General features: G+C 64.7%; 44 protein-coding genes and 1 riboswitch (1 of these 45 running past the window's edge). Of the genes, 18 read left to right on the top strand and 26 right to left on the bottom strand.

Translation table 11 applies throughout. The annotated features are described in order from the left end of the window. Positions 1 to 71 precede the first annotated feature (71 nt). A complete protein-coding gene (locus tag AC2CQI_RS22800) occupies positions 72 to 812 on the top strand; it encodes an RsiV family protein (RefSeq protein WP_484577952.1) in 741 nt (246 codons plus the stop codon). Here the strand turns inward: AC2CQI_RS22800 and cytX are convergent. Beyond that, positions 781 to 2,109 carry a putative hydroxymethylpyrimidine transporter CytX gene (cytX, locus tag AC2CQI_RS22795; protein WP_484577951.1) on the bottom strand — a complete coding sequence of 443 codons (1,329 nt, stop codon included), beginning with the start codon at positions 2,107 to 2,109 and terminating at the stop codon, positions 781 to 783. The two genes, AC2CQI_RS22800 and cytX, sit on opposite strands and share 32 nt — an antisense overlap. 98 nt (positions 2,110 to 2,207) lie before the next feature. Continuing rightward, positions 2,208 to 4,097 (bottom strand): phosphomethylpyrimidine synthase ThiC, encoded by a 1,890-nt coding sequence (gene thiC, locus AC2CQI_RS22790; RefSeq protein ID WP_075804795.1) that lies wholly within the window; start codon positions 4,095 to 4,097, stop codon positions 2,208 to 2,210. Between the two features lie 151 nt (positions 4,098 to 4,248). Then, a riboswitch (TPP riboswitch) is annotated at positions 4,249 to 4,353 on the bottom strand. A gap of 143 nt (positions 4,354 to 4,496) precedes the next feature. Here thiC and AC2CQI_RS22785 point away from each other — a divergent pair. Next, positions 4,497 to 5,930 (top strand): TolC family outer membrane protein, encoded by a 1,434-nt coding sequence (locus AC2CQI_RS22785; protein ID WP_484577950.1) that lies wholly within the window; start codon positions 4,497 to 4,499, stop codon positions 5,928 to 5,930. A gap of 94 nt (positions 5,931 to 6,024) precedes the next feature. Here AC2CQI_RS22785 and waaA read toward each other — a convergent pair whose 3' ends face one another. Both waaA and AC2CQI_RS22775 read right to left on the bottom strand, forming a co-directional pair. Next, the gene (gene waaA, locus AC2CQI_RS22780; RefSeq protein WP_484577949.1) at positions 6,025 to 7,296 is read right to left on the bottom strand and encodes a lipid IV(A) 3-deoxy-D-manno-octulosonic acid transferase; all 1,272 of its coding nucleotides are present in this window, start codon (positions 7,294 to 7,296) and stop codon (positions 6,025 to 6,027) included. A 140-nt stretch (positions 7,297 to 7,436) separates the two neighbouring features. After that, a complete protein-coding gene (locus AC2CQI_RS22775) occupies positions 7,437 to 8,327 on the bottom strand; it encodes a LysR family transcriptional regulator (RefSeq protein ID WP_484580658.1) in 891 nt (296 codons plus the stop codon). Positions 8,328 to 8,418: 91 nt separating this feature from the next. Between AC2CQI_RS22775 and AC2CQI_RS22770 the strand changes: the two genes are divergently transcribed. The 4 genes from AC2CQI_RS22770 (at position 8,419) to AC2CQI_RS22755 (ending at position 11,798) form a co-directional block, all read left to right on the top strand. Beyond that, positions 8,419 to 8,751 (top strand): DMT family transporter, encoded by a 333-nt coding sequence (locus AC2CQI_RS22770; RefSeq protein WP_075804799.1) that lies wholly within the window; start codon positions 8,419 to 8,421, stop codon positions 8,749 to 8,751. 62 nt (positions 8,752 to 8,813) lie between these two features. Continuing rightward, positions 8,814 to 9,989 (top strand): NAD(P)/FAD-dependent oxidoreductase, encoded by a 1,176-nt coding sequence (locus tag AC2CQI_RS22765; protein ID WP_484577948.1) that lies wholly within the window; start codon positions 8,814 to 8,816, stop codon positions 9,987 to 9,989. Further along, entirely contained in the window at positions 9,986 to 10,798 is an 813-nt protein-coding gene (locus AC2CQI_RS22760; protein WP_484577947.1) for an aldo/keto reductase, read from the top strand. The genes AC2CQI_RS22765 and AC2CQI_RS22760 overlap by 4 nt, the downstream gene beginning before the upstream one ends. 40 nt (positions 10,799 to 10,838) lie before the next feature. Further along, positions 10,839 to 11,798 carry a metal ABC transporter ATPase gene (locus tag AC2CQI_RS22755; protein WP_484577946.1) on the top strand — a complete coding sequence of 320 codons (960 nt, stop codon included), beginning with the start codon at positions 10,839 to 10,841 and terminating at the stop codon, positions 11,796 to 11,798. Positions 11,799 to 11,946: 148 nt separating this feature from the next. Here the strand turns inward: AC2CQI_RS22755 and hldE are convergent, their stop codons facing one another. Together hldE and msbA are read right to left on the bottom strand one after the other, a co-directional pair. After that, positions 11,947 to 13,368, bottom strand: coding sequence for a bifunctional D-glycero-beta-D-manno-heptose-7-phosphate kinase/D-glycero-beta-D-manno-heptose 1-phosphate adenylyltransferase HldE (gene hldE / locus AC2CQI_RS22750; protein ID WP_075804803.1), 1,422 nt, complete (start codon positions 13,366 to 13,368; stop codon positions 11,947 to 11,949). Positions 13,369 to 13,499: 131 nt separating this feature from the next. Next, positions 13,500 to 15,305, bottom strand: a complete 1,806-nt coding sequence (msbA, locus tag AC2CQI_RS22745) for a lipid A export permease/ATP-binding protein MsbA (RefSeq protein WP_075804804.1) — start codon at positions 15,303 to 15,305, stop codon at positions 13,500 to 13,502. 154 nt (positions 15,306 to 15,459) lie between these two features. On the opposite strand from msbA, the gene AC2CQI_RS22740 reads away from it, so the two are divergent. Next, positions 15,460 to 17,304 (top strand): O-antigen ligase family protein, encoded by a 1,845-nt coding sequence (locus tag AC2CQI_RS22740; RefSeq protein WP_484577945.1) that lies wholly within the window; start codon positions 15,460 to 15,462, stop codon positions 17,302 to 17,304. An 11-nt stretch (positions 17,305 to 17,315) separates the two neighbouring features. Then, on the top strand, positions 17,316 to 18,509 hold the full coding sequence (locus tag AC2CQI_RS22735) for an acyltransferase family protein (RefSeq protein ID WP_484577944.1): 1,194 nt from the start codon (positions 17,316 to 17,318) through the stop codon (positions 18,507 to 18,509). A 1-nt stretch (position 18,510) separates the two neighbouring features. Here the strand turns inward: AC2CQI_RS22735 and AC2CQI_RS22730 are convergent, their stop codons facing one another. The 10 genes from AC2CQI_RS22730 to putP form a co-directional block, all read right to left on the bottom strand. Then, positions 18,511 to 19,125, bottom strand: coding sequence for a CatB-related O-acetyltransferase (locus tag AC2CQI_RS22730; RefSeq protein ID WP_075804807.1), 615 nt, complete (start codon positions 19,123 to 19,125; stop codon positions 18,511 to 18,513). Positions 19,126 to 19,131: 6 nt separating this feature from the next. Then, a complete protein-coding gene (locus AC2CQI_RS22725; RefSeq protein WP_075804808.1) occupies positions 19,132 to 20,016 on the bottom strand; it encodes a glycosyltransferase in 885 nt (294 codons plus the stop codon). After that, the gene (locus AC2CQI_RS22720; RefSeq protein ID WP_484577943.1) at positions 20,013 to 21,167 is read right to left on the bottom strand and encodes a glycosyltransferase; all 1,155 of its coding nucleotides are present in this window, start codon (positions 21,165 to 21,167) and stop codon (positions 20,013 to 20,015) included. The genes AC2CQI_RS22725 and AC2CQI_RS22720 overlap by 4 nt, the downstream gene beginning before the upstream one ends. Beyond that, entirely contained in the window at positions 21,164 to 22,048 is an 885-nt protein-coding gene (locus AC2CQI_RS22715) for a DUF6625 family protein (RefSeq protein ID WP_484577942.1), read from the bottom strand. The genes AC2CQI_RS22720 and AC2CQI_RS22715 overlap by 4 nt, the downstream gene beginning before the upstream one ends. Before the next feature lie 53 nt (positions 22,049 to 22,101). Next, a complete protein-coding gene (locus AC2CQI_RS22710; RefSeq protein ID WP_484577941.1) occupies positions 22,102 to 23,538 on the bottom strand; it encodes a PIG-L deacetylase family protein in 1,437 nt (478 codons plus the stop codon). Beyond that, complete coding sequence (locus AC2CQI_RS22705; RefSeq protein ID WP_484577940.1) at positions 23,505 to 24,401, bottom strand: antimicrobial resistance protein Mig-14; 897 nt, start codon at positions 24,399 to 24,401, stop codon at positions 23,505 to 23,507. Before AC2CQI_RS22705 ends, AC2CQI_RS22710 begins: the two co-directional genes overlap by 34 nt. Then, complete coding sequence (locus AC2CQI_RS22700) at positions 24,401 to 25,531, bottom strand: glycosyltransferase (RefSeq protein ID WP_484577939.1); 1,131 nt, start codon at positions 25,529 to 25,531, stop codon at positions 24,401 to 24,403. Before AC2CQI_RS22700 ends, AC2CQI_RS22705 begins: the two co-directional genes overlap by 1 nt. Then, entirely contained in the window at positions 25,515 to 27,272 is a 1,758-nt protein-coding gene (locus AC2CQI_RS22695) for a carbamoyltransferase family protein (protein WP_484577938.1), read from the bottom strand. Before AC2CQI_RS22695 ends, AC2CQI_RS22700 begins: the two co-directional genes overlap by 17 nt. Before the next feature lie 219 nt (positions 27,273 to 27,491). Then, complete coding sequence (locus AC2CQI_RS22690; protein ID WP_075804815.1) at positions 27,492 to 28,328, bottom strand: 23S rRNA (adenine(2030)-N(6))-methyltransferase RlmJ; 837 nt, start codon at positions 28,326 to 28,328, stop codon at positions 27,492 to 27,494. A gap of 124 nt (positions 28,329 to 28,452) precedes the next feature. Then, positions 28,453 to 29,937 carry a sodium/proline symporter PutP gene (gene putP, locus AC2CQI_RS22685; protein WP_075804816.1) on the bottom strand — a complete coding sequence of 495 codons (1,485 nt, stop codon included), beginning with the start codon at positions 29,935 to 29,937 and terminating at the stop codon, positions 28,453 to 28,455. A 355-nt stretch (positions 29,938 to 30,292) separates the two neighbouring features. On the opposite strand from putP, the gene putA reads away from it, so the two are divergent. The 8 genes from putA (at position 30,293) to yccS (ending at position 45,774) form a co-directional block, all read left to right on the top strand. Beyond that, positions 30,293 to 34,246: a trifunctional transcriptional regulator/proline dehydrogenase/L-glutamate gamma-semialdehyde dehydrogenase gene (gene putA, locus AC2CQI_RS22680; protein WP_484577937.1), complete on the top strand. Its 3,954-nt coding sequence runs from the start codon at positions 30,293 to 30,295 to the stop codon at positions 34,244 to 34,246. A 336-nt stretch (positions 34,247 to 34,582) separates the two neighbouring features. Next, entirely contained in the window at positions 34,583 to 36,385 is a 1,803-nt protein-coding gene (locus AC2CQI_RS22675) for an acyl-CoA dehydrogenase (protein ID WP_484577936.1), read from the top strand. Positions 36,386 to 36,417: 32 nt separating this feature from the next. Then, positions 36,418 to 37,860 (top strand): TldD/PmbA family protein, encoded by a 1,443-nt coding sequence (locus AC2CQI_RS22670; RefSeq protein WP_484577935.1) that lies wholly within the window; start codon positions 36,418 to 36,420, stop codon positions 37,858 to 37,860. After that, positions 37,860 to 39,191 carry a TldD/PmbA family protein gene (locus AC2CQI_RS22665; RefSeq protein WP_484577934.1) on the top strand — a complete coding sequence of 444 codons (1,332 nt, stop codon included), beginning with the start codon at positions 37,860 to 37,862 and terminating at the stop codon, positions 39,189 to 39,191. Before AC2CQI_RS22670 ends, AC2CQI_RS22665 begins: the two co-directional genes overlap by 1 nt. Before the next feature lie 128 nt (positions 39,192 to 39,319). Further along, a complete protein-coding gene (gene mdtD / locus AC2CQI_RS22660; protein ID WP_075804823.1) occupies positions 39,320 to 40,747 on the top strand; it encodes a multidrug transporter subunit MdtD in 1,428 nt (475 codons plus the stop codon). Positions 40,748 to 40,852: 105 nt separating this feature from the next. Then, a complete protein-coding gene (dbpA, locus tag AC2CQI_RS22655; protein ID WP_484580657.1) occupies positions 40,853 to 42,190 on the top strand; it encodes an ATP-dependent RNA helicase DbpA in 1,338 nt (445 codons plus the stop codon). A gap of 115 nt (positions 42,191 to 42,305) precedes the next feature. Beyond that, positions 42,306 to 43,484 carry a BaiN/RdsA family NAD(P)/FAD-dependent oxidoreductase gene (locus AC2CQI_RS22650; RefSeq protein WP_484577933.1) on the top strand — a complete coding sequence of 393 codons (1,179 nt, stop codon included), beginning with the start codon at positions 42,306 to 42,308 and terminating at the stop codon, positions 43,482 to 43,484. Positions 43,485 to 43,593: 109 nt separating this feature from the next. After that, positions 43,594 to 45,774 (top strand): YccS family putative transporter, encoded by a 2,181-nt coding sequence (gene yccS, locus AC2CQI_RS22645; protein ID WP_075804825.1) that lies wholly within the window; start codon positions 43,594 to 43,596, stop codon positions 45,772 to 45,774. On the opposite strand, the gene AC2CQI_RS22640 is transcribed toward yccS, so the two are convergent. Next, a complete protein-coding gene (locus AC2CQI_RS22640; RefSeq protein ID WP_484577932.1) occupies positions 45,755 to 46,501 on the bottom strand; it encodes a substrate-binding periplasmic protein in 747 nt (248 codons plus the stop codon). The two genes, yccS and AC2CQI_RS22640, sit on opposite strands and share 20 nt — an antisense overlap. Before the next feature lie 208 nt (positions 46,502 to 46,709). Here AC2CQI_RS22640 and AC2CQI_RS22635 point away from each other — a divergent pair, with 208 nt between their 5' ends. Further along, entirely contained in the window at positions 46,710 to 47,162 is a 453-nt protein-coding gene (locus AC2CQI_RS22635; protein WP_484577931.1) for a GNAT family N-acetyltransferase, read from the top strand. 137 nt (positions 47,163 to 47,299) lie between these two features. Here AC2CQI_RS22635 and AC2CQI_RS22630 read toward each other — a convergent pair whose 3' ends face one another. From AC2CQI_RS22630 to tkt, 9 genes are all read right to left on the bottom strand, one after another. Continuing rightward, the gene (locus AC2CQI_RS22630; protein ID WP_075804828.1) at positions 47,300 to 47,596 is read right to left on the bottom strand and encodes a winged helix-turn-helix domain-containing protein; all 297 of its coding nucleotides are present in this window, start codon (positions 47,594 to 47,596) and stop codon (positions 47,300 to 47,302) included. Positions 47,597 to 47,613: 17 nt separating this feature from the next. Further along, complete coding sequence (locus tag AC2CQI_RS22625; RefSeq protein ID WP_484577930.1) at positions 47,614 to 48,114, bottom strand: M48 metallopeptidase family protein; 501 nt, start codon at positions 48,112 to 48,114, stop codon at positions 47,614 to 47,616. A gap of 41 nt (positions 48,115 to 48,155) precedes the next feature. After that, the gene (locus AC2CQI_RS22620) at positions 48,156 to 50,276 is read right to left on the bottom strand and encodes a putative bifunctional diguanylate cyclase/phosphodiesterase (protein WP_484577929.1); all 2,121 of its coding nucleotides are present in this window, start codon (positions 50,274 to 50,276) and stop codon (positions 48,156 to 48,158) included. A 267-nt stretch (positions 50,277 to 50,543) separates the two neighbouring features. Next, positions 50,544 to 51,608: a class II fructose-bisphosphate aldolase gene (gene fba / locus AC2CQI_RS22615; RefSeq protein ID WP_075804831.1), complete on the bottom strand. Its 1,065-nt coding sequence runs from the start codon at positions 51,606 to 51,608 to the stop codon at positions 50,544 to 50,546. A gap of 104 nt (positions 51,609 to 51,712) precedes the next feature. Beyond that, the gene (locus AC2CQI_RS22610) at positions 51,713 to 52,030 is read right to left on the bottom strand and encodes an MliC family protein (protein ID WP_075804832.1); all 318 of its coding nucleotides are present in this window, start codon (positions 52,028 to 52,030) and stop codon (positions 51,713 to 51,715) included. Positions 52,031 to 52,080: 50 nt separating this feature from the next. Then, positions 52,081 to 52,299, bottom strand: coding sequence for a hypothetical protein (locus AC2CQI_RS22605; protein ID WP_484577928.1), 219 nt, complete (start codon positions 52,297 to 52,299; stop codon positions 52,081 to 52,083). Between the two features lie 32 nt (positions 52,300 to 52,331). Continuing rightward, complete coding sequence (locus AC2CQI_RS22600; protein WP_484577927.1) at positions 52,332 to 53,495, bottom strand: phosphoglycerate kinase; 1,164 nt, start codon at positions 53,493 to 53,495, stop codon at positions 52,332 to 52,334. A 12-nt stretch (positions 53,496 to 53,507) separates the two neighbouring features. After that, complete coding sequence (epd, locus tag AC2CQI_RS22595) at positions 53,508 to 54,578, bottom strand: erythrose-4-phosphate dehydrogenase (protein WP_075804835.1); 1,071 nt, start codon at positions 54,576 to 54,578, stop codon at positions 53,508 to 53,510. Positions 54,579 to 54,710: 132 nt separating this feature from the next. After that, on the bottom strand, positions 54,711 to 56,708 hold the full coding sequence (tkt, locus tag AC2CQI_RS22590) for a transketolase (protein ID WP_484577926.1): 1,998 nt from the start codon (positions 56,706 to 56,708) through the stop codon (positions 54,711 to 54,713). A gap of 260 nt (positions 56,709 to 56,968) precedes the next feature. On the opposite strand from tkt, the gene AC2CQI_RS22585 reads away from it, so the two are divergent. Continuing rightward, positions 56,969 to 57,671 carry the 5' portion of an ArsR/SmtB family transcription factor gene (locus AC2CQI_RS22585; protein WP_484577925.1) on the top strand. The gene runs 308 nt beyond the window's last position, so the window shows 703 of its 1,011 coding nt (coding positions 1-703); the start codon lies at positions 56,969 to 56,971; its stop codon lies off the right edge, out of view.

Below are 57,671 nucleotides of genomic sequence, written 5' to 3'. Positions count from 1 at the left end.
CAAGATTAGCGGCGAACCGACTGCCATGCTGGCGGTCCAAGGCCGGTTACCGTCGTTCCAGAAGGATCATCATGACGCTTGTCAAACTGACCACCGTGGCTCTACTGGCCCTAGTCCTGGGGGCGTGCCAGAGCGTTTTCCAGCCGAATATGCGCAAGCCGCTGGAGGTCAAGCGCGAGGCCTGGGAACACATCAAGCCCGGTTGCAGCGCCAGCGATTGCCCGCTGGTGAACATCGACACCCTGCACTTCCCGGCCCAGCCGCAACTGGATGCGCTGATCGAGCGGCGCCTGCTGCAGTTCACCGCCGACGGCGGACCGCTGCCGACCTCGCTCAAGGCCTATGAAGAGAGCTTCCTGCGTTCGGCGCAGAGCCGTAACAGCAGCTACCTGCAAGCCAAGGTACGCGAGCAGCATGACGGACTGGTGATCATCGAGCTGTCCAGCTACCTGGACACCGGCGGCGCCCATGGCAACCCTGGCCGCGCCTTCATCAACTGGTCGCGCCAGCAGGAAAAGGTCCTGACCCTGCAGGACATGCTGGTCCCGGGCCAGGAAGAGACTTTCTGGAAAACCGCGGAAGAAGCCCACCGCGGCTGGTTGATCGCGACGAAGATGGACCAGGACCCGGAATTCGTGAAGAACTGGCCGTTCCAGAAAACCCCGAACATCGCCCTGACCTATGGCGCGGTGGTGCTCAAGTACGACGTGTACGCCATTGCGCCCTACGCCATGGGCCACGTCGAACTGAAGATCCCCTACCCGCGCCTGAACGGCGTGATCAAGCCGGAACTGTTTCCCGGCCGCGGCTGAAGCTGAACAGGCCGTGGAGCAATCCTGCCAGCAGCAACGCCGGCAGGGTTGCACCGAGGTCCGGCGCGTAGTTGGCCAGCAGGTGGTAGGTGGCCACGCCACCGGCCCAGGCCAGCAAGGCGCCAAAGTGCAGTGAACCGACCTGCGCCGGCAGGCGGCGACGGCGCAGCAGGAAGTGATCCACCAGCACCACGCCGAACAGCGGCGCGAACACCGAGCCGATCAGCAGCAGGAAGTTCTGGTACTGCGCCAGCGGCGCGAAGCAGGCGATCAGGGTGCAGACCACGCCAATCGCCAGGGCCAGGTGTTCCACCTTCAAGCGCAGCAGCAGGCCGCTGGACACCGCCGCCGAATGGATATCGGCGAAGGCGTTTTCCGATTCGTCGAGCAGGATCAGCAGCAGCGGAATCCCCAGGCCCGCCCCCGCCAGCGCCAGCAACAACGCATTGACCTCGCCACTCGGCGCGAATGCCAGGGTGTAGGCCACGCCCAGGCTCATCAGCCAGAAGTTGCCGATGAAGAAGCCCAGCGCCGTGCCGCCGAAGACCCGGCTGGCGCGCTTGCCGAAGCGCGAATAGTCGGCGATCAGTGGCAGCCAGGACAGCGGCATGGCAATGGCGATATCGAAGCCCACCGCCAGGGACATCGTGCCATCGCCCGCTTTTGCCCACAGCGCAGCCAGGTCGGCCTTGGCGAAGAGGTTCCAGGTCAGCCACAGGCAGGCGCCGAGCAACAGCCAGATCCCCCATTTGCGCAGGATGCGGCGGACGAAGGTCAGCGGGCCGCTGACGGCCAGCAGGGTCGCGAGGCCGCCGAAGAACAGGGTCCACAGCAGCGGGCTGTTCCAGGCGCTGTTCTCGCCGAAGGACCGCGCGCCGAGCAGGCTGGCGGCGTCGCGCATGACGATGATTTCGAAGGAGCCCCAGCCGATCAGTTGCAGCAGGTTGAGCACCGCCGGCAACGAAGCGCCGTGCCTGCCCAGGCTCAGGCGCAGGGCGGCCATGGCCGAGAGTCCGGTGTCGCTGCCGATGACGCCAACCGCGGCCAGCAGCAGAACCCCGACCAGGGTACCCAGGGCGATCGCCAGGATCGACCCGGCGAGCCCCAGGCCCGGCGCCAGCAGCGCGCCGGTCTGCAGGACCATCAGGCCGATGCCGAGGGAGAACCACAGGGAGAACAGGTCGCGGGCACCGAAGATGCGCTGGTGACCGGGGACGGGGGAATCGGGGGAGTAGTTGCTGGGTAGGGACACGATAGGGTCTCGGCAGGAGTTTTTTATTGGTTTCGAGGGCCTCATCGCTGGCAAGCCAGCTCCCACAGGGACCGCATGCACCGCGGACCCTGTGGGAGCTGGCTTGCCAGCGATTGGGGCCGCCTAGGCGGCCCCGGCTTACCTCAGACTTTCTTGTACAACTGGCTGCCTTCCTGGCGGAACCGCTCGGCCTGCTCGCGCATGCCGTCCTCGACCGCCACGTCCACCACGTCGATGCGCTGGTTGGCGGCGTATTCGCGGACTTCCTGGGTGATCTTCATCGAGCAGAACTTCGGCCCGCACATCGAGCAGAAGTGCGCGACCTTGGCCGAGTCCTTCGGCAGGGTCTCGTCGTGAAACGCACGCGCCGTGTCCGGATCCAGGCCCAGGTTGAACTGGTCTTCCCAACGGAATTCGAAACGCGCCTTGCTCAAGGCGTTGTCGCGGATCTGCGCGCCCGGATGCCCCTTGGCCAGGTCCGCCGCGTGGGCGGCGATCTTGTAGGTGATGATCCCGGTTTTCACATCATCCTTGTTCGGCAGGCCGAGGTGCTCCTTCGGCGTGACGTAGCAAAGCATGGCGCAACCGAACCAGCCGATCATCGCTGCACCGATGCCGGAGGTGATGTGGTCGTAACCCGGGGCGATGTCGGTGGTCAGCGGGCCGAGGGTGTAGAACGGCGCCTCGTCGCAGCATTCCAGCTGCTTGTCCATGTTCTCCTTGATCAACTGCATCGGCACATGGCCCGGGCCTTCGATCATGCACTGCACGTCATGCTTCCAGGCGATCTTGGTCAGCTCGCCGAGGGTTTCCAGCTCGCCGAACTGCGCTTCGTCGTTGGCGTCGGCAATCGAACCCGGACGCAGACCGTCGCCCAGCGAGAAGCTGACGTCGTAGGCCTTCATGATTTCGCAGATTTCGTCGAAGTGGGTGTAGAGGAAGTTCTCCTTGTGATGCGCCAGGCACCATTTGGCCATGATCGAACCGCCACGGCTGACGATGCCGGTGACCCGCTTGGCGGTCAGCGGTACATAGCGCAGCAGCACGCCGGCGTGGATGGTGAAGTAGTCCACACCCTGCTCGGCCTGTTCGATCAGGGTGTCGCGGAACAGCTCCCAGGTCAGGTCCTCGGCCACGCCGTTGACCTTTTCCAGGGCCTGGTAGATCGGCACGGTACCGATCGGCACCGGCGAGTTGCGGATGATCCACTCGCGGGTTTCATGGATGTGCTTGCCGGTGGACAGGTCCATGACCGTGTCCGAGCCCCAGCGGATACCCCAGGTCAGCTTGGCCACTTCTTCCTCGATCGAGGAACCCAGGGCGCTGTTGCCGATGTTGCCGTTGATCTTCACCAGGAAGTTGCGGCCGATGATCATCGGCTCCAGCTCCACGTGGTTGATGTTGGCCGGGATGATGGCGCGACCGCGGGCGATTTCCTCGCGGACGAACTCGGCGGTGATTTCCTTGGGAATGCTCGCGCCGAAGCTGTGGCCGGCGTGCTGCTGGTCGAGCAGGCCGGCGGCGCGGGCTTCCTGCAGCTTCATGTTTTCGCGCAGGGCGACGTATTCCATCTCGGCGGTGATGATGCCCTTGCGCGCATAGTGCATCTGGCTGACGTTGGCGCCGGCCTTGGCCCGGCGCGGGTTGCGCACGTGGGCGAAGCGCAGCTTGGTCAGCTCGGCGTCGTTCAGGCGCTGCTGGCCGAAGTCGGAGGACAGGCCGGCCAGGCGCTCGGTGTCGCCACGGTCGTCGATCCAGGCCGAACGCACGTCGCCCAGGCCCTTGCGCACGTCAATGACGACGTTGGGGTCGGTGTACGGGCCGGAGGTGTCATAGACCAGCACCGGGGCGTTGGCTTCGCCACCGAAATCGGTCGGGGTATCGTCGAGGCTGATTTCCCGCATCGGCACGCGGATGTCCGGGCGCGAGCCCTCGACATAGACCTTGCGCGAACGGGTGAAAGGTTGCACGGACTGCTGGTCGACCTGGGCGGACTCGCTCAGGTTGGACGGGTATTTTTCTTGTTTGCTCATCACAGGCTCTCCAGACGGGTTGGATGTCGGAGCGAACCTGATGGGGACACGGAGAATGCACCTTGGGCGGTGCTGTGCCGAATGCGGGGGTGTCTGGCGGCCTTGTGAGGCTGACTCGACATTCCCGGACCCGGCACAAGAGGGCTCGCGGGAAGCGAGCAATCTTGTTCCCTACGCAGGCGCTAACCTGATCAGGTTCAACGGGATCCGGAATTTCCGATCTCAGCCTCAACGCAAGGCACCCCGACAAGAACGTGCGCAGTCTAGACTGGAGTCAGCCCAAACGCCAACCCTCCTGGCGCAAGCGTGACAAATGGCGCAAATGTCAGATTGTTGCAAAGTGCCTGCGCAACTACACTCGCAAGTTCAGAATTACCTACTTCGTTCAAGGACCGCCCTATGCTGCGCAAACTTTCACTGGCGCTTGCCGTGTCTTGTGCTTCCAACGGATTGGCCTGGGCAGCAGACTTGCCGCTGTCGAGCAAAACCGACCTGGTCAGCGTTTACAACGAGGCGGTGAACAACAACGCCGACCTCGCCGCCGCCCGCGCCGACTACGGTGCCCGCCGTGAAGTGGTGCCCCAGGCCCGCGCCGGCCTGCTGCCGAACCTGTCCGCCGGCGCCGAGATGATGAACACGCGGACCAGTGTCGACCAGCCTTCGGTCACCGCCAGCCGCAGTGGCAATACCTGGAGCGCGACCCTGGCCCAGCCGATCTTCCGCGCCGACCGCTGGTTCCAGTTGCAGGCGGCCGAAGCGGTCAACGAGCAGGCGGCCCTGGAGCTCTCGGCCACCGAGCAGAACCTCATTCTGCAAAGCGCCGAGAACTACTTCGCGGTGCTGCGCGCCCAGGACAACCTGGCCTCGACCAAGGCCGAGGAAGCGGCGTTCAAGCGCCAGCTCGAGCAGTCCAACGAGCGCTTCGACGTCGGCCTGTCGGATAAGACCGACGTGCTCCAGTCCCAGGCCAGCTACGACACCGCCCGGGCCAACCGGATCATCGCCGAGCGCCGCGTGGCCGATGCCTTCGAAGCTTTGGTGACCCTGACCAACCGCGACTACAACTCGATCCAGGGCATCGTCCACACCCTGCCGGTGCAGGTGCCAACCCCCAACGATGCCAAGGCCTGGGTCGACACGGCGACCCAGCAGAACCTCAACCTGCAGGCGACCAACCACGCCGTGCAGGCCGCCGAGGAAACCCTGCGCCAGCGCAAGGCCGGGCATGCACCGACCGTGGATGCGGTGGCGCGTTACCAGAAGGGTGACAACGACAGCCTCGGCTTCAGCAACCCGAACTACACCGGGCAGCGCTATGGTGGCGACGTGGAGCAGACCAGTATCGGCCTGCAGTTGAACATCCCGATCTACAGCGGTGGCCTGACCAGCTCGCAGGTGCGCGAGGCCTACCAGCGCCTGAGCCAGAGCGAGCAGCAGCGTGAAAGCCTGCGTCGCCAGGTGGTGGAGAACACCCGCAACCTGCACCGTGCGGTGAACACCGATGTGGAGCAGGTGCAGGCGCGCAAGCAGTCGATCATTTCCAACCAGAGTGCGCTGGAAGCCACGGAAATAGGCTATCAGGTGGGGACCCGGAACATCGTCGATGTGCTCGATGCACAGCGCCAGCTGTACACCTCGGTGCGTGACTACAACAACACCCGGTATGACTACATCCTCGACAACCTGCGCCTGAAGCAGGCGGCGGGGACCTTGAGCCCGCAGGACCTGCAGGATCTGGGGCGGTACCTGAAGGCGGACTACAACCCGGACAAGGACTTCCTGCCACCGGACCTGGCGGCGGCGGCCAAGGCCAATTTCGAAGGTCGACCGTAGGGGCCTCATCGCTGGCAAGCCAGCTCCCACAGTGTCCGCGTCGCTGCCGAACCCTGTGGGAGCTGGCTTGCCAGCGATAGCGGCATAACAGTCTCTACCGAATCAAAGCCCCGACACCATCGAGCAAACGCTGCAATGCCCCCTGATTGGCCCGCATCACCGCCACCCCCGCCTCGCCCATCTTCCGCGCATCCTGCGGCAACTCGATCAATCTCCTCACCTCAGTCGCCAGCCCCTCGGCATCATCGACCTGCGCCAACGCCCCGGCCTCACGCAACATCGCGCTGATTTCCAGGAAGTTGAACACATGAGGCCCCATGATCACCGGTAATGCCAGCGCCGCCGGCTCCAGCGGGTTATGCCCGCCGGTCGCGACCAGACTGCCGCCGACAAAGGCGATATCGGCCAGGGCATAGAGGAACAGCAACTCGCCCATGGTATCGCCAAGCAGCACCCGGGTCTGAGCGTCCACCGCCGTGCCAGCCGACCGGCGCACGGTGGCGAACTGCTCGGCACACAACTGATGCACCGCGTCGAAGCGCTCCGGATGGCGCGGCACCAGGATGAGCAGGGCATCGGCATGAACCGCCAGCAACTGCTTGTGCGCCGCCAGGATCAGCGCATCCTCGCCATCATGGGTACTGGCGGCAATCCACACCGGCCGCTGCGTCGCGCCCCACTGTCCACGCAGCTCACGAGCACGGGGCAGCAGTTGCTCGTCGATCTTCAGGTCGAACTTGATCGAACCGGTCACCTGCACCGTCGCCGGCCGCGCGCCCAACTGGCGGAAGCGCTCGGCCTCGGTTTCGGTCTGCACCGCGAACAGGCTCATCTCTTCCAGCATCGGCCGGGTCAGACCGGCGAAGCGCGCATAGCCACGGGCCGAGCGCTCGGACAACCGGGCATTGGCCAGGGCCACCGGAATCCCGCGCCTGGCGCACTGGTGGATATGGTTCGGCCACAGCTCGGTTTCCATGATGATCCCCAACTGCGGCCGGGCCTTGTCGAGGAAACGCGCCGCCGCCCAGGGCAGGTCATAGGGCAGGTAGCAATGCTGGATGCGCGGCTCGTTGGCGAACATCGCGCGGATCCGCTCCGAGCCGGTGGGGGTCATGCAGGTCACGGTGATCGGCAGCTGTGGATAACGCTCCAGCAGCGCACGGATCATCGGCGCGGCGGCGATGCTTTCGCCCACCGACACGGCATGGACCCAGATACCACCGGGTTTCAGCGGCGGCAGGCCGAAGGCGAAGCGTTCGCCGATGCGCTCGCGATAGGCTGGCGCCTTGCGCCCACGCAGGAACAGGCGCAGCGCAACCAGCGGCAGGCCCAGTTGAAACAGCAGGGTATAGAGAGTTCTGTTCATGGCGCGGGAGTTTACAAGGTGTCACCTGTTTTGGGGGCGCTTTGCGCCCCTTCGCGGGCAAGCCACGCTCCTACAGGACACGCGTTCCAAGGTAGGAGCGTGGCTTGCCCGCGAAGGACCGCAAAGCGGTCCCAATGGGCCTACCCCATCTCCCGCAGATGCACCGCAAACCGTTCAGCCAGCCACTGCGCTGCCGGCCCCAAAGGCTCATCCCGACGCCAGGCCAGCTCCACCACCAGCGCCGGCGGCCGCCATTCGCAATCCAGCTCGACCATCTGCTGTTGATAAGCCGGGTACTGCACCACATGCCGCGGCAACCAGGCCCAGCCCAGCCCGCGCTGCAACAGTTCGGCCATCACATAGAAACTGTCCGCCCGCCACACCAGCGGACTGGCCGGCTCCCCTCCGGCATAGCCACTGTCCCGCGGATTGACCAACAGTTGCCGGTGCCGCGCCAGATGCTCGCAACTGACCCGCCCGACCTCCGCCAGCGGATGCCCCAGCGGACACACCGTGACCATCTCGATACTGCCCAGCACCCGCCGCTCCAGGGCATCGGGCACCTGCTCATGGTGAAACATCAAGCCCAGGTCCGCCCGCCGCTCCACCAGTTGCCGCGCCACATCGCCCTGGGCACTGCTGGCCATCTGCACTTCGAGCAGGGGAAACTGCCGCGAAAGCTCGTCCAGGCTCTCGACCACCGGCTGATACGGCATCGCTTCATCATGGGTCAGACGCAAGCGCGGCTCCTGCCCGCGCATCAAGGCCGACGCCCGCCCTTCAAGGCGCTCGCACTGGCGCAGCAACTCCCGGGCATCCTCCAGCAACGCCGCCCCCGCCTCGGTCAACTGCGGCTGGCGCCCGCTGCTACGCTCGAACAGCGTCAGCCCAAGATCAGCCTCCAGCATCGCGATGGCATTGCTCACCGCCGACTGCGCCCGCCCCGCGACCCTTGCCACGGCAGAGAACGAACGCCGCTCGGCCACTTCGACGAACAGGCGCACCTGCTCCAGATTCCATTGCGGTTGAATCATCCAGCCTATCTCCCCAGCAGATAGGAAATGACTTTACCGCATCTGGCCAAGCCCTAGAATGCGCGAGCCACCAGAGGAGCGCCCGACCATGAATGCCTACACCTATCTCGCCATCGCCATCTGCGCCGAAGTCATCGCCACCGCGTCGATGAAGGCGGTCAAGGGCCTGAGCACGCCGCTGCCGCTGCTGCTGATGGTCTGTGGCTACGGCGTGGCGTTCTGGATGCTGACCCTGGTGGTGCGCAGCATTCCGGTGGGCATCGCCTATGCCATCTGGTCGGGCCTGGGCATCGTCCTGATCAGCATCGCCGCCCTGGTGATCTACGGGCAGAAACTCGACCTGCCGGCCATGCTCGGCATGGCCTTGATCGTCAGCGGCGTGATCGTGATCCAGCTGTTCTCGAAAACCGCCGGGCATTGATGCCGGAAAAGCTGTCAACGGGCTTATACTTCCCCGCCTGTCCAGCTTGTTGAGGTAACTGCATGTCATCGGTCATTTCCACCGACGTCCTGATCGTCGGCGCGGGGGTTGCGGGTCTCTGGCTCAACGCCCGGCTGCGGCGCCTGGGCTACTCGACGGTGCTGGTGGAACGCAGCAGCGTCGGTGGCGGGCAGACCCTCAAGTCCCAGGGCATCATCCACGGCGGCGCCAAATACGCGCTGCATGGCGCCCTGACCGGCGCCTCGGAAGCCATCGCCGACATGCCGCGACGCTGGCGCGAAGCCCTGGCCGGCAACGGCGAGCTGGATCTGTCCGGCGTGCGCCTGTTGTCCGAGGCCCACTATCTCTGGTCCCCCGGCACCCTGGCCGGCAATCTCACCAGCTTCTTCGCCAGCAAGGCGGTGCGCGGCCGGGTCGACCAGGTCAAGGGCGACCAGTTGCCGCCCGCCCTGCAGGACCGCGGCTTCAAGGGCAAGGTCTATCGCCTGGCCGAACTGGTGGTGGACGTGCCGAGCCTGCTGCAGCGCCTGGCCGAACTCGCCGGCGACAGCCTGCTCGCTGGCGAGCGCATCGAGCCGTTGCGCAACGGTGACGAATTGGTAGGCCTGCGCGTCGACGACCGCGAAATCCGTGCCCAACGCATCGTGCTCAGTGCCGGCGCCGGCACCGCCGACCTGCTCGCCGACCTCGGCCTGAGCCAGCCGGCCATGCAACGCCGCCCCCTGCACATGGTGATCGCCAAGGGCCCAAGCCTGAAGCCGCTGTATGCCCATTGCCTGGGCGGCGGACCGAAACCGCGCATCACCGTGACCACCCACCCGGCCGCCGATGGCCAGTGGGTCTGGTACCTCGGCGGCGATATCGCCGAAGCCGACGGCGTGGCCCGTGAACCCGAGGCACAGATCGCTGCGGCGAAGAAGGAAGTCGCCGGCCTGCTGCCGTGGGTCGACCTGAGCCAGGTGCGCTGGGCCACCCTGCGGGTCGATCGGGCCGAGCCGGCGCAGTCCGGCCTGGTGCGCCCGGACAACGCCTTCCTCGCCGACCAGCACAACCTGCTGGTGGGCTGGCCAACCAAGCTGGCCCTGGCCCCTGACTTCGCCGACCGCGTGCTGCACGCCCTCGACCGCGACGGCATCAAGCCCGGCAATCTGCCGGCCCTGCCCGACCTGCCGAAGCCAGCGCTGGCCCAACCGGAATGGGATCGCCTGCTGCCATGACCCTGCCAACCCTGCACGATCTGCACCGCCCGCTGGGCAGCACCGGACTGTCGGTTTCACCGCTGGGCCTGGGCACCGTCAAGCTCGGCCGCGACCAGGGCGTGAAATACCCCAACGGCTTCACCATCCCCGACGACGACACCGCCCGCCTGTTGCTGGGCCAGGCCCGTGACCTCGGCATCAACCTGATCGACACCGCCCCGGCCTATGGCCGCAGCGAGGAACGCCTCGGCCCGCTGCTGCGCGGCCAGCGTGATCAGTGGGTGATCGTCAGCAAGGTCGGCGAAGAGTTCGAGGACGGCCAGTCCCGCTTCGACTTCAGCGCAGCCCATACCCGCGCCTCGGTGGAACGTAGCCTGCAACGCCTTGAAACAGACTGCATCGACCTGGTCCTGGTCCACTCCAACGGCGACGACCTGCGCATCCTCGAGCAGGAAGAGGTCTACCGGACCCTCGCCCTGCTCAAGCAGGAAGGCAAGATCCGCGGCTTCGGCTTCTCCGGCAAAACCGTCGAAGGCGGGCTGAAAGCCCTGGAACAGGGCGATTGCGCGATGGTCACCTACAATCTCAACGAGCAGGCCGAGCGCCCGGTCCTCGACTATGCCGCGGCCCATGGCAAGGCGATCCTGGTGAAGAAGGCCCTGGCCAGCGGGCATGTGTGCCTGAGCCCGGGATTCGATCCGGTCAAGGCCAGCTTCGAGTTGCTGTTTGCCCATCCCGGCGTCGGCAGTGCTATTGTCGGGACCATCAATCCCCTGCACCTGGCCCACAACGTGGCGATCGTCGCCCAGGTGCTGCGCCAGCACTGAGCCGCCGCCGCGGCCGACCCCAACGCAAGAAGGAGCCGACATGCCGCGAACGCTGATCCGCAAGAACCCGAGCAACTTCAAGACCCTGCCCCTGCACGTCGAAGCCGGCGTGGAGGGCTTGAGCTACCAGAGCATCGGCCGGCCGCTGAACTTCGCCCAGACCCTGCAGCGGCGCAAGTCTATCCAGTTGCCGGATCACGAGCGCTTCGCTGTCGAACTGGCCAACCTCGGGGTTTCGGTGCGCCTGACCCTGTGCTGGCAGCACCGCGATTACTGGGTACTGGTGCGCCAGCGCCGCCAGGACCGCGGCGATGTGGTGCTCAAGCTGATCTCCGGTTACGTCCCGGCCCAGGAGCTCAACCTGCCGCTGCACACGGCAGTGCAGGAAGTAGCGGAGGAATGCCTGCTGGAAACCCCGGAAGGCTGGCTCGGCGGACGTTTCAACGACACCTGGCTGCCGGCGCCCTATGCCGCCGCCCTGCACTATCGCGAGTCGCTGTCGTTCAACCTCACGCCGCATACCGGCGCGGCGCGGCCGGTGCGTTGCGGCAGCCAGCAACTGATCGAGCGCCCGCGGGCCTATGTGCATCTGCCGACGGCGTCGCTGCAACTGATCTACGACCTGCGCCTGCAGGTGCCGAAGGAAGCCAAGTCGCTGAGCCTGTTCCATGTCGACGAGCGCCTCGAAGGCGACCAGCTTGTCGCCCGGCTGGATCGCGCGCGCCCTGACCTGTACCTGATGCCGCTGGAAGATGGGAAACCGTTGCCGGAGCTGTACACCCTGAGGAAGGATGCGCTGGTACCGGCAAGCACCCGCGGCCTGTATCTGGCGGAGAGCTTCGCGCAGCAGGACGGCTGGGTGGTGAAGGACGAGCGTATTCGCTGGAAGGACTGGTTGCGTCAGCAGGGGCTGACGCCGAGCAAGCCCAGTGGCTTGCAGCGGATTACCGGGAAGGCGAAGGCCTTGTTGCAGATAGCGCGGGGCGGCTTGAGCAAATAGACGACACGGACCCTGTGGGAGCTGGCTTGCCAGCGATAGGGCCATCATGAACAAAGATGTTGTCTGATCTGGCCTCATCGCTGGCAAGCCAGCTCCCACAGGGGACCGCGTGAACCAAAAGGGCCTGCAATGCAGGCCCTTCTGGATTTCAGTTCTTGCGGATCTTCTCGACGATCGCCGTGGTCGAGCTGTTTTCCACCAGCCCCAGCACCTTCACAGTACCGCCATAGGCCTTGACGATATCCGCGCCGACCACCTGGTCGATGCCGTAGTCGCCGCCCTTGACCAACACATCCGGCTTGACCTGGCTCAGCAGGTTTTCCGGGGTGCCTTCGGCGAAGCTGATCACCCAGTCCACCGCGCCGAGACCGGCCAATACCGCCATGCGCCGGTCGACACTGTTGATCGGACGCCCAGGCCCTTTCAGGCGGCTCACCGAAGCATCGTCGTTGACCGCGACGATCAAGCGGTCGCCCTGGGCCCGCGCCTGCTCCAGGTAGGTCACGTGACCGGCATGGAGAATGTCGAAGCAGCCATTGGTGAAGACGATCTTTTCCTTGTGCGCACGGGCATCGTCGATGGCCAGCAGCAGTTGTTCGAGCCCCAGTACACCGCGCTCGGAGCCTTCCTCGCGCTGGATCGCCCGGCGCAGTTCCGGCGCGCTGATCGCCGCAGTACCCAGCTTGCCAACCACGATGCCCGCGGCCAGGTTGGCCAGGCCCACTGCGTTGGGCAGGTCCTCGCCTGCCGCGATGGCGGCAGCCAGGGTGGAGATCACCGTGTCGCCGGCACCGGTGACATCGAAGACTTCACGGGCCCGGGCCGGCAGGTGCAGGGCCGGGTGATCCGGGCGCAGCAGGGTCATGCCGTGCTCGCCACGGGTCACCAGCAAGGCGCCCAGTTCCAGCTCGCGCATCAGCTCGCCGCCCTTGGCCACCAGCTCGGCCTCGTCGGCACAACGGCCAACGATGGTTTCGAATTCGCTGAGGTTCGGGGTGATCAGGCTGGCGCCACGGTAGATGGAGAAATCCTTGCCCTTGGGGTCGGCCAGCACCGGGATACCGCGCTCGCGAGCCGCCTGGATCAGGCTCTGGTGGTTCTTCAGCGCGCCCTTGCCGTAGTCGGACAGGACCAGCACCTTGACCCCTTCGAGCAAGGCATCCACTTCGGCGCCGAGGGACAGCGGATCGGTGGCGAAGGGTTCTTCGAAGTCGATACGCAGCAGTTGCTGGTGACGGCTCATGACCCGCAGCTTGACGATGGTCGGCTGGTGGGCGATGCGCTGGAACACCGAACGCACGCCGGCCGCCTGCAGGCTGTTGGCCAGGCTGTCGGCCGCTTCGTCCTGGCCGGTCACACCGACCAGTGCAGCCGGGGCACCCAGCGCGGCGATGTTCAAGGCAACGTTGGCCGCGCCGCCGGGACGATCCTCGATCTGCTCGACCTTGACCACCGGCACCGGGGCCTCAGGCGAGATCCTCGAAGTACCGCCATGCCAGTAGCGGTCGAGCATGACATCGCCGACCACCAATACCGGGGCTTGATCGAAACGCGGCATGGACAACTTCATGGATAACCCATCAGACAGAATGAACAGGGGCGGGATATTAGCACAGGGTTGGCGACAGCTCGCCTGTGCCCGTTGTCGGGGAATTCGGAACGCAAAGCAGCGCCGGGCCATTGCGGCCCGGCGCAGTTGTTTCAGGTGATGTCGGCCTTGCTCGGCTCGTCCAGGCCCATGGCATGCAGGCGGGCGTAGTAGCCGTTGGCGGCGAGCAGTTGCCCGTGGGTGCCACGTTCGACGATACGGCCCTGGTCCATGACCAGGATCAGGTCGGCCTTCTCGATGGTGGACAGGCGGTGGGCGATGACCAAGGTGGTGCGGCCTTTCATGACCTGGTCGAGCGCGGCCTGGATATGCCGTTCGGACTCGGTGTCCAGCGCCGAAGTCGCCTCGTCGAGGATCAGCAGCGGCGCGTTCTTCAGCAAGGCCCGGGCGATCGCCAGGCGCTGGCGCTGGCCGCCGGAAAGCAGCACGCCGTTCTCGCCGACCTGGGTATCGAAGCCTTGCGGCAACTGGTCGACGAAGTCCTTGGCATAGGCGGCAGCGGCCGCTGCCTCGACGTCGGCACGCGGCGCACCGGCCAGGTCACCGTAGGCGATGTTGTTGGCCACACTGTCGCTGAACAGGGTGACGTGCTGGGTCACCTGGGCGATATGCCGGCGCAGGTTGAGCAGGCGGTAGTCCTCGACCTCGACGCCATCCAGGAGAATCTCGCCCTGGTTGTGATGGTAGAAGCGCGGGATCAGGCTGGCCAGGGTCGACTTGCCGCTGCCCGAGCGTCCGACCAGTGCGATCATCTGCCCCGGCTCGGCGGTGAAGCTGATGTCGTCCAGCACCAGGCGCTCGGTGCCCGGGTAGGTGAAGCTGAGGTTGCGCACCTCGAGGCGACCGGTGACGGTATCGCGCTCGACAGTGCCCTTGTCCAGCTCCGGCTCGACATCCAGTTGTTCGAAGATGCTCTCGGCACCGGCGACGCCCTTCTGGATGGTCGAGCTCACTTCAGACAGTTGGCGAATCGGCTTGGGCAGCAGGCCGGCCAGGGTAATGTAGGCCACCATGTCGCCCGCCGAGGCGTCGCCGCGCAGATAGAGCACGAGGAACATCAGGATGGCCATGGCGGTATAAATGACCAGCTGCAGCAGCGGCGTATAGATGGCCCCGGTGCGGGTCATGCGCAGTTGCTTGTCGGTGTTGCTCTGGCTGGCGCCAAGGAAGCGCTTCTGCTCGTAGGTCTCGCCACCGAAGCTGCGCACCACGCGGTAGCCCTGGATGGTCTCGGACGCCACATGGGTGACATCGCCCATCGCCACCTGGATCTTCTTGCTCTGCTTGCGGAATTTCTTGCTGGCGCGGCTGACCATGAAGGCGATCAGCGGCAGGATGGCGATCATCACCAGGGTCAGGCGCCAGTTCATCAGCAACAGCGAGCCGAACAGGAAGACCACGGTCATGCCTTCGCGGATCACCACCTTGATCGCATCGGTGGCCGCTCCGGTCACCATGGTGACGTTGAAGGTGATGCGCGAGATCAGGTGCCCGGAGTTGTGCTTGTCAAAATAGCGATTGGGCAGGGTCAGCAGGTTATTGAAGAGTTGCACACGCAAGTCATGGACCAGGCCAAGGGAGACCTTGGCCAGGAAGTAGTTGCCAAGGAAAGAACCCAGGCCCTGCCAGGCCGCGATCAGGATGATCAGCAGCGGCACCGCCTGCAGCAATTGCAGGTCGCGCAGGTAGGGGACGGACGGGAACAGCACCGCTTCGGGATTGGACAGGCCATCGACGAAGTACTTGAGGATGTAGCCCAGCATGGGTTGGGTCGAGGCGAAGATCAGGAAGCCGACGATACTCAGCAGGAACAGGCCAATATAGGGCCGGACGTAGCCGAGCAGGCGGAAGTAGATCTTCATGCTCGAGGGGCTGGCGGAGCCACTGGAATCGGTCATGTCAGGGAAGTAACTGGAAATTGGGAGGCCGACTTTAACACAGCTTCATGACAGGGTAATTCGCCCGGTGTCCGGCGACCGGCCCAGGTTTCACAGCGCAACGCAGACAGCTGGGTTAGTATTGCCGCTTCTGAAATCATCACCAGCCTAGCCTATGCATCCGAGCCGCATTCACCAAGGCGCCAATCGCCTGTTCGACTTAATCTGTTTATGGATCCTGCCGATTGGATACTTCCTGCTGCTGAGTGCGCTTTTCTACCTGCCGGACCGCAGTTTCCACCACAAGCTTTTCTATGCCCTGTTCAGCATACCGACCCTGCTCGCGCTGCTGCTGCGCCCGCGCGAAGTTGCGGCGCTGGCTCGTGAGCCGATCGTCGTCCTGTTCGTGTTGTTCGCGCTCTACGCGGTGGCAAGCCTGGCCTGGAGCCCTACGACCGACAGCACCAGCAGTCTGATCAAGCGTCCTCTGCATACGCTGATGCTGTTCGCCGGTACATGCCTTCTGCTGCGCCACCGCCCTGAGCTCCTCAAGGGGATTTTCCTCGCCGCGGCCCTGGTCGTGCTGGTGGCCAGTCTCAGGGATCTCTACTACTTTGCCCTGACCTACGTCGACGGGTTACGCCTGGAAGGTTCGGGAGCGATGGACAACCCATTGCTCAGTTCTCACCTGTTCGGTTTCTTCTGTACCTACTGGCTGGTCATGTGCATCACTGACAGGCGCCCTCGCTTCCTGGTCCTGAGCCTGGTCGGGCTGACGGTGATGTTCGCCGCCGTAATCGCCACTGGTTCGCGAACCCCGTTGGTAGCACTGACCCTGGCGCTAGGCTGGATCGTCATGCTGCGCGCCAACCGGCGCACGCTGCCGCTGCTCCTGGCGATTCCGCTGATTGCTCTCGCCCTGGTGGCTTTCGCCCCGGAAATGATCGTCGGCCGCGGCGATTCGTACCGCTTCGAAATCTGGCGTTTCAGCTGGAACCTGATCCTCGACCACCTGTTGTTCGGGCACGGGTACGACGCGCCGATGGTGGTCGACCTGAATATCGGCTGGCTATTGAGTGAGCCGCATAACTTTGCCCTTGGCGTGCTGTACAACGTTGGCGTGGTCGGCTTTGTTCCATGGATCGGCATGATCGCCTATGCCCTTTACAGTGGCTGGCGGCACCGCGAGAGCAAATACTTCGTCCTGGTTTCGACCTTGCTGGCCTTCGGTATCGGTGCCGGCCTTACCGAGGGTGGCGGCATCCTCTCCCGCCCGAAGGAGCACTGGTTCCTGATATGGATTCCACTGGCGCTGATGGCCGCCCTGAACATAGCCCGACGTGAGGGCCGGTTGCTGGCCTTGGAACCCCGGGCCATTTCAGTGACGCAGGCCAGGCAGATGGCTGAACAGGGCGAGGTCATCGAAGAAGACGGGCTGGGTCCCAAGGTCCTGCGCTTGCAGGACGGCAGCTTCCTCAAGCTTTTCCGCCGCCGCCGCTGGTACACCTCGGAAAGCCTGAATCCCTATTCCCAGCGCTTCGCCAGAAACAGCCAACAACTGTCGGCCATGGGCTTCACCACCCCGCAGGTACTTGATCTGTATCGTTATGCCGATGGCGGCAAGGGTGTTCGCTACCAGCCACTCCCTGGCCAGACCCTACGCCAGGCCCTGGAGCGCTGCGCTACCCGGGCGGAAAGGGAGAAACTGGTCTATCGTCTTGGCCGCTTCATTGCACAGTTGCACCAGAATGGCGTGTATTTCCGCTCGCTGCACCTGGGCAATGTCCTGCTGCTCGAGGACAACGATTTCGGCCTGATCGACCTGGCCGACATGCGTATCCAGCCTTCGCCACTGTCCCCGGGATTACGCCAGCGCAACCTGCGACACATGCAGCGCTACGCCCAGGACCGGGAATGGCTGTTCGAAGAAAGCGTCGAGGCGCTGCTTTGCGGCTACGCCGAAATTGCACCGGCCTTCACGCAACGGATGCGCGAGCATCTTCAGCCCTCCCAAAAATAAAAGTACGACCTATGCTCACTGCTCCCCTGCTGTCACTCGCGGCCTACACCCTGGCCTTGATGGTGGCGGCACTCCTGGTCAGGATCCCGGGCATCGCCCGCAACCTGCCGTTCAACGCTGAGCGCGCCACGGCTATCGACGGCCTGCGTGGCTATCTCGCTTTCGCGGTGTTCATCCACCACGCCGCCATTGCCTGGCAGTTCCACCAGACTGGCCAGATCGCTATGCCGACCGATCGTTTCTTCGCCCAGATTGGCCAGGTCGGTGTCGCGCTGTTCTTCATGATCACCGGCTTCCTGTTCTGGGACCGCCTGCTCAAGCAGGGCCGCGATCATGACTGGCGAGCCTTTGCGATTTCCCGGGTGTTCCGCCTCTATCCTTTATACGTGCCATTGCTCGCGGCCCTGGTCGTCACCGCGTTCTACCTGCAAGGATGGACACTGCAGGAAAGCCCGCAGCAGTTGCTCAAGCATGTGGCCCTGTGGCTGATATTCGACCGCCCCGACATCAACCAGGTCGCCGGGACCGGGACACTGATTTCCAACGTCACCTGGACCCTGACCTACGAGGTGTACTTCTACCTGGCGCTACCGTTGCTAGGAATGATCTTCATCTACCGCGGCGCGCACGCCAAAACCATTGCCTGCCTGGTAGGCCTTTATCTGCTCGCGCAGGTGGTCGGCTGGGAGCACTCGCTGAAGAAAAAGTACCTGCTGAGCTTCCTCGGCGGTATCGCGGCGGCGTACTGGATCCGCAAACCGGCGCTGGTCGATTGGGGGCGTAGCCGGCTGGCGGCGATAGTTGCGCTGATCCTGCTACTGGCAGTGCTGACTCTGTTGCGCAAAACCTTCGCCGTCTTCCCCCTGCTGTTGCTGAGCGGTTTTTTCTTCGTGGTGGTGTCGGGCAACGATCTGTTCGGCGCGCTACGTCTGCGCAGCGTTCGCTGGATGGGGGAAATCAGCTACAGCACCTATCTTCTGCACGGTTTCCTGCTGTGGTGGGTGGCTTACCATTGGTACCCGCAGGCCGGCTTCGCCATGGATGACCCCCTGCCGTTCCTGACGATGATCGCGGTCTGCTGCGCCCTGCTGGTGCTGATCAGCAGCCTGACCTTCCTGATATTCGAAAAGCCGGGTATCGCCAAGGGCAAACAGTGGGTGCAGCATTGGCGCCTCAAACGCGCAGCGCTGGGGGAGAAAGCCTGATTCAGCGGTTTCGGGCGTAATCGAGAAACGCCCGGATATCGTCGTTGCAGAGTTTCGCCAGGATCTGGCGAATCTCCGCTTCAGGCCACTCCCACCAGGCCGCCCGCAACAGTTCGGCACGAATGTCTTCCGGGAAGCGCCAGTTGATCACCTTCGCCGGATTACCGCCAACGATCGCATAGGGCGGCACGTCACGGGTTACCAGGGCGCCAGCGGCAACGATGGCGCCATGACCGACCGTCACGCCCGAGAGGATGCTGCTGTTGGAACACAGCCAGACATCGTTGCCGATGATCACATCGCCACGGGTGCCGTTGTAGTCCTTGATATGCGCCGCTTCGTCGAACATCGCCGGAAAGGGATAGGTGGTGACCCAGTCGGCACGGTGATGCCCGCCCAGAAAGATCTGCACGCCCTCGGCGATCGAGCAGTACGCCCCGATCTTCAGCGTCGAACCTTCCTGCCAGTCATGCACCTCGGGCAGGCCGTAGCTGCCGACACCGAACTCATACTGTGGATAACGCGCCTTGAAACGCGCGCGGCCGCGTTCGCTGCGAGGCAGCTTGCGGATCTCGCGCTTGGCGCGTTTTTCCAGGAACCGTGTAATCCAGCCCATCAGTCTTCAGCCCCGCTCCAGTGGCGAGAACAACAGCCGCCCCAGGCCGCGCCAGGTCTTGCGGGTGAACGCCCTGAGCGGAATCTGCGCCAGCAGCTCCCGGGCCAGCTTGCGATCACGGTTCGCCACCTTCAGGAACATCGAGTTCAAGGCCTTGAACTTGACCTCCTCATAAGCCGGATGATCGCTGAAATGCGCGTAGATGCGCAGGATGCTTTCGATCATGAAACGGTGATTCTTGTATGAGTTGGTCGCGTGCTTGCGGTAGCGCGCCATGACCACAGGCAGGCCGTCGATGACATAGCCGGCATGGGTGATCTTCAGCTCGATGTAGAGGTCTTCGAGGCGGATATCCGGGTTGAAACCACCGACCTTCTCCAGCGCTTCACGGCGGAACAGCAGGGTCGGCGCCGGCGGATAGGGCTTGCGCTCCAGGAACATGTCCTCGAAGTCGGAGCGCCTGAACGGGACATCACGGCGCTGGCGCTTCTCGGGGAAGAGCTCACCCTTGGAATCGATCAGCTCGATATTGCCCGCACAGATACCCACCTCGGGCTTGTCGGCCATATGCGCGACCTGAATGGCGATGCGGTCCGGCATCATGATGTCGTCCGAACCGAAGGTGGCGATCAGCTCACCATGGGAACGGGCGATACCGTCGTTCAGCGTACGGGTCAGCCCCTGGTTTTTCTGGACCTTGAAGTCGAACCCATGGATCGCCTGCAGACGCTGGATCCGCTCGACACTATCGTCGGTGGAACCATCGTCGATCACCAGCAGCTCGACATTCGGGTAGGTCTGATCGAGCACACTCTGGATGCTCTGCTCGATGTAGGGCCCGTGGTTGTAGGAAGCGATGATGACGCTTACCAGGGGTTGCTTGTCGCTCATGCCGGTTCCTTGTTCGCCTTGGCCAGGCCGGACTCGATCAGGTCCAGGTACTGCTGGCGGAATACGTCGATATCGTGGTTGTTCTGCAGGTACTGGTAAGTTTGCTCGCCCTTGGCCCGCAGGCTCTGTTCGTCGAGAGCCAGGTAGCTGTCCAGCGCGGTGGTGAGCTGGGCGACATTGCCCGGCTCGACCGCCAGCCCGCCCGCACCCTGGATCAACGGCAGCATCGCCGGCACGCTGGAGGCGATCACCGGCAGGCGCCCACTCATGCCTTCGAGCAGGGCCAGACCGAGCCCCTCGGCCATCGACGGCATGGCCCAGATATCGAACGCACGCACGTATTGCAGCGCGTTTTCCTTGAAGCCCAGCAGATGGGCGCGACCGTTCAGACCCAACTGGTCGATTTCGGCCTGAAGGTTCTGTTGTTCGCGACCGGCGCCGATGATCGCCAGTTGCGCCTGTGGGTATTTGTCCTTGAGCGCTGCGAAAGCCTTCAGCAGATGGGTATGCCCCTTGACCGGCACCAGACGCCCGAGCGCCCCGACCAGGCGCGCATCCGCCGCCAGCCCGAGCAACTCGCGGGCCTTCTCGCGGGAATGCTGCAGCGACTCGGCCTGGGGAATATCGATGGCGTTGGTGATGGCGTGGGTGTTCTGCTCAGTGAAGCCGCACTTGCAGTCAACCAGGTACTGCTTGACCGCCGGCGATACCCCGACGAACTGCCAATGCCTGTCCACCAGGCGCTGGGTCTGGCGGCGCCGGTAGAGACGGTCGTACTCGCCGAAGCCATGGGAAATGCCGATGCACAGCGGGATCTTCAGCCAGCGGTTGAGCTGCAGCATCATGTTGACCGGCTTGAAGCGGTTGCAGATCACCACGTCGAAGCCTTCCTTGCGGCAGAAGCGGTACATCTTCCACAACGCCATCAGGCGCATGCCCTTGAGGGCCTTGTCGCTGAACTCGAAATACACCGAATGATCGGAACGGCTTGCCGGCTCGCCAGGCCCTGGCTTGCCCTTGAGGAAGGCCATGGTGGTCTCGAAGCGGTCGGTCGGCAGCGCCTTGACGATCTGCTCGGCGAGATCGGCAAAGTCATGGCGCTTGATGTTGTAGTCCGGCTGCAGTTGCAACACCTTGAAACGTCGTTTCATAGGGCTCCCTGGTGAAAACCGTGCTGGTCGATCATCCAGCTCGACGACGACGCCAGACGGCGCACCTCGGCCGGATCTGGCGTGGGCATTTGCGACCACTCGTTGCGTTTCCAGCAGACGAAATGGAAATACGGGAAGGTGCGCTGGCCATCACGGTCATTGCTCAGGCGCCCGTCCTGCCAGTACCAGTGCAGGGGGAAATCGCAGCTGCCGTCGTGCCATTTGATCACCCCGCCGGGCGTGCTGAACGCCTCGGTGAACTCGCTGCGGCGGCGCAGCGGATTGAACTTGCCGACCAGTTCGAACAGCGGTTTCGGAAAGTTCTTGCGCCACAGGAACAGGCGGCTGAACGCCCCTTCATCGATGGCATGGTGCTCGTGGTCGGTGAAGCGTTCACGCCAGTTCTTGATCCGCTTGAACAGGCCGCGCTGGTCGGCGGTATTGCGCATCACGCACAGATGCCCGGCCACCCGACGCTCGTGAGTGGAAAACAGGTCGTTGCGCGCTAGGCGCTCGGCGGTGAAATAGGCCCGCAGGTCACCGTAGACCAGGTCGATATCGCCGAAAGCCCAGAAATCGTAGCCCTGCAGACGGTCTTCGTGGATATAGCCGAGCGCCGGCTTGATATCGCACAGCTTGTAGGCATGCACCGGGGAAAAGTCGATCCCGAGGCGCGCCGACACCAATTGGCAATATTCCTGGTAGCTGATCGGCTCGACGGTGACGTTGGCCGGGAGGTTGTCCGGCACGCCGCAATCGCTGAACAGCAGCCAGTCGATGTCCGGGTTGCGCCGGCAGCTTTCCAGGTAGAACGGCATCCAGAACGGCCATTGTCCGAAATAAGGGATGACGAACAGGATCCGGGGTTTGGATTTGATCACTCGAAGCTCTCTTGGTTGATCCGGGGTACCGATACTGTACGTCCCCGTTTTCTTTATTTTCGTTTCACGACCCACAAGAGTTCATGACGCCGCACAGCCTTGCGGAAGAACTCGTTTTCCCCGAACACAGAGCCCCGCCGCCCGGCCAGCAGGCGTTGCAGTAGCCGGCGCAGCCGACGCTTGAAGGGCGGGCGGGGCTGCAGGTCATGCATCATGCCCAGGGCCATGGCCTTGTCGCATTGACGCCCGGCATCCAGCGTCAGGCTCCAGGGCAGCCAGGTGTCGTCGCCCTCGGTCACCGGCGGCAGGGCCACGCCGGTTCCGGTATCGCCCATGGGCCAGCGGTCGTTGTCGTGCAGGTGATTGGCGTAGCCAAGCAGGGTTTGCGGTTGCCAGTCCAGCCCTTGCAAGGCCTGGACCACCGCCTGCTGGGCGCAGAGATGGTCAGGGTGCGGATCGAGCACCGGGTGCGGTAGCACGATGACTTCCGGCCGGGCGGTCTCGATCAGGGCGCGCAGGTCGGCCAGCAGGTTGTTCCAGCTGGGCACGCCGTCGTCGCCCGGCAACGCCAGGCTGTTGAGCTGGCGGAACGGCCGGGTGTCGGCGGTATCGGCTTCACGGGAGCCAACGGGGTCGGCGGGCGACGCCTGCATCACCGGCAGTTGCAGGCAGAAGTAACCCAACTGCACGCACTGCGCTTCGGGTACTCCGGCCCAGCGCGGCACGGCGATGCTGTCCCAGGCCCGCAGACGGCCCTTGAGGCGCGCCGCTTCGGCCCTGCCCAGGCCCATGTCCTGGTAATGCTCGGCCTCGATCTCGCCGGCGGTCAGGGTGACGATCCAGGTCTGCGCGGCCTGGCTGTACAGCCCGTAGGCCGCCAGTTCGGCATCGTCGGCATGGGGCGCGATGACCATGACCCGCTGCTGGCGGTAGTCCGGATGCCGGATGACCCACAACTTCGGCTGGCCAAGCAGCCGGCAGAAGCGCCCACGCACGGCTAGTCGGCCTTCACCGAGGGCACCACCGAAGCCACCGAGATTGAGATAGCGCAGGCCGTTGACGCCGCGCTCGAAGGTCTGCCGGTCCTCGACCCCGTCGCCCGCAAGGTCAATCCCGGGATCGAGGAAGCGACCCAGCCAGTTGCTTTTGAGTTGCACCTGGAGAATCAGGGTCTCGCTGCCATCGAGGGCCAGGGGCTGTTCAAGCTGCAAACGACCCTCGCGCAGCTGCACGGGATGCGCGCTGTCGTCCGCGAAACGGTAGCGATAATCCTGCGCTGGCGAATAGAACAGGTGATCGGCAAACCACGCCTCATGGGCGACCCAGCCCAGCAGCGCCAGCACCAGCGGTAGCCACCAGGCCACCAGCACACCCACGGCGACCAGCACCAGCAGCCCAAGCAAAAGCGCCACGCGCTTGTTGCGGCGATGGCGCTTGAGCAGTTGCTGCTTGCGGTTCAAACCTGGAACACCGGCACGGGGTTGCACCATCGATCCTTGTACTCGCGATCGGAGCGGCCGAAGGAGAAGCGCAGGGCCTTGTTGCGGGCACGGGCGTCTTCCCAGGCGCTCTGGGTATTGAGGAAACTCAGCACGCTGCCGGGGCTGAACTCGCGGGTCTGCGGGTCGACGCCACCATTGACGTACTCGACGCTGATCCACTCCGGCGCTTCGACCCGGTACACCAGCTGGATAGCGATCGGCGCGTCGTTGAGGAACACCACCGAACCGATCAGCAGCGAGCGCAAGCGCTCGATCACCTCGGCCATGCGCTCGGCGCCGGTCGCCGGGAAGTTCCAGCGGCGCAGGAACAGGTCGCAGTACATCGCGGCGATAGTCGCGCTGTCGAAGTCCTGGATCGGCTTGACCACCCCGCCCGCCTCTTCCAGCAGGCGCAGTTCGCGGCGCTGGTTGTAGCGGAATTTCTTCGACAGGTCTTCCGGCGTGCGGGCCATGGCCAGGGACTCGCTCTGCGCCTTGAGCAGGCTGAAACGCCCCTGGTTCAGATCGGACAGGTAGCGTGCGCTGTGGCGCAGCGGCGCCTGGGCCTCGGCAGCAGCCGGCAGGATGATCTCGGCGTTGCCGAGGTCGAACAGGCCTTTCTTGCCATGACGCTTGAGCACGTCCTTCGACAGCGCCAGGTAACGGCCCCAGGTCGGGATCGCCGCCTTGATCTCGCCGCCCTGCTCCCAGGCCAGGTAGCGCACCGGGATATCGGCCATTTCGGCGAGCTGCGCGACCACCAGCGGATGACTGGCCACGCTGCCGCCGAAGCGGTGCCAGGCCTGTGCATAAGTCTCGGCGTCAACGACGCGCCAGCCGCGCTCGCGCCAGCCTTGCAATCGATTGAGCATCAGGCCTCCGCAGTCAGGGCGACGACATGGGGCAAACGCCAGAACTGCTGGCGTACCGCTGCGTCGGAGAAGCGCGCGTGCAGGCGCTCCAGCATGCGTTCGCGACACTCCTGAAGCTGCGCCTCGTCCATTGCCGCCAGTACCTGCAGGGACCGGGCCAGCGCAGCCGCATCACCGAGCGGGAACAGTACGCCAACGCCTTCGACCACTTCGCTGGCACCGCCACAGGCCGTGGCCGCCAGCGGAACACCAGCGACCATCGCCTCCAGCAGGACCATGCCGAACGGCTCATGATCCGAGCTCAGGGCGAAGGTATCGAAGGCAGCGAAGTAACGCCTGGCATCGGCGACCTGGCCAAGAAAGTCCACTTGCCCGGCAATCTCCAGTTCGACGGCGAGGGCCTTGAGCCGGGCTTCCAGCCGACCCTTGCCGAGGATCGCCAGGCGCGCGCCGGCCGGCAGGTTCGGCAACGCCTGGGCAAAACCGCGCAGCAGGGTGGCCTGGTCCTTGTCCGGATGCAGGCGACCGACGTTGCCGACGATCCACGCCTGCGGGTCCAGCTTGAGGCTCTCGCGGGCCTCGGCAGCAGGCACCAGGCGCTGTTGCAGCGCCTCGATATCGACCCGGTTGTACAACGTCTGGATGCGTTCGGCCGGCCATTTCTTCAGGCAGCGGCGCATATCGTCACGCACCGCGTCGGACACACCGAGCAGGCTCAGGCGCTTGCTGAAGAGATTGGCGAACAGCTGGCGGCTGCCACGCTTGTAGTCGTCGAAGGCATGGTGCACGCCGATCACCGGCAGGCGCGTGGCCAGCAGGGTGATGTAGATGGGCTTGAAGCGATGGGCGATGCAGAAACTGAAATCCCGCGCTGCGGCAATCTTGCGCAGCGCCCGGATCGCACCCAGCTTCAGGCCACGAATGGCGCTGGAGCTGAACTCGAGAAACAGCACTTCGTCACTGGCGCAGCCTTGCGCGACCTGCGGGTCGGCCTTGCCGGTGAGGAAGACCGTGGTGACCTTGTAGCCGGTCCCGGCGAACAGGCTGGCGTACTGACGGGCGCAATCGAGGAAAGGCCCGTCATAGCCATGGCAGAACTGCAGGACGCGCTTGTCAGTCGAGCGTGTCATAGGCTTTCGCGCCGTCCTTCACTACCAGGATGTCTTCCATGATCAGGTATTGAAGATCGGAGCCGAAGAACATGTTCAGCGCGTCGGTCGGCGAGCAGATCATCGGTTCGCCACGGCGGTTCAGCGAGGTGTTCAGCGACACGCCGTTGCCGGTCAGGTTTTCCAGGGCCTTCATCATGTCGTAGTAGCGCGGGTTGTACTCGCGCTTGAGGACCTGGGCACGGGACGTACCGTCCTCGTGGACCACTTCCGGCACGCGGGTCTTCCACTCCTCCGCCACTTCGAAGGTGAAGGTCATGAACGGCGCCGGGTGATCGACCTTGATCATCTGCGGGCCGACGGTGTCCAACATGGACGGGCAGAAAGGCCTCCAGCGCTCGCGGAACTTGATCTGCTCATTGATCCGGTTGGCCACGCCCGGCACGCTCGGGCAGCCGATGATGGAACGGCCGCCGAGGGCACGCGGGCCGAACTCCATGCGGCCCTGGAACCAGGCCACCGGGTTGCCGTCCACCATGATCTGGGCGATGCGCTCAGGCATGTCGTCGATCTTGCGCCATTTCGGTGCGCTCGGGTGACGGGCGCAGGCGGCGATCACGTCCTCGTTGGAGTACGCAGGGCCGAGGTAGACGTGTTCCATCTTCTCGACCGGCACGCCACGGGCGTGGGACACATAGGCCGCAGCGCCGACCGCAGTACCGGCGTCGCCGGACGCCGGCTGGACGAACAGTTCGGTCACGTCCGGGCGGGCGATGATCTTCTGGTTCAGCTTGACGTTCAGCGCGCAACCGCCGGCGAAGGCCAGCTTGCCGGTTTCCTTGAGGATGTCGCCCAGGTAGTGGTCGATCATCTGCAGGGCCAGCTTCTCGAACAGCGCCTGCATGCTGGCGGCGTAGTGGATGTACGGCTCGTCGGCAATGTCGCCTTCGCGCTTCGGACCCAGCCACTCGATCAGCTTCGGCGAGAAGTAGAAGCCCTTGCCCTTCTCTTTATAGCGGCGCAGGCCGATGACGTTGGCGTACTCGGTGTTGATCACCAGTTCGCCGTTTTCGAAGCTGGCCAGGCGCGAGAAGTCGTACTTGCTGGCATCGCCGTACGGCGCCATGCCCATGACCTTGAATTCGCCGTCGAGCATCTCGAAGCCGAGGAACTCGGTGATCGCACCGTACAGGCCGCCCAGGGAGTCCGGATCGAAGAATTCCTTGATCTTGTGGATCTTGCCGTTCTCGCCATAGCCGAAGAAGGTGGTGGCGTACTCACCCTTGCCGTCGATCCCGAGGATCGCGGTCTTCTCCTTGAAGCCGGAGCAGTGGTAGGCGCTGGAGGCGTGGGCCAGGTGGTGCTCGACCGGCTCGATCTTGATCTTCTTCGGATCGAAGCCCAGTTGCTCCAGGCACCAGACGATCTTCTTGCGATAGCGCTTGTAGCGGCGGTTGCCCATCAGGATCGCGTCGAGGGCGCGGTCCGGGGCGTACCAGTAGCGCTTGGCGTAGTGCCAGCGGGCTTCGCCGAACAGGCTGATAGGGGCGAACGGAATCGCGACTACATCGACGTCGGACGGCTTGATACCGGCTTGTTCCAGGCAGAACTTCGCCGATTCGTAGGGCATGCGGTTCTTTGCATGTTTATCGCGCACGAAGCGCTCTTCTTCGGCGGCGGCGATCAGCTTGCCGTCGATATACAGGGCCGCGGAAGGATCATGGCTAAGGGCGCCGGACAGGCCAAGAATCGTCAATGCCAAGGGTCTAGCCTCTTCATTCGGTAAAAATGCGCCCCGGCCTCGTGGGCGGGCGGCGGCGAAAGGGCGGGATTATAACGCAAAGCGGGTGGGCAATAGGAGGTGGCTGACCTCAAGGGCCTCATCGCTGGCAAGCCAGCTCCCACAGGGACCGCATGCACCGCAAAACCCTGTGGGAGCTGGCCAGCGATGGGGCCCTCAAGAACAACACAACAGCCAGGATTACTCAGCGATCAACCAATCCATCCGCCAGCTACCGCCCGTCTGCCCCAGGCATTCAGCCAGCCACGGCAGGAACTCGCGCAACTCGTCCTCCAGCCCCCAAGGCGGGTTGGCGATCGCCAGGCCCGAGCCATTCAGGCTCTGCGGCGTGTCCTGCGGGTGCACATACAGTTCGACCCGCAGCAATTTCGGCGCGCCGGTACTGGTCAGGTCCTGGTAGAAGCGCACCAACTGCTTCTGCTCCTTGATCGGATACCAGATCGCCGCGACGGTCTGGCGCATGCGACCGATCGCCTCCTTCATCGAGTTGGAGCAGCGCTTGAGCTCGTCCGGCTGCTCGAACGGCGGGTCGATCAGCATCACCGCGCGCTTTTCCTGCACCGGCAGCAGCGCACGAGGCACATGCCAGCCTTCGCCCAGGTGCACGGCGACCCGCGGGTCCTTCTTCATGTTGTCCTTGAGCAGGCGCCCGTCTTCCGGGTGCTTCTCGTTGAGCAGCACGCGATCCTGCTGGCGCGCCATGCGCCGCGCCAGCTCGGGCGAGCCGGGGTAGTAGCGCAGTTCGCCATCGGCATTCAGGCGCTTGACGATGCGCAGGTAGTCCGCAGTGATATCCGGCAGGTCCTCACGCCCCCAGAGCCGGCCAATGCCTTCGATCCACTCGCCGGTACGGGTCGCCTGGTCGCCCTGCAGGTCATACAGACCGAGGCCGGCGTGGGTATCGATATAGGCGAATGGCTGCTCCTTGCGCGACATCAGGGCGATGAGGCGGGTGAGCACGATGTGCTTGAAGACGTCGGCGTGGTTGCCGGCGTGGAAGGCGTGACGATAGTTCATGGCAACTCCTGAGGGGCCGGGAAGTTTACCTTGTCACGCCGCAGTCGTCAGGTTGCACCCGCTGAAACGACAGCGGCCCGCCTCTCTCGAAGAGGCGGGCCGCCGTTTCAACCGGGGTCAGCGATCACTTGTTGGCGTGATAGTCGGCATCGGCCTTTTCAAAGCGCGCAATCATGCTGGACGACGCGCGGCCCATCCGGCTCACCAGCACGATGGCGATGGTGGCGAAGATGAAGCCCGGGATGATCTCGTACAGGCTGCTGCCCGAGTAGTTCTTCCACAGGATCACGGTCAGGGCGCCGACCACGATGCCAGCCAGCGCACCATTGCGGGTCATGCCTTTCCACAGTACCGACAGCAGCACCACCGGACCGAAGGCGGCACCGAAGCCAGCCCAGGCGTAGGCAACCAGGCCCAGTACGCGGTTATCCGGGTTGGCCGCCAGGGCGATGGAAACCAGCGCAACCGCCAGGACCATCAGGCGACCGACCCAGACCAGCTCCAGCTGCGAGGCATTCTTGCGCAGGAAGGTCTTGTAGAAGTCTTCGGTCAGGGCGCTGGAGCAGACCAGCAGCTGGCAGCTCAGGGTGCTCATCACCGCCGCCAGGATGGCCGACAGCAGGACACCAGCGATCCATGGGTTGAACAGGATCTTCGCCAGCTCGATGAACACACGCTCATGGTTCTCGGTGACCGGACCGGCCACTTCCGGATGCGCCGAGAAGTAGGCGATACCGAAGAAGCCCACGGCACAGGTACCGGCCAGGCACAGGATCATCCAGGTCATGGAGATGCGACGGGCATTGGCGATGGATTTCACCGAATCAGCCGCCATGAAACGCGCCAGGATGTGCGGCTGGCCGAAGTAGCCCAGGCCCCAGCCCATCAGGGAGATAATGCCGATGAAGCTGGCATTGCGGAACATGTCGAAGTTCGCCGGGTTCTGCGCTTCGATGGCGAGGAAGGTGGTGTCCACGCCGCCGGTCGCCAGCAGCACGAAGATCGGCGTCAGCAGCAGGGCGAAGATCATCAGGCCGGCCTGCACGGTATCGGTCCAGCTCACCGCGAGGAAACCGCCGACGAAGGTGTAGGCGATGGTCGCAGCGGCACCGGCCCACAGGGCGGTCTCGTAGGACATGCCGAAGGTGCTTTCGAACAGACGAGCACCGGCGACGATGCCGGACGCGCAATAGATGGTGAAGAACACCAGGATGACCACGGCGGAGATGATCCGCAGCAGGCCGCTTTGATCCTCGAAACGGCTGGCGAAGTAGTCCGGCAGGGTCAGCGCATCACCGTTGTGTTCGGTCTGCACGCGCAGGCGGCCGGCAACGAACAGCCAGTTCAGGTAGGCGCCGACGGTCAGGCCGATGGCGATCCAGGCCTCCGACAGGCCCGACATATAGATGGCGCCCGGCAGGCCCATCAACAGCCAGCCGCTCATGTCCGAGGCACCGGCGGAGAGCGCGGTCACCACGCTGCCGAGGCTGCGGCCGCCGAGAATGTAGTCGGAGAGGTTCTTGGTGGAGCGATAGGCCATGAAGCCGATCAGCACCATTGCCGCGATATAGATCACAAAAGTGATCGTGATGGGATTGCTTGCAGTCATATGTTGCGCCCTGGCGTTTGTTTTTATGTAGCAACAACCCTCGGCGGGGTTGCACCCAGGCCGCGAACCCTATGCCACAACCCGAATACGGTGCAACCTTTTTTACAAAGGTAGTTGCACCTTGTATGAAAAATCCGACAACAGCGTGTTTTTGCTCCTATTTGGAGCAAGAAAAGCCCTTTTCATAAGCGAATGCACGCTTTAAAGCCGTTTCTGTCGTGGGGTTTTCCGCCGCCGGACGAGTTGCACCGCCGCCCGGAAAAAATTGGGTTGCACTAGGTTGCACCCGGAAACGCGCACCGCTAATCTTGGCGCCAGCTTAGCCACGGCCCAGTGGCAATAACGAGGATAAGAAATGGCGACGACCACCCTTGGGGTCAAACTTGACGACCCTACCCGTGAGCGACTGAAGGCCGCTGCGCAGTCCATCGACCGCACGCCGCACTGGCTCATCAAGCAAGCGATCTTCAATTACCTGGAGAAGCTGGAGGGTGGCGCCACCCTGACCGAACTCAACGGTCAGGCCGGACACAATGGCGACGACGCGGGCGACGTGCAGCCCGACCACAGCCACCAGTGCTTCCTCGAATTCGCCGAAAGCATCCTGCCGCAGTCCGTGCTGCGCGCCGCCATCACCGCCGCCTACCGCCGCCCCGAGCAGGAAGTGGTGCCGATGCTGCTGGAGCAGGCGCGCCTGCCGGCCGCCCAGGCCGAGGCCACCAACAAGCTGGCCGCCGGCATCGCGGAAAAACTGCGTAACCAGAAGAGCGCCAGCGGCCGTGCCGGCATCGTCCAGGGCCTGCTGCAGGAGTTTTCCCTGTCGTCCCAGGAAGGCGTGGCCCTGATGTGCCTGGCCGAAGCCCTGCTGCGCATCCCCGACAAGGGCACCCGCGATGCCCTGATCCGCGACAAGATCAGCACCGGCAACTGGCAGCCGCACCTGGGCAACAGCCCGTCGCTGTTCGTCAACGCCGCCACCTGGGGCCTGCTGCTGACCGGCAAGCTGGTCAGCACCCACAACGAATCCGGCCTGACCTCGTCCCTCAGCCGCATCATCGGCAAGAGTGGCGAACCGATGATCCGCAAGGGCGTCGACATGGCCATGCGCCTGATGGGCGAGCAGTTCGTCACCGGCGAAACCATCGCCGAGGCCCTGGCCAATGCGAGCAAGTTCGAGTCGAAAGGCTTCCGCTATTCCTACGACATGCTCGGCGAAGCCGCACTGACCGAGCACGACGCGCAGAAATACCTGGCGTCCTACGAGCAGGCCATCCACTCCATCGGCAAGGCGTCCCACGGCCGCGGCATCTATGAAGGCCCGGGCATCTCGATCAAACTCTCGGCCCTGCACCCGCGCTACAGCCGCGCCCAGTACGAGCGGGTGATGGAAGAGCTGTACCCGCGCCTGCTGTCCCTGACCCTGCTGGCCAAGCAATACGACATCGGCCTGAATATCGACGCCGAGGAAGCCGACCGCCTGGAGCTGTCGCTGGACCTGCTTGAGCGCCTGTGCTTCGAACCGCAACTGACCGGCTGGAACGGTATCGGCTTCGTCATCCAGGCCTACCAGAAACGCTGCCCGCACGTGATCGACTACGTCATCGACCTGGCCCGCCGCAGCCGCCACCGCCTGATGATCCGCCTGGTGAAGGGCGCCTACTGGGACAGCGAAATCAAGCGCGCGCAGATCGAGGGCCTGGAAGGCTATCCGGTGTACACCCGCAAGGTGTACACCGACGTGTCCTACATCGCCTGCGCACGCAAGCTGCTGTCGGTGCCGGAAGTCATCTACCCACAGTTCGCCACCCACAACGCCCACACCCTGTCGGCCATCTACCATATCGCCGGTCAGAACTATTACCCGGGCCAGTACGAATTCCAGTGCCTGCACGGCATGGGCGAGCCGCTGTACGAGCAGGTCGTGGGCAAGGTCGCCGATGGCAAGCTGAACCGTCCGTGCCGCGTATACGCCCCGGTCGGTACCCATGAAACGCTGCTGGCCTACCTGGTCCGCCGCCTTCTGGAAAACGGCGCCAACACCTCCTTCGTCAACCGTATCGCCGACCACTCGATCTCGATCCAGGAACTGGTGGCCGACCCGGTCGCGACCATCGAACGCATGGCCACCCAGGAGGGCAGCGTCGGCCTGCCGCACCCGCGCATCCCGATGCCGCGTGACCTGTACGGCAGCGAGCGGGCCAACTCGGCCGGCATCGACATGGCCAACGAACACCGCCTGGCCTCGCTGTCCTGCGCCCTCCTCGCCAGCGCCCACACACCGTGGAAAGCCGAGCCGCTGCTGGGTTGCGCCGCCAGCCAGGAAGCGGCCGCGCCGGTCCTCAACCCGGCGGATCACCGTGATGTGGTCGGCCACGTCCAGGAAGCCACGGTCGGCGATGTCGACAACGCCATCCAGTGCGCGCTGAACGCCGCACCGATCTGGCAGGCCACCCCGCCGGCCGAGCGCGCCGCGATCCTCGAACGCGCCGCCGACCTGATGGAAGCCGAGATCCAGCCGCTGATGGGCCTGCTGGTCCGCGAAGCCGGCAAGACTTACGCCAACGCCATTGCCGAAGTCCGCGAGGCCGTCGACTTCCTGCGCTACTACGCGGTGCAGGCACGCAACGACTTCAGCAACGACGCCCACCGCCCGCTGGGCCCGGTGGTGTGCATCAGCCCGTGGAACTTCCCGCTGGCGATCTTCAGCGGCCAGGTCGCTGCCGCCCTCGCCGCCGGCAACCCGGTGCTGGCCAAGCCGGCCGAACAGACCCCGCTGGTCGCCGCCCAGGCCGTGCGCCTGCTGCTCGACGCCGGGATTCCGGAAGGCGTGGTGCAACTGCTGCCGGGCCGCGGTGAAACCGTCGGCGCGCGCCTGGTCGGTGACGATCGCGTCAAGGGCGTGATGTTCACCGGTTCCACCGAAGTCGCCCGCCTGCTGCAACGCAATATCGCCGGTCGCCTGGACAGCCAGGGCCGGCCGATCCCGCTGATCGCCGAAACCGGCGGCCAGAACGCCATGATCGTCGACTCCTCGGCGCTGACCGAGCAGGTAGTGATCGACGTGGTCTCCTCGGCCTTCGACAGTGCCGGCCAGCGTTGCTCGGCCCTGCGCGTCCTGTGCCTGCAGGAAGATTCCGCCGACCGCGTGATCGAAATGCTCAAGGGCGCCATGGCCGAAAGCCGCCTGGGCAACCCGGAGCGCCTCTCGGTGGATATCGGCCCGGTGATCGACGCCGAAGCCAAGGCCGGCATCGAGAAGCACATCCAGGGCATGCGCGAGAAAGGCCGCCCGGTCTATCAAGTGGCGATTGCCGACAGCGTCGAATGCAAGCGCGGCACCTTCGTCATGCCGACCCTGATCGAACTGGAAAACCTCGACGAACTGAAGCGCGAAGTGTTTGGCCCGGTACTGCACGTACTGCGCTACAACCGCAAGGACCTGGACCAGCTGATCGAGCAGATCAATGCCACCGGCTACGGCCTGACCCTCGGCGTGCACACCCGCATCGACGAGACCATCGCCAAGGTCATCGACAACGCCCATGCCGGTAACGTCTACGTCAACCGCAACATCGTCGGTGCCGTGGTCGGCGTGCAGCCGTTCGGTGGCGAAGGCCTGTCCGGTACCGGTCCGAAGGCCGGTGGCCCGCTGTACCTGTACCGCCTGCTGTCGACCCGTCCGGCGGATGCCATCGAGCAATCGTTCCAGCGTGGCGATGCCGGCAACAACCCGGACAGCCGCCTGCGCGAAGTTCTGCTGAAGCCGTTCGAAGCCTTCAAGGCCTGGGCAGGCAGTGCCCAGCAGAACGACCTGGTGCAGACCTGCGAGCAGTTCGCCCGTCAGTCCCAGAGCGGCATCACCCGCCTGCTGGCCGGCCCGACCGGCGAGCGCAACAGCTACAGCATCCTGCCGCGCGAGCACGTGCTGTGCCTGGCCGACAACGAAGCCGACCTGCTGACCCAACTGGCGGCGGTGCTGGCGGTGGGCAGCTCGGCCGTGGTGCTGGAAGGCGAGCCGGGCAAATCGGTGCGCTCGCGCCTGCCGAAGGACGTCCAGGCGCGGATCAAGCTGGTCAGCGACTGGAACAAGGACGACGTGCAGTTCGACGCCGTCCTGCACCACGGCGACTCCGACCAGTTGCGCGGCATCTGCGAGCAGATCGCCAAGCGTCCGGGCGCGATCGTTGGGGTGCATGGCCTGTCGTCGGGTGAGACTGCGGTGGCGCTGGAGCGGTTGGTGATCGAGCGAGCGTTGAGCGTGAACACCGCTGCGGCGGGGGGGAATGCGAGCCTGATGACTATCGGCTGATAGTCGGAAGGGAATGAGGCGGGGCGGGTTTTGTGGACTTCTGAAGGAAGCTCGCAAGACCCGCCCCGTTTTTTGTTGCCCAGAAAGCGCTCGCCTTTAGCCCTGCGGCGCATCGCTGTGCATGACGACGCTCTTGCAGCGCCCTCGAGATCGAGCGCCGCGCGGGCGGCGCTCGATCTCAAGTACGCTGAAGATAGATCGACATGCACCTACGAGCCCCAACACCCTCTCCAGACAAGCCCCCCTTCTACCCCACCATCACCCAAACCTATTTCCCTGTGCATCCCCCTCTTCCGCCTCCTAGACTCGCCCCACACCGACTCAAGGACCGCCGCCATGACCGAGACCCTGCTCAGCGCCCGCAACCTGGCGTTCGAACTCTATGAAGTGCTGGATGCCGAAGCCCTGACCCGCCGCGAGCGTTTCGCCGAGCACAGCCGCGAGACCTTCGACGCCGCGCTGACCACGGCCCGGACCATCGCCGAGAAGTACTTCGCCCCGCATAACCGCAAGGGCGACGAGAACGAGCCACGCTACGAGAACGGCGAGGCGCTGCTGATTCCGGAAGTGAAGCCCGCAGTGGACGCCTTCCTCGAAGCCGGCTTCCTCAACGCCAACCGCGACTTCGAAGCCGGTGGCATGCAACTGCCAACCCTGCTGTCCCAGGCCTGTTTCGCCCATTTCCAGGCCGCCAACGCCGGGACCACGGCCTACCCTTTCCTGACCATGGGCGCCGCCAACCTGATCGAGAGTTTCGGCAGCGAGGAGCAGAAACGCCTGTTCCTCCAGCCGATGATCGACGGCCGCTTCTTCGGCACCATGGCCCTGACCGAACCCCATGCCGGCTCGTCACTGGCGGATATCCGTACCCGTGCCGAGCCTGCCGCCGACGGCAGCTACCGCCTGCGCGGCAACAAGATCTTCATTTCCGGCGGCGACCATCCGCTGTCGGAAAACATCGTGCATATGGTCCTGGCCAAGCTGCCGGATGCACCACCCGGGGTGAAGGGCATTTCCCTGTTCATCGTGCCCAAGTTCCTGGTCAATGCCGATGGCAGCCTCGGCCCGCGCAACGACGTGACCCTGGCCGGGCTGTTCCACAAGATGGGCTGGCGCGGTACGACCTCGACGGCGCTGAACTTCGGCGATAACGGCAACTGCGTCGGCTATCTGGTGGGCAAGCCGCACCAGGGCCTGGCCTGCATGTTCCAGATGATGAACGAAGCGCGCATCGGCGTCGGCATGGGCGCGGTGATGCTGGGCTACGCCGGCTACCTGTACTCCCTCGATTATGCGCGCCAGCGCCCGCAAGGTCGTCCGCTGGATAACAAGGACCCGTCCACCCCGGCGGTGCCGATCATTGCCCACGCCGATGTGAAGCGCATGCTGCTCACCCAGAAAGCCTACGTCGAAGGCGCCTTCGACCTGGGCCTGTATGCGGCGCGGCTGTTCGACGACACGCAAACCGCCGAGACGCCGCAAGCGCGCCAGCAGGCCCACGAACTGCTCGACCTGCTGACCCCGATCGTCAAGTCCTGGCCCTCGGAGTTCTGCCTCAAGGCCAACGAACTGGCGATCCAGATCCTCGGCGGGCATGGCTACACCCGCGAGTACCCGGTGGAGCAGTACTACCGCGACAACCGCCTGAACCCGATCCACGAAGGCACCCACGGTATCCAGTCCCTCGACCTGCTCGGGCGCAAGCTGGCACAGAACGGCGGCGCCGGGCTGAAACAACTGGTGCGCCTGATCGCCGGTACCTGCGAGCGCGCCCACCAGCACCCTCAACTGGACGCCCTGCGCCAGCCGCTGGAGCAACTGCTGAACCGCCTGCAAAGCGTGACCCTGGGCCTGCTGGGCGACATGGCGAGCGGCAAGGTCAACGCCGCCCTGGCCAACTCGGCGCTGTACATGAAGGCCTTCGGGCATTGCGTGATCGGCTGGCGCTGGCTGGAACAGGCGATCCGCGCCGAGGAGGGCCTGGCCACGGCCAGCGAGGCGGACCGCGACTTCTATAAAGGCAAGTTGCAGGCGGCGCGATTCTTCCTCACCTGGGAAGTACCGCCCTGCCATAATGAGCTCACCTTGCTCGAAGCACGTGACGACACTTGCCCGGGCATGCAGGAAGGGTGGTTCTGACGGGGAGCCACCTCCAATCAGGAGCTCCGCGCATGTTCGATTCCACCACGCTGTTGCGTCAGCGCTTCGCCGCGCTGCGCAGCGGCGGCGAGTTTTTCTCCCTGCGCCATGTGCGCCAGTCCCGGCAGCAGCTTTCAGTACGCAAGAACGTCGCCGAACCGCCCAGCCTGAGCCGTGACGAAGGCGCCATGCTCACGGTGCGGGTCAGCGGGGTCGAGGCCTATGCGGCCACCGCCGACCTCTCGCAGCACGGCCTGCAACAGGCGCTCGACCGCGCCGAAGCGCTGGCCCGGCAGATCGCCGCGCAGTCCCTGCTGGACCTGCGCGACCAGCCCGTTGCCACGGCCCGCGCCGATTACCTGTCGCCCGGGATGGACAGCGCCTTCCCGTCCCTCGCCGACTGTCTCGATCTGCTCAACCAGGAGTCGGCCTCGGTGCCGGCGGACGAACGCCTGGTGAACTGGCAGGTCAGCCTCGGTCTGAGCACGGTGGAACAGATCTACCTCAACAGCGCCGGCGCCGAACTGCGCCGCGCCCAGCGCCTGGTCTTCCCCGGCTTCGGCGTGACCGCCTTCGACGGCAGCGATAGCCAGACCCGCACCCTTGGCCGGGACAATTTCGGCCAGCAAGGCGGCTTCGAGGTGATCCAGCGCTGCGGCCTGCTGGGCGCCGGCAAGCGCATCGCCGACGAGGCCCTGCAGCTGCTGCTGGCGCCCAACACGCCCAGCGGCGTGCGCGACCTGCTGCTGATGCCGGACCAGATGATGCTGCAGATCCACGAGTCCATCGGCCACCCGCTGGAGCTGGACCGCATCCTTGGCGACGAGCGCAATTACGCGGGCACCAGCTTCGTCAAGGCCAGCGACTTCGGCCATCTGCAATACGGCTCCAACCTGCTCAACGTGACCTTCGACCCGGAGATCCGCGAAGAGCTGGCCAGCTACGGGCATGACGACGATGGCACCCCGGCGACCCGGCAGTTCCTGATCCGCGACGGCGTACTGGTGCGGCCACTGGGCGGGGCGCTGTCGCAGTTCCGCTCGGGGCTCGACGGCGTTGCCAACAGCCGTGCCTGCAACTGGAACCGCGCGCCCATCGACCGCATGGCCAACCTCAATATCGAGCCCGGGGACAAGTCCCTGGAGCAACTGATCGGCGGCATCGAGAACGGCATCCTGATGCGCACCAACCGCTCCTGGTCCATCGACGATGCGCGCAACAAGTTCCAGTTCGGCTGCGAATGGGGCCAGTTGATCGAGAACGGCGAGCTCAAGGGCGTGGTGAAGAACCCCAACTACCGCGGCATTTCCTCGAACTTCTGGCGCAACCTCAGCGCGGTCGGCGATGCCGATACCTTCCAGGTGCTCGGCACGCCCAACTGCGGCAAGGGCGAGCCGAACCAGGTGGTCCGGGTCGGCCATGCCTCGCCGGCCTGTGTGTTCAGCCAGATCGACGTATTCGGAGGAGACGCCTGATGGCTGATCATTTCCTGCACAGTTTCGAAAACCTGGTCGAATGGCTGCGCGCCCATGTCCAGGCCCCCGAGCATATCACCCTGAGCTATGCCGGCGAGCATTCGCAGTTCATTCGCTTCAACCACGCCAAGGTGCGCCAGGCGGGTGATGTCCAGCAATCGTCGGTAGACCTCAAACTGATTGCCGACGGACGCCAGGCCGACCTGCACCTGACCCTGAGCGGCGACCCCGAGATCGATCGCCAGCACCTGGCCGCGGCCCTGGAGCAATTGCGCCAGACGCTGCCGCTGATCCCGCCGGACCCATATCTGCAACTCAACGAACAGGCCTGGGACAGCCAGCATCAGCAGCAGGCGCCACTGCCCGACAGCGCCGAGGTGCTGGCACGGATCGAAGCCGGCGCGGGGGATCTGGACCTGGTCGGCATCTACGCGGCCGGGCCGATCTGCCGGGGCTTCGCCAGTTCCCACGGGGCGTTTGGCTGGCACCAGGCCAATAGCTTCAACTTCGACTGGAGCCTGTTCCACGCCAACGGGCAGGCGGTGAAGGCCAACTATGCCGGGCAGGACTGGGACCCGCAGGAACTCGACCGGCGCCTGGCCCGCACCCGCGAGCAACTGGACTACCTCGGCCGCCCGCTGAAGACCCTGGCGCCCGGGCAATACCGCGCCTACTTCGCCCCGGCGGCGCTGGAGGATATCGTCGGGCTGATTGGCTGGGGTGGTTTTTCCGCACAGGCGATCGCCACCCGGAACAGTCCGTTGCAGCGGCTGTATGCCGGCGAAGCCGGGCTCAGCCCGCTGTTGAGCATCGCCGAGCAGGTCAGCGGCTCGATCAGCCCGGCGTTTTCCGGTGAAGGCTATCCGCGCAGCGACCTGCGCCTGATCGATCAGGGGCATGCGCAGGATCAACTGACCAGTGCCCGCAGCGCCGTCGAATTCCAGCGCCCGGCCAATGGTGCCGAGGCCTGGGAGTATCCCAACGCGCTGAGCATGGCGGCGGGCGACCTGGCCCAGGCGGATGTGCTGCGGCAGTTGGGCACCGGGTTGTATATCAACAACCTCTGGTACCTGAACTACTCGGACCAGCCGGCGGCGCGCATGACCGGCCTGACCCGCTTCGCCTGTTTCTGGGTGGAGAATGGCGAGATCCAGGCACCGGTGAGCACCATGCGTTTCGATGACAGCGTCTACAGTCTCCTGGGCACGCAACTGGAAGCGCTGACACGGGAACGGGAGATGCTGTTGTCGGCCAGCACCTACGGGCAGCGGCAGACCGGATCGAGTCATTTGCCGGGGGCGCTGGTCAAACGGCTTACCCTGACGCTCTGAAAAGCACCACCGTCCCTGTGGGAGCTGGCTTGCCAGCGATAGGGCCGGCCATGGCAACGATGTTGTCCGGACTGGCCTCATCGCTGGCAAGCCAGCTCCCACAGGGACCGCGCATGCAAGGACATTCCATGCCAGACCGTATCGCCCTCGACCCCACCACCGCCCGCTGGATCCCGTGGGTCGTGGCCATCGCCTTCTTCATGCAGTCCCTCGACGGCACCATCCTCAATACCGCGCTGCCGGCCATGGCCCGGGACCTGGCGGAAGACCCGCTGCGCATGCAGTCGGTGATCATCGCCTACATGCTCACCGTGGCCCTGCTGATCCCCGCTTCAGGCTGGATCGCCGACCGCTTCGGCACCAAGCGCATCTTCTTCGGCGCGATCCTGCTGTTCAGCCTCGGCTCGCTGCTCTGCGCCGCCGCCAACAGCCTGGGCATGCTGGTCGCGGCGCGGGTCATCCAGGGCCTCGGCGGTGCACTGATGCTGCCGGTGGGCCGCCTGGTAGTGCTGCGCGCCTACCCGCGCTCGGAGCTGGTGCGGATCATGAGTTTCATCACCATCCCCGGTCTGCTCGGCCCGCTGATCGGCCCGACCATGGGTGGCTGGTTGGTGGAAATCCTCAGCTGGCACTGGATCTTCCTGCTCAACCTGCCGGTGGGCGTGCTCGGTTGCTATGCGGTGTGGAAGTACATTCCCGACCTGCGCGGCTCGTCGCGCACGCGCTTCGACGGCATCGGCTTCGTGCTGTTCGGCGCAGCCATGGTGCTGATCACCATCGCCATGGAAGGCCTGGGCGAGCTGCACCTGCCGCACCTGCGGGTGATGCTCCTGCTGTTCGCCGGCATGGCCTGCCTGGCGGCCTACTGGCTGCGGGCCGGAAGCATCGAGGACCCGCTGTTCTCGCCGAAGCTGTTCCGCGTGCGGACCTTCTCCGTCGGCATCCTCGGCAACCTGTTCGCCCGCCTCGGCAGCGGCGCCCTGCCCTTCCTGGTACCGCTGCTGTTGCAGGTGGCGCTGGGGTATTCGCCGGCCGAAGCCGGGATGAGCATGATTCCGCTGGCAGCGGCGGCGATGCTCGCCAAGTCCATCGCCCGGCCACTGATCGAACGCTTCGGCTACCGCACCATCCTCACCAGTAACACCCTGCTGCTGGGGGTCATGCTCGCCAGCCTCGGCCTGGTGGACGAGAACACCCCGCACGCCGTACTCCTGGTGCAACTGGGGCTGCTCGGGGCGATCAACTCGATGCAGTTCACCGCGATGAACACCGTGACCCTGATCGACCTCGACGACGCCAGCGCCAGCAGCGGCAACAGCCTGCTCTCGGTGGTCGCGCAGCTGTCCCTGAGCCTGGGCGTGGCCTGTGCCGGCGCGCTGCTCGGCGGTTTCACCGCAGCGGGCAGCGCCGAGGGCGTTGAAACCACCCTCGGCGCCTTCCAGCTGACCTTCGTCACCATCGGCCTGATGGCGATGCTGGCGGCGGCGATCTTCATGCAACTGGGCAAGAACGACGGGCGACGTGCCCCTCGTCAGGAAGCCCCCATGGAGCCTTAGGGCGAATGGCCATGAGGCTGGTACACTGCGCGACATTTTGTTTTCCAGGCCCGCCTCGTGACCACCAACGCCACCGCTTTCGCCACCTTGCCGCTGTCCGCCGCCATGCTGGCCAACCTGGATGCCCTCGGCTACACCGAGATGACCCCGATCCAGGCCCAGAGCCTGCCGGTCATCCTCAAGGGCCAGGACCTGATCGCCCAGGCCAAGACCGGCAGCGGCAAGACCGCCGCGTTCGGCATCGGCCTGCTCAACCCGATCAACCCGCGCTACTTCGGCTGCCAGGCCCTGGTCCTGTGCCCGACCCGCGAGCTGGCCGACCAGGTCGCCAAGGAACTGCGTCGCCTGGCCCGGGCCGAGGACAACATCAAGATCCTCACCCTGTGCGGCGGCGTGTCCCTCGGCCCGCAGATCGCCTCGCTGGAGCACGGCGCGCACATCATCGTCGGTACGCCGGGCCGGGTGCAGCAGCACCTGAGCAAGGGCACCCTGGTGCTGGACGGGCTCAACACCCTGGTCCTCGATGAAGCCGACCGCATGCTCGACATGGGCTTCTTCGACGCCATCGCCGATATCGTCGGGCAGACCCCGAAGCGCCGCCAATCCCTGCTGTTCTCCGCCACCTACCCGGCCGGGATCAAGCAACTGGCGTCGTCGATCCTGCGTGACCCGCAGCAGGTCAAGGTCGAGGCGCTGCATGACGACAGCCAGATCGAGCAACATTTCTACGAGATCGACGCCGAAGACCGCATGAGCGCGGTGACCCGCGTGCTCGGGCATTTCCGCCCGCAGTCCTGCGTGGCCTTCTGCTTCACCAAGCAGCAGTGCCAGGAGCTGGTGGATCACCTCAAGGCCAAGGGCATCGCCGCCGAAGCGCTGCATGGCGACCTGGAGCAGCGTGACCGCGACCAGGTCCTGACCGTGTTCGCCAACCGCAGCCTGTCCGTGCTGGTCGCCACCGACGTGGCCGCCCGCGGCCTGGATATCGATGCCCTGGACATGGTGATCAACGTCGAGCTGGCCCGGGATGCGGAGATTCACGTGCACCGTGTCGGCCGTACCGGCCGGGCGGGCGAGAAGGGCCTGGCGGTGAGCCTGGTGGCCCCGGCCGAAGGCCATCGCGCCAAGGCCATCGAAGACCTGCAGAAGAAACCGCTGCGCTGGGAGCAACTGGACAGCCTCAAGAGCAAGGCCGGCGAACCGCTGGTGCCGGTGATGTCGACCCTGTGCATCGCTGCCGGGCGCAAGGACAAGCTGCGCCCGGGCGATATTCTCGGTGCGCTGACCGGCGATGCCGGGATCGACGGCAAGAAAGTCGGCAAGATCGCCATCTTCGACTTCCAGGCCTTCGTCGCGGTGGAGCGGGCCCTGGCCAAGCAGGCCATGCAGCGGCTCAACAGCGGCAAGATCAAGGGGCGCTCGCTCAAGGTCCGGATCATCTGAATTCTTGAGGGCCTCATCGCTGGCAAGCCAGCTCCCACAAGGACCGCGTGCACCGCTAACCCTGTGGGAGCGGGCTTGCCAGCGATAGGGCCCTGACAGTCACTAGAGAAATTTCATGTACTCCACCGATGTGATCATCATCGGCGCCGGCGCCGCCGGCCTGATGTGCGCCCTGACCGCCGCCTGTCGCGGCCGCCGGGTCGTGCTGCTGGACCACGCCAACAAACCGGGCAAGAAGATCCTGATGTCCGGCGGCGGGCGCTGCAACTTCACCAATATGTACACCGAGCCGGCCAACTTCCTCTCGCAGAACCCGCATTTCTGCAAGTCGGCCCTGGCCCGCTACACCCAGTGGGACTTCATCGAGATGGTCGCCAAGCACGGCGTGCCCTATCACGAGAAGAAGCTCGGCCAGCTGTTCTGCGATAACAAGTCCAGCGACATCCTGCAGATGCTCCTCGACGAGTGTGCCAGCGCCGGCGCCGACCTGCGCATGGACACCCGCATCGAGCAGATCGAAAAGACCGCCTACGGCTACCAGCTGGCCACCAGCGCCGGCCCGTTCCAGTGCCAGTCCCTGGTGATCGCCACCGGCGGCCTGTCGATCCCGACCCTCGGTGCCACCGGCTTCGGCTACCAGGTGGCCCGCCAGTTCGGCCACAACCTGCTGCCGACCCGCGCCGGCCTGGTGCCCTTCACCATCACCGACCAGCTCAAGGCCCTGTGCACCGAGCTGTCCGGCACCTCGGTGGACTGCATCGCCAGCTGCAACGGCACCAGCTTCCGCGAGAACCTGCTGTTCACCCACCGCGGCCTGAGCGGCCCGGCGATCCTGCAGATTTCCTCGTTCTGGGAAGCCGGTGACAGCGTGGAAATCAACCTGCTGCCGGACCACGACGCCCTGGCCTGGCTGCAACAGCAACAGGCCGAACGCCCCAACAGCGAGCTGAAGACCCTGCTCGGCGAGATCTTCACCAAGAAGATGGCCAACCTGCTGGCCGAGACCTGGTTCGTCTCCAAGCCGATGAAGCAGTACACCCCGGCCGAGCTGGCCCAGGTCGCCGACAAGCTGGGCGCCTGGCAGCTGGTTCCGGCCGGTACCGAAGGCTATCGCACCGCCGAAGTGACCCTCGGCGGCGTCGACACCCGCGAGGTGTCCTCGAAGACCATGGAGTCCCTGAAAAGCCCCGGCCTGTACTTTATCGGCGAGGTACTGGACGTCAGCGGCCACCTCGGCGGTTTCAATTTCCAATGGGCCTGGGCCTCTGCTTACGCGGCGGCGCAGTTCGTCTAGAATCAGCGGCTATCACGGAACGCATTTTGCTGTACGTGAGCAGCGCGACGGCTTTGCGTCGCGCTGACCGCTCACTTCAGAACCCCGCCCGGCAGGCCCGTCGTCGATCATGTCTTCCTCTTCCTTCCGCCAATCGTTGCGTCGCTTGTGGGCGCTGGACAAGTTCAGCTACAGCATCCGGGTATTGATCGCCCTGACCGGCAGCATGGCGCTGTGCTGGTACCAGGATCAGATGAACCTGCTGATCCCGCTGTTCCTCGGCATCATCGCCAGCGCCCTGGCGGAAACCGATGACAGTTGGCAAGGCCGCCTCAATGCCCTGGCCGTGACCCTGGTGTGTTTCACCGTCGCCGCCTTGTCGGTGGAATTGCTGTTCCCCTATCCGTGGATCTTCGTGATCTCCATGGCCCTGGCGGCCTTCAGCCTGACCATGCTCGGCGCCCTCGGCGAGCGCTACGGGGCGATCGCCCAGGCCACGCTGATCCTCTCGGTCTACACCATGATCGGCGTGGACCAGCGCGGCGGCGAGGTCGCCGATTTCTGGCACGAACCCCTGCTGCTGGTGGCCGGCGCGGCCTGGTACGGGCTGCTCTCGGTGCTGTGGCAGGCGCTGTTCTCCAACCAGCCGGTGCAGCAGAGCCTGGCCCGGCTGTTCCGCGAGCTGGGCACCTACCTCAAGCTCAAGGCCACTCTGTTCGAGCCGATCCGCGGCCTCGACGTCGAAGCCCGGCGCCTGGAGCTGGCGCAGCAGAACGGCAAGGTGGTGGCGGCGCTGAACAGCGCCAAGGAAATCATCCTGCACCGGGTCGGCAATGGCCGGCCCAGCTCGAAGGTCAGCCGCTACCTGAAGCTGTACTTCCTGGCCCAGGACATCCACGAGCGGGCCAGTTCCTCGCACTACCCGTACAACGCCCTGACCGAAGCCTTCTTCCACAGCGACGTTCTGTTCCGCTGCCAGCGCCTGCTGCGCCAGCAGGGCAGCGCCTGCCAGCAGCTATCGACGTCGATCCAGTTGCGCCAGCCGTTCGTTTTCAACAGCAACTTCGCCGAGGCCCTGGAAGACCTGCACGCCTCGCTGGAACACCTGCGCATCCAGAGCAACCCGGCCTGGCGCGGCCTGCTCCGCTCGCTGCGGGCCCTGGCCGCCAACCTGGCGACCCTCGACCGCCTGATCAGCGACGCCAGCAACCCGGACAACCTGGCCGATAACACCGACTCCAGCCTGCTCGACCGCTCGCCACGCAACCTCAAGGACGTCTGGACCCGCCTGCGCCTGCAACTGACGCCCACCTCGCTGATCTTCCGCCACGCCCTGCGCCTGCCCCTGGCCCTGTCGATCGGCTACGGCATGGTGCACCTGATCCACCCGACCCAGGGCTACTGGATCATCCTCACCACCCTGTTCGTCTGCCAGCCCAACTACGGGGCGACGCGACGCAAACTGGTGCAGCGGATCATCGGCACGGCCATCGGCCTGACGGTGGGCTGGGCGCTGTTCGACCTGTTCCCCAACGCGGTGATCCAGTCGCTGTTCGCAGTGGCGGCCGGGGTGGTGTTCTTCGTCAACCGGACCACCCGCTACACCCTGGCCACCGCAGCGATCACCCTGATGGTGCTGTTCTGCTTCAACCAGATCGGCGACGGCTACGGCCTGTTCCTGCCGCGCCTGTTCGATACCCTGGTGGGCAGCCTGATCGCGATCCTCGCGGTCTTCCTGTTCCTCCCGGACTGGCAGGGCCGGCGGCTGAACAAGGTGCTGGCCAACACCCTGACCTGCAACAGCCTGTACCTGCGCCAGATCATGCAGCAGTACGCCCAGGGCAAGCAGGACGACCTCGCCTACCGCCTGGCCCGGCGCAATGCGCACAACGCCGATGCGGCGCTCTCGACCACCCTGTCGAACATGCTCATGGAGCCGGGCCACTTCAGAAAAGAAGCGGATACCGGCTTCCGCTTCCTGGTGCTGTCCCACACCCTGCTCAGCTACCTCTCGGCCCTCGGTGCGCACCGCGAAAGCACCCTGCCCGCCGAAGCCCATGCACAGTTGATCGACGGCGCGGCGGCAACACTGGCGGCGAGCCTCGACGAGATCGCCACGGGCCTTGCCGGCAAGCAGCCGGTGGCGATCCATAGCGACGCCGAGGAAGCCCTGGCCATCGAACTGGAGCAGATGCCCGAAGAGATGGACGAGAACCTGCGGACGGTGCAGACCCAACTGGCCCTGATCGCCCGTCACCTCGGCCCGCTGCGCACCCTGGCCGCGCACCTGATCAAGGGGACCCAGGCCTGAAGGCGTAGTGCTCGAGGATCCGCGCGTAGCTGCCATCGGCCTTCATCGCGCCGATGGCCTTGTCGAAGGCCGCGACAATCTGCGCGTGCTGCGGATGCTTGAGGCTGACCAGGATATGCAGGCTGTTCTCGCTGACCGGCTTGCCGAAGAACTCGACCTGGTCCTTGGCGTTGCTTGGTGCTTGCTGCAGGAACCAGCTGGCAACGTACTCGTCCTCCACCGCCAGGGTCACCCGCCCGGCGGCGAGCATGCCGATGGCCACGGGGAAACTGCGCACCGGGACCTTCTGCAGGCGCAGGTCATTATCGAACTCGGCGGAATAGGCGTAGTCGCGGACCACCGCGATGCTGTGCGGATAGAGGTCGGACAGGCGCTCGTAGTGAATCGCATCGGCCTTGCGCTTGAGCAAACGGATGCGGTTCGCCAGGTAGCCTTTGGAGAACTCGCCGATCCGGGTGCGCGAGTCGTTGTACCAGGCGTTGACCAGCACGTCGTAGCGACCGTCGCCGATCCCCACCAGGGCCCGCGCCCAGGGCACCTGCTCGAAATCGCTGGCGTAGCCGGCGCGCTCCAGCGCCGTCCTGACCAGGGCCGTGGCCAGCCCGCCCTGCTCCATGTTGGCATCGGTAAAGGGCGGCCAGGCATCGGCGACCAGGCGAAGTTTTTCTGCATGAACCGGGGTAACTGACAACATTCCAAGCAAACACAAGACTCGGAGCAAGGGCATGCTCAAATCCTATAGCGGAGTGTGCTCCGCGTTGTGGTTTGACCGCTGGGAAGTGCAATGCCGCTAAATTACACAAACATGCGTCCGGGTGGGAGAAGCAAATAATAGCTATGTGCCTCTATTCTTGCCGGTTTTGCTTACAGATCGGCCCTCGACAGAAAGCCCCAAGTGGCTATCCTCGGGCGCGTACCCACTGAGAGATTTCCCCATGTCCATCGATTGGCTCTGCAAACATCACACCGACCTTGGCAAGGAACAGCTCTACGCCGTGCTTCGGCTGCGCAACGAAGTGTTCGTGCTGGAACAGAAATGCCCGTACCAGGACCTGGATGGCCAGGATCTGTCCGGGGATACCTGCCATTTGATGGCCTGGCAGGATGACCGGCTGGTGGCGTATCTGCGCTTGCTCGACCCGACGTCCCAGGGCGGCGACGTGGTGCTTGGCCGGGTGGTGATCGCCGAATCAGGGCGTGGCCAGGGGCTGGGGCATGAGTTGATGGTGCGGGCGCTGGAAGAAGCGCAGGAGAACTGGCCGGATGTGCCGGTGTACCTCTCGGCCCAGGCGCATTTGCAGGGGTATTACCGCAAGCATGGGTTCGAGGTGGTGGGGGAAGCTTATCTTGAGGACGGGATTCCGCACATTGGTATGCGCAGGATCTAGAGGGCTTTCACAAAACCCTGTGGGAGCTGGCTTGCCAGCGATGAGGCCGGCATGAGCAATGATGTTGCCTGATCTGACCAAATCGCTGGCAAGCCAGCTCCCACAGGGGTTATCCACAGGGCAGAAATAGTGTTGAGTCAGGGATAACCAAGAACTTCCCGAATCACCCGCAGATTCTGGATGATCCAGCCCTTGTCGATCGCCCCCCAATCGCGGATCCGGTAGTTCCCGGCATGGTTCCTCGCCCCCGCCTGCTGCTCGAATTCACAGACGATATCCAGGTCCGCCAGCGCGGCGATGGTGTCCTGCGCCGTGCGCCGGGGCATGCCGGTAGCGGCCATCAGCGCGGGGACGCTGGCGGCGGTCTGGCTGTCGATCAGCCAGGCGACGTACAACCGACGGTAGAAACTGCTCTTGGTCTTGCTCACTTCCATGCAAAGGCTTCCTTGACTCACTGATTGCCCGGCAGGTCGCGCCAGGTCAGGTAGACACGCAGGTCGAACTCCAGTTGATGGTAGCCGGGCTGCATGTATTCGCAGAGCTGGTAGAAGGCCTTGTTGTGATCGGCCTCCTTGAGGTGCGCCAGCTCGTGCACCACGATCATCCGCAAGAACTCCGGCGCCGCATCGCGAAACAGCGAAGCGATGCGGATTTCCTTTTTCGCCTTGAGCTTGCCGCCCTGCACCCGCGACACCGCCGTGTGCAGGCCAAGCGCCCGATGGGTCAGGTCGAGGCGGTTGTCGAACAGCACCTTGTCGAGATTCGGCGCATTGCGCAGGTGCTCCTGCTTAAGCGCCTGGGCGTAGCCGTACAGCGCCTTGTCGCTCTGCACTCCATGCCGGCCCGGATAACGCTTTTGCAGGTAGTCGCCCAACTGGTCGCGGGCGATCAGCTGGCGCACCTGGTCTTGCAGGGCGGGCGGGTAGGCTTGCAGGTACTTGAGGGCGGTCATGGTGGCTGCGGACGACGAAACGAAGGCCGCAGTGTACCCAACTACAACGAGTGCCAGTCAAAAAACGCCGGGAAACGCCCCGCTTCGTCGGCCGTGATCGGCCGCGCCACCAGGAAGCCCTGCACGTACTGGCAGCCATGCTCGCGCAGCCAGGCCGCCTGTTCCGCGGTTTCCACGCCCTCGGCGATCACGCTGATGTTGTACTGCTGGCAGAGTTCGATGACGCAGCGCACCAGCGCCATGTTGGCCTCGGACTCCGGCAGCAGCGCCACCAGGTGGCGGTCGAGCTTGAGGGTATCGATCGGCAGGTCGCGCAACAGGCGCAGCGAGCAGTCCCCGGCGCCGAAGTCGTCCAGCGCCACGCGCACGCCCAGGTCGCGCAGCTTGTGCAACTGGCGTTGCGCCGCGTCGAGATTGTCGGTCAGGGAGGTTTCGGCGATTTCCACTTCCAATTGGCTGGCCGACAGCCCCGCCGCCTCGATGACCTGGCCGAGTTCCTCGACCAGGTTGGGCATGCCGAACTGCACTTTGCTGAGGCTGATGCCCAGGGTCAGTTCGTCGGGGAAATGCCCGCACCATAGGCGCCGCTGCTCGGCGCCCTGGCGATAGATCCAGCTGGCCAGACGGTTGATCAGCCGCGCTTCTTCCAGCAAGGGCAGGAACAGCCCCGGCGGCACATCGCCAACACTCGGGTGGCGCCAGCGCAGCAACGCCTCGAAACCGCGCAGGCGGCCGTCGGCAAAAGCGACCTGGGGCTGGAACACCAGGGTGAAATCCTGGTTATCCACAGCCGCACGCACGCTGTCTTCGAGCATCAACCGCGAACGGGCGCGGCCGTTGAGGTCCTGATCGTAGTAGCGGTACTGCTGGCGCCCGGCCTGCTTGGCCGCGTACATCGCCGTATCGGCGGCACGCAGCAGGTTATCCACATTGGCGCCGCAGTCGGGGTAGACGGCGATGCCGATACTGACCCCAAGCGTCACCTCCAGGCCATCGATGTGCTGACGGATCGACATGCGCTCGATGCACTTCTCGGCAAAGCGCGCCGCCTGTTCCGGGTAGTCGAGGTCGTCGAGCAGCGCGGTGAACTCGTCGCCGCCCATGCGCGCAAGGATGCCGTGGCCACCGAGGCATTCCTTCAGTTGTTCGGCCACCCAGTGCAGCACCTGGTCGCCGGTTTCGTGTCCCAGGGAGTCGTTGACCCGCTTGAAACCGTCGAGGTCGAGGTACATCAGGGCATGATGCTTGTCCGAATGTTCGCTGCGCACCAGCGCACTTTCCGCCGCCTGGTAGAAGCCGCGGCGGTTGAGCAGCCCGGTCAGCGGATCGGTGACCGCCTGCTGCTCCAGTTGCTGGTGCAGGCTGCGCACCACCGACATGTCCAGCACCGTGACCACCATGGCCCGCTGCTCGCCGGGCAACGGCGCGCAGGACAGCGCCACCGACAGGGCCTCACCGTTGCTGGTGCTGAGCACCGCGTCATGCAGCCGATAGATATCCCGCTCCAGATAGGCCTGGTAGAACGCCGACTCGCGCCACTGGATGCAGGTCGGCGATAGCACGTAGTCCAGCAGGCAGGCGCCCTGGAGCTGTTCGACGGAGGCCATCAGCAAACGCGAGATCGCCGGGTTGGCGAAACGGATGGTGCCATCCTCGGCCACCACCAGGATGCCTTCGGCGGCGTTTTCCAGGACCGAGGCATTGAAGGCCCGCGCCGCTTCCAGGTCGCGGGTCAGGCGCTGCAAGGCGCGGCGGTTGCGCTGCTGGTCGAGCAGGGCCTGCACCTTGGGTTTGAGGATCTGCGGATCGAAAGGCTTGAACAGGTAGTCCACGGCACCGCTGGCATAGCCCTTGAGCACGGCGGCCTGGCTTTGCTCGTTGGCGGTGAGGAAGATAATCGGGGTGAGGCGCGTGCGCTGACTGCCACGCATCAGGCGAGCGACCTCGAAGCCGTCCATCCCCGGCATCTGCACATCGAGCAGAACCAGGTCGACTTCATGTTCGAGCAAGGTGCTCAGGGCTTCGATGCCCGAGCACGCCGTCAACACCTGCCAGTCCTGACGCGCCAGCAGGGCACGCATGCTGATCAGGTTCTCCGGGTAGTCATCAACCACCAGTAGTGTTGACGCGCCCTCTTGTATGGGGGTTTGAGCGCATTCCATGCTGCTTCTCTATGTGGCAACGAGCGTCAGTATTCCAATTGAAATTCTGCCGCCTTCCACTCTAGACCCGAGTGTTACAAATCTAAAGCTGGCACAAGGCCAACAGATAATGAGCCGACTAACGGTCTTTTTTTGAGCGGCAAGCTGCAAGCGGCAAGCTTCAAGCCGAAGCAGGTTTGCTTTTCTTACGGCTTGCAGCTTACAGCTTGAAGCTCAAAAAGCAGAAAGGGACCGCGAACGGTCCCTTTCCCATGAAGCAAGGAGAACTCAGTTGACCTTGGCGGCCAGCTCGCCCTTGGCGTAGCGCAGGTACATCTCGTCCAGGGAGACCGGTTTGATCTTCGAGGCGTTACCGGCAGTGCCGAAGGCTTCGTAACGGGCGATGCAGATGTCACGCATGGCTTCGACGGTCTTGGCGAAGTATTTGCGCGGGTCGAACTCGGACTTGTTCTGCTCCAGGAAGCGACGGATCGCACCGGTGGAGGCCAGACGCAGGTCGGTGTCGATGTTGACCTTGCGCACGCCGTGCTTGATGCCTTCGACGATCTCTTCGACCGGCACGCCGTAGGTCTCTTTGATGTCGCCACCGAACTCGTTGATGATCGCCAGCCAGTCCTGTGGAACCGAGGACGAACCGTGCATCACCAGGTGGGTGTTCGGAATGCGCTGGTGGATCGCCTTGATGCGGTCGATCGCCAGGATGTCGCCGGTAGGCGGCTTGGTGAACTTGTAGGCGCCGTGGCTGGTGCCGATGGCGATGGCCAGGGCGTCGACCTGGGTCTTCTTGACGAAGTCCGCAGCTTCTTCAGGGTCGGTCAGCATCTGGCTGTGATCGAGGATGCCTTCGGCGCCGACGCCGTCTTCTTCACCGGCCTGGCCGGTTTCCAGGCTGCCCAGGCAACCCAGCTCGCCCTCCACGGAAACGCCGCAGGCGTGGGCGAATGCCACGGTCTGCTGGGTCACGCGGACGTTGTAGTCGTAGTCGGACGGGGTCTTGCCGTCTTCACGCAGCGAGCCATCCATCATCACCGAGCTGAAGCCCAGCTGGATCGAACGCTGGCAGACGTCAGGGCTGGTGCCGTGGTCCTGGTGCATGCACACCGGGATGTGCGGGAATTCTTCGATGGCAGCCAGGATCAGGTGGCGCAGGAACGGGGCACCGGCGTATTTGCGGGCACCGGCCGAGGCCTGGACGATCACCGGGGAGTCGGTCTTGTCGGCCGCTTCCATGATGGCGCGCATCTGTTCGAGGTTGTTGACGTTGAAAGCCGGAACGCCGTAACCGAATTCGGCGGCGTGGTCCAGCATCTGGCGCATGCTAATGAGTGCCATTGTGTATCTCTCTCCCGACAAGCGTCGTTATTTCATGCAAGCCTGCCGCAGCGGCGGTTGCTGTTCAAGTTGTGTGGGCCGGCACGCAAGGCCGGCCCGGCCAGTCACGGTGCCTTGCAGCCCCGCCCTATCAAATCGTTGGTCGCGACCCAATACACCAGGCCCTCATCGCCCTGGGTGTGAAAGGCCAGTACGCCATCGCTGTACAGCGCCCCGGAACCTGCCGGCTCGGGTTTGAGCCGGTAGACCTGGTCGCCGCCGCCAAGGCGTACGTCCATCTCGTTGCCCACCTGGCGCCAGAGCACCTGGGCCTTGCTGTCGCAGGTCCAGGTGGCCCAGTTGTCGGCCACCGGGGGCTCGGACCTGAAGCTTGCGCATCCCGCGAGTATCGCCAAGGCCATCACGGCCAGAACGCCTTTCATTCCATTCCTCCAGCAGACCACAAAGCAGGCGACAGGTTGACGTCAGCCGATCAAGGGCAGCCCTTGGCCTGGCGCTGATGTTCTTCGTCGTATTTCTCCAGGCCGTCCGGACCGACGCGCTTGCTGATCACCGGTACGGTTTCGGCCTGCCATTCGGACTGGTAGCAGCCGCCCTTTTCGGCGGCCGGCTTGTCGGAAGCGGACTCGGGCGCACTGGAGCAGGCGCCCAGTGCAACAGTCATGACCATCAGGGACAGTCGCTTGATCATCGGTTCGCTCCCTTTACCAGTGCCGCGCCGGCTCAGGCCTTGGCCCGCTGTTCCAGCACTTCCACGGCCGGCAGGACCTTGCCTTCGACGAATTCGAGGAAGGCGCCGCCACCGGTAGAAATGTAGGAGATATCAGCTGCCACGCCATATTTGTCGATGGCCGCCAGGGTGTCGCCACCGCCGGCGATGGAGAACGCGGCGCTGTCGGCGATGGCCTTGGCCAGCGTCTTGGTGCCGTTGCCGAACTGGTCGAACTCGAACACGCCGACCGGGCCGTTCCACAGCACGGTTTTCGACGATTTCAGCAGCTCGGCGAACTGCTCGGCAGTCTGCGGGCCGATGTCGAGGATCATGTCGTCGTCAGCCACGTCGGCAACCGCCTTGACGGTGGCTTCGGCGTCTTCGGCGAAGGCCTTGGCGACCACCACGTCAACCGGCAGCGGCACGTTGACCTTGGCCGCGATGGCCTTGGCGGTGTCGACCAGGTCGGCTTCGTACAGCGACTTGCCGACCTTGTGGCCGGCAGCGGCGAGGAAGGTGTTGGCGATGCCGCCACCGACGATCAGCAGGTCGCAGATCTGGCTCAGGCTGTTCAGCACGTCCAGCTTGGTGGAGACCTTGGAGCCGGCAACGATGGCCGCCATCGGCTTGGCCGGGGCTTTCAGGGCCTTGCCCAGGGCGTCCAGCTCGGCCGCCAGCAGCGGGCCGGCAGCGGCGACCTTGGCGAACTTGGCTACGCCATGGGTCGAACCCTCGGCGCGGTGGGCGGTGCCGAAGGCGTCCATGACGAATACGTCGCACAGGGCGGCGTATTTCTGCGCCAGTTCGTCGGCGTTCTTCTTCTCGCCCTTGTTGAAGCGCACGTTCTCGAACAGCACGACGTCGCCGGCCTTGACCTCGACGCCGTCCAGGTAGTCGGCGACCAGCGGCACTTCGCGGCCCAGGGCCTTGCTCAGGTAGTCGGCGACCGGCTTCAGGCTGTTCTCGGCGGAGAATTCACCTTCGGTCGGACGACCCAGGTGCGAGCAGACCATCACCGCCGCGCCCTTCTCCAGGGCCAGCTTGATGGTCGGCAGCGAAGCAAGGATGCGCGCGTCGCTGGCAACCACACCGTCCTTCACAGGGACGTTGAGGTCTTCGCGGATCAGTACGCGCTTACCTTGCAGGTCGAGGTCGGTCATCTTCAAAACGGTCATGAATGCAGTCCTTCAGGGCTGTTTGCTGGTGGTGCGTTGGCGGTTGTCGACGACGCGCAGAAAATGATCGGCTACGTCGAGCATACGGTTGGCGAACCCCCATTCGTTGTCGAACCAGGCCAGCAGGTTCACCAGACGGGGGCCGGAAACACGGGTCTGACTGGCATCGACGATGGCCGAATGCGGGTCATGGTTGAAATCGCAACTGGCGTGCGGCAGCTCGGTATAGGCCAGCAGCCCCTGCAGCGGCCCGCTCAGGGCGGCCTCGCGCAGCACCTGGTTGACCTCGGCGGCCGTGGTGTCGCGGGTGGTCTGCAGGGTGATGTCCAGGCACGACACGTTCACTGTCGGCACTCGCACGGCTTTGGCCTGGATTCGCCCGACAAGTTCCGGAAGCAGGCGCTCGATGCCGCGGGCAAGCCCGGTGGACACCGGGATCACCGACTGGAAGGCCGAACGCGTGCGGCGCAGGTCTTCGTGGTGGTAGGCGTCGATCACCGGCTGGTCGTTCATCGCCGAGTGGATGGTGGTGATCGACACGTAGTCGATGCCGAACGCCCGATCCAGCACGCGCAGCAGCGGCACGCCGCAGTTGGTGGTGCAGGAGGCGTTGGAGACCAGGGTCTCGCTGCCGTCCAGGCACTCCTGGTTGATGCCGTAGACCACGGTGGCATCGACATCGGCTTCGCTGGCCATCGGTTGCGAGAACAGTACCCGCGGCGCGCCGGCGTCGAGGAAACGCTGGCCATCGGCGCGGGTGTTGTAGGCCCCGGAGCATTCCAGGACCAGATCGACATCCAGCGCCGCCCAGTCGATGCCCTCGGGGGTGGCACTGCGCAAGACTTTCACGCAGTCGCCATTGATATGCAGACAGTCGCCATCGACCTTCACCTCACCGGGGAAACGCCCGTGGGTGGAGTCGAAACGTGTCAGGTATTCGAGGCTGGCCTGGTCGGCCAGATCGTTCAGCGCAACGATCTCGAAGCCCGCCTTCGCCCCCCGCTCGACGAGTGCGCGCAAGACGCAACGGCCGATACGGCCATAACCATTGAGTGCAACTCTGTAGGGACGCGGTTGGGGCATTGGGGACTCACGGACAGATCATGGGTGCAACCCGCGGGATTTGCCCCGCCCCAGTCGCGGGCAAGCCCGGCCCCGCGTGACGGCGGGGTCGGGCTTGGCGCGAACCGGGGCGTGGCGCCACGGATCCTTGTATCAGTCTTCCAGCAGCTCTTCGGCGGTGCCCAGGATGTTCTCCAGGGTGAAGCCGAACTCTTCGAACAGTGCAGCGGCCGGAGCCGATTCACCGTAGGTGGTCATGCCGATCACACGACCTTCCAGGCCAACGTACTTGTACCAGAAGTCGGCATGGGCGGCTTCGATGGCGATACGTGCACCCACCTGCAGCGGCAGGACCGACTGCTTGTAGGCAGCGTCCTGGGCGTCGAACACGCTGGTGCTCGGCATCGAGACGACGCGAACCTTGCGGCCCTGCTCGCTCAGCTTGTCGAACGCCTGCACGGCCAGGCCCACTTCGGAACCGGTGGCGATCAGGATCAGCTCAGGCTCGCCGGCGCAGTCCTTGAGGACATAGCCACCACGGGCGATATCGGCGATCTGCTGGGCGTCGCGGTCCTGGTGCTGCAGGTTCTGGCGCGAGAAGATCAGCGCCGAAGGGCCGTTCTTGCGCTCCAGGGCGTGTTTCCAGGACACCGCCGATTCGACGGCGTCGGCTGGACGCCAGGTGTCCAGGTTCGGCGTGCTGCGCAGGCTGGTCAGCTGTTCGATCGGCTGGTGGGTCGGACCGTCTTCGCCCAGACCGATGGAGTCGTGGGTGTAGACGTGGATCACGCGCTGCTTCATCAGTGCCGACATGCGCACGGCGTTGCGGGCGTATTCCATGAACATCAGGAAGGTCGCGCCGTAAGGCACCAGGCCGCCGTGCAGGGCGACGCCGTTCATGATCGCGGTCATGCCGAACTCGCGCACGCCGTAGAACATGTAGTTGCCGTTGGCGTCTTCGGCGCTGACGCCCTTGCAGCCTTTCCACAGGGTCAGGTTGGAACCGGCCAGGTCGGCGGAGCCGCCCAGCAGTTCAGGCAGCAGCGGGCCGAAGGCGTTCAGGGTGTTCTGGCTGGCTTTACGGCTGGCGATGGTCTCGCCCTTGGCCGCGACTTCGGCGATATAGGCAGCGGCCTTGTCGGCGAAGTCGGCTGGCAGCTCGCCGTTCAGGCGGCGCTTGAGCTCGCCGGCCAGTTCAGGGAAGGCAGCGGCGTAGGCGTCGAAACGCTGGTTCCACTCGGCTTCGGCCTTGGCGCCAGCTTCGCGGGCGTTCCACTCGGCATAGATGTCGGCAGGGATTTCGAACGGACCGTGGTTCCAGTTCAGTTCCTTGCGCGCCAGGGCGATTTCGTCGTTGCCCAGCGGAGCGCCGTGGCAGTCTTCCTTGCCCTGCTTGTTCGGCGAACCGAAACCGATGATGGTCTTGCAGCAGATCAGGGTCGGCTGCTCGCTCTTGCGGGCGGTCTCGATGGCGGTCTTGATCTCGTCGGCATCGTGGCCGTTGACGTTGCGGATCACCTGCCAGTTGTAGGCTTCGAAACGCTTCGGCGTGTCGTCGGTGAACCAGCCTTCGACTTCACCGTCGATGGAGATGCCGTTGTCGTCGTAGAAGGCGATCAGCTTGCCCAGGCCCAGGGTACCGGCCAGGGAAGCGACTTCATGGGAAATGCCTTCCATCATGCAGCCGTCGCCGAGGAACACGTAGGTGTTGTGGTCGACGACCTTGTGGCCTTCACGGTTGAACTGGGCGCCCAGGACTTTTTCCGCGATGGCGAAGCCGACGGCGTTGGCCAGGCCCTGGCCCAGCGGGCCGGTGGTGGTCTCGACGCCCGGGGTGTAGCCGAATTCCGGGTGGCCCGGGGTACGGCTGTGCAGCTGGCGGAAGGCCTTGAGGTCGTCGATCGACAGGTCGTAGCCGGTCAGGTGCAGCAGCGAGTAGATCAGCATCGAGCCGTGACCGTTGGACAGGACGAAACGGTCACGGTCGGCGAAGCTCGGGTTGGCCGGGTTGTGCTTGAGGAAATCACCCCACAGCACTTCGGCGATATCCGCCATGCCCATTGGGGCACCGGGATGGCCGCTGTTGGCTTTTTGCACGGCATCCATGCTCAGTGCACGAATGGCGTTGGCACGCTCACGACGGCTCGGCATCGCTTGTCTCCTGGAAACTGGAAAAGGAACTGACGGAAAAAAAGGCGGCTATTTTCGCCCAGCCATGGCCCGGGGGCAATCACGGATGGTCGAACTGGAACGATTTTCCTGCGATTGCCGGGCGATTCCGGGGTTTGACCGACGAAACAGCCGAAAATGCCTGCGCCGTCGGCGCTTTTCCCTCCGCCCATCGCGCAATATCAAAACTTTTTGATATTGGTCTTGCGGGTGCGGTTTGGCCTGACTAGACTGCCGCCCCTATGAATAGCCCCGCAACCGTTCCCGATCAGCAGCAAAGCGAACGTCTGGCCGCCCTGTGCAAGGCCGGCGGCGATGCCCTGCGCCTGAACGTGTTGCGCGCCCTGGCCAACGACTCCTTCGGCGTGCTGGAGCTGGCGCAGATCTTCGCCATCGGCCAGTCCGGCATGAGCCATCACCTCAAGGTGCTGGCCCAGGCCGAGCTGGTGGCGACCCGTCGCGAAGGCAACGCGATCTTCTACCGCCGCGCCCTGCCCGACGGCCTCAGCCTCGGCGGCAAGCTGCACGCCGCGCTGCTCGAAGAGGTCGATGGCTTGCCGCTGCCGGGCGAGATGCAGGCACGCATTGGCCAGGTCCAGCAGCGCCGCGCGGCCACCCGCCAGGACTTCTTCCTGCGTGTGGAAGAGAAGTTCCGCGCCCAGCAAGACCTGATCGCCGGCCTCGCCCAGTACCGCGAAAGCCTGCTGGCCCTGCTCGACAAGCTGAGCTTCGAGCCCGGCGCCACGGCCCTTGAAGTCGGTCCTGGCGACGGCGAATTCCTGCCGGAACTGGCCCGCCGCTTCGCCCGGGTCACCGCGCTGGACAACAGCCCGACCATGCTCGAGCTGGCGCGCCAGGTCTGCCAGCGCGAACGCCTGGCTAACGTAAACCTGCAATTGGCCGATGCACTCGGTAGCACCGAAGGCCAGAGCAGCGAAGGCCAGG

The organism is Pseudomonas sp. P2S-1, assembly GCF_057197725.1.
Note: the sequence above shows the minus strand (reverse complement) of the source record. Positions and strands in the feature narration are given on the sequence as shown.

What these genes read in the sequence shown, in the direction of transcription:
- AC2CQI_RS22800 (WP_484577952.1), top strand. Translation starts at nt 72, where the DNA reads ATGACGCTTGTCAAACTGACCACCGTGGCTCTACTGGCCCTAGTCCTG.
- cytX (WP_484577951.1), bottom strand. Translation starts at nt 2,109, where the DNA reads ATGAGGCCCTCGAAACCAATAAAAAACTCCTGCCGAGACCCTATCGTG.
- thiC (WP_075804795.1), bottom strand. Translation starts at nt 4,097, where the DNA reads ATGAGCAAACAAGAAAAATACCCGTCCAACCTGAGCGAGTCCGCCCAG.
- AC2CQI_RS22785 (WP_484577950.1), top strand. Translation starts at nt 4,497, where the DNA reads ATGCTGCGCAAACTTTCACTGGCGCTTGCCGTGTCTTGTGCTTCCAAC.
- waaA (WP_484577949.1), bottom strand. Translation starts at nt 7,296, where the DNA reads ATGAACAGAACTCTCTATACCCTGCTGTTTCAACTGGGCCTGCCGCTG.
- AC2CQI_RS22770 (WP_075804799.1), top strand. Translation starts at nt 8,419, where the DNA reads ATGAATGCCTACACCTATCTCGCCATCGCCATCTGCGCCGAAGTCATC.
- AC2CQI_RS22765 (WP_484577948.1), top strand. Translation starts at nt 8,814, where the DNA reads ATGTCATCGGTCATTTCCACCGACGTCCTGATCGTCGGCGCGGGGGTT.
- AC2CQI_RS22760 (WP_484577947.1), top strand. Translation starts at nt 9,986, where the DNA reads ATGACCCTGCCAACCCTGCACGATCTGCACCGCCCGCTGGGCAGCACC.
- AC2CQI_RS22755 (WP_484577946.1), top strand. Translation starts at nt 10,839, where the DNA reads ATGCCGCGAACGCTGATCCGCAAGAACCCGAGCAACTTCAAGACCCTG.
- hldE (WP_075804803.1), bottom strand. Translation starts at nt 13,368, where the DNA reads ATGAAGTTGTCCATGCCGCGTTTCGATCAAGCCCCGGTATTGGTGGTC.
- msbA (WP_075804804.1), bottom strand. Translation starts at nt 15,305, where the DNA reads ATGACCGATTCCAGTGGCTCCGCCAGCCCCTCGAGCATGAAGATCTAC.
- AC2CQI_RS22740 (WP_484577945.1), top strand. Translation starts at nt 15,460, where the DNA reads ATGCATCCGAGCCGCATTCACCAAGGCGCCAATCGCCTGTTCGACTTA.
- AC2CQI_RS22735 (WP_484577944.1), top strand. Translation starts at nt 17,316, where the DNA reads ATGCTCACTGCTCCCCTGCTGTCACTCGCGGCCTACACCCTGGCCTTG.
- AC2CQI_RS22730 (WP_075804807.1), bottom strand. Translation starts at nt 19,125, where the DNA reads ATGGGCTGGATTACACGGTTCCTGGAAAAACGCGCCAAGCGCGAGATC.
- AC2CQI_RS22725 (WP_075804808.1), bottom strand. Translation starts at nt 20,016, where the DNA reads ATGAGCGACAAGCAACCCCTGGTAAGCGTCATCATCGCTTCCTACAAC.
- AC2CQI_RS22720 (WP_484577943.1), bottom strand. Translation starts at nt 21,167, where the DNA reads ATGAAACGACGTTTCAAGGTGTTGCAACTGCAGCCGGACTACAACATC.
- AC2CQI_RS22710 (WP_484577941.1), bottom strand. Translation starts at nt 23,538, where the DNA reads ATGGTGCAACCCCGTGCCGGTGTTCCAGGTTTGAACCGCAAGCAGCAA.
- AC2CQI_RS22705 (WP_484577940.1), bottom strand. Translation starts at nt 24,401, where the DNA reads ATGCTCAATCGATTGCAAGGCTGGCGCGAGCGCGGCTGGCGCGTCGTT.
- AC2CQI_RS22700 (WP_484577939.1), bottom strand. Translation starts at nt 25,531, where the DNA reads ATGACACGCTCGACTGACAAGCGCGTCCTGCAGTTCTGCCATGGCTAT.
- AC2CQI_RS22690 (WP_075804815.1), bottom strand. Translation starts at nt 28,328, where the DNA reads ATGAACTATCGTCACGCCTTCCACGCCGGCAACCACGCCGACGTCTTC.
- putP (WP_075804816.1), bottom strand. Translation starts at nt 29,937, where the DNA reads ATGACTGCAAGCAATCCCATCACGATCACTTTTGTGATCTATATCGCG.
- putA (WP_484577937.1), top strand. Translation starts at nt 30,293, where the DNA reads ATGGCGACGACCACCCTTGGGGTCAAACTTGACGACCCTACCCGTGAG.
- AC2CQI_RS22675 (WP_484577936.1), top strand. Translation starts at nt 34,583, where the DNA reads ATGACCGAGACCCTGCTCAGCGCCCGCAACCTGGCGTTCGAACTCTAT.
- AC2CQI_RS22670 (WP_484577935.1), top strand. Translation starts at nt 36,418, where the DNA reads ATGTTCGATTCCACCACGCTGTTGCGTCAGCGCTTCGCCGCGCTGCGC.
- AC2CQI_RS22665 (WP_484577934.1), top strand. Translation starts at nt 37,860, where the DNA reads ATGGCTGATCATTTCCTGCACAGTTTCGAAAACCTGGTCGAATGGCTG.
- mdtD (WP_075804823.1), top strand. Translation starts at nt 39,320, where the DNA reads ATGCCAGACCGTATCGCCCTCGACCCCACCACCGCCCGCTGGATCCCG.
- dbpA (WP_484580657.1), top strand. Translation starts at nt 40,853, where the DNA reads ATGCTGGCCAACCTGGATGCCCTCGGCTACACCGAGATGACCCCGATC.
- AC2CQI_RS22650 (WP_484577933.1), top strand. Translation starts at nt 42,306, where the DNA reads ATGTACTCCACCGATGTGATCATCATCGGCGCCGGCGCCGCCGGCCTG.
- yccS (WP_075804825.1), top strand. Translation starts at nt 43,594, where the DNA reads ATGTCTTCCTCTTCCTTCCGCCAATCGTTGCGTCGCTTGTGGGCGCTG.
- AC2CQI_RS22640 (WP_484577932.1), bottom strand. Translation starts at nt 46,501, where the DNA reads ATGCCCTTGCTCCGAGTCTTGTGTTTGCTTGGAATGTTGTCAGTTACC.
- AC2CQI_RS22635 (WP_484577931.1), top strand. Translation starts at nt 46,710, where the DNA reads ATGTCCATCGATTGGCTCTGCAAACATCACACCGACCTTGGCAAGGAA.
- AC2CQI_RS22630 (WP_075804828.1), bottom strand. Translation starts at nt 47,596, where the DNA reads ATGGAAGTGAGCAAGACCAAGAGCAGTTTCTACCGTCGGTTGTACGTC.
- AC2CQI_RS22625 (WP_484577930.1), bottom strand. Translation starts at nt 48,114, where the DNA reads ATGACCGCCCTCAAGTACCTGCAAGCCTACCCGCCCGCCCTGCAAGAC.
- AC2CQI_RS22620 (WP_484577929.1), bottom strand. Translation starts at nt 50,276, where the DNA reads ATGGAATGCGCTCAAACCCCCATACAAGAGGGCGCGTCAACACTACTG.
- fba (WP_075804831.1), bottom strand. Translation starts at nt 51,608, where the DNA reads ATGGCACTCATTAGCATGCGCCAGATGCTGGACCACGCCGCCGAATTC.
- AC2CQI_RS22610 (WP_075804832.1), bottom strand. Translation starts at nt 52,030, where the DNA reads ATGAAAGGCGTTCTGGCCGTGATGGCCTTGGCGATACTCGCGGGATGC.
- AC2CQI_RS22605 (WP_484577928.1), bottom strand. Translation starts at nt 52,299, where the DNA reads ATGATCAAGCGACTGTCCCTGATGGTCATGACTGTTGCACTGGGCGCC.
- AC2CQI_RS22600 (WP_484577927.1), bottom strand. Translation starts at nt 53,495, where the DNA reads ATGACCGTTTTGAAGATGACCGACCTCGACCTGCAAGGTAAGCGCGTA.
- epd (WP_075804835.1), bottom strand. Translation starts at nt 54,578, where the DNA reads ATGCCCCAACCGCGTCCCTACAGAGTTGCACTCAATGGTTATGGCCGT.
- tkt (WP_484577926.1), bottom strand. Translation starts at nt 56,708, where the DNA reads ATGCCGAGCCGTCGTGAGCGTGCCAACGCCATTCGTGCACTGAGCATG.